This window comes from Streptomyces sp. CBMA156 (assembly GCF_014596515.1).
Taxonomy (GTDB): Bacteria; Actinomycetota; Actinomycetes; order Streptomycetales; family Streptomycetaceae; genus Kitasatospora.
In genome coordinates, this window is record NZ_MSJQ01000195.1 from 1 (window position 1) to 50247 (window position 50247).

General features: G+C 73.2%; 46 protein-coding genes and 1 riboswitch. Of the genes, 29 read left to right on the plus strand and 17 right to left on the minus strand.

Annotation, left to right across the window (positions count from 1 at the left end; all coding sequences use genetic code 11):
• Nucleotides 1-5137: SDR family NAD(P)-dependent oxidoreductase (locus BU198_RS16065; protein WP_188297526.1), on the plus strand; the 5137-nt coding region annotated here is incomplete at its 5' end.
• Between the two features lie 67 nt (nucleotides 5138-5204).
• Here the strand turns inward: BU198_RS16065 and BU198_RS16070 are convergent.
• The gene (locus BU198_RS16070) at nucleotides 5205-6293 is read right to left on the minus strand and encodes an NADH:flavin oxidoreductase (RefSeq protein ID WP_188297527.1); all 1089 of its coding nucleotides are present in this window, start codon (nucleotides 6291-6293) and stop codon (nucleotides 5205-5207) included.
• A gap of 370 nt (nucleotides 6294-6663) precedes the next feature.
• On the opposite strand from BU198_RS16070, the gene BU198_RS16075 reads away from it, so the two are divergent.
• Genes BU198_RS16075 through BU198_RS16085 form a run of 4 tightly spaced genes read left to right on the plus strand, consistent with a single transcriptional unit; the run spans nucleotide 6664 to nucleotide 12493 of the window.
• Nucleotides 6664-7404, plus strand: a complete 741-nt coding sequence (locus BU198_RS16075; protein WP_262987041.1) for an oxidoreductase — start codon at nucleotides 6664-6666, stop codon at nucleotides 7402-7404.
• Between the two features lie 29 nt (nucleotides 7405-7433).
• Nucleotides 7434-8630 carry a cytochrome P450 gene (locus tag BU198_RS42190; RefSeq protein ID WP_223244457.1) on the plus strand — a complete coding sequence of 399 codons (1197 nt, stop codon included), beginning with the start codon at nucleotides 7434-7436 and terminating at the stop codon, nucleotides 8628-8630.
• Nucleotides 8627-12115: a carboxylic acid reductase gene (gene car, locus BU198_RS16080; protein WP_317620149.1), complete on the plus strand. Its 3489-nt coding sequence runs from the start codon at nucleotides 8627-8629 to the stop codon at nucleotides 12113-12115. Before BU198_RS42190 ends, car begins: the two co-directional genes overlap by 4 nt.
• 24 nt (nucleotides 12116-12139) lie before the next feature.
• Entirely contained in the window at nucleotides 12140-12493 is a 354-nt protein-coding gene (locus tag BU198_RS16085; protein WP_188297530.1) for a nuclear transport factor 2 family protein, read from the plus strand.
• A gap of 221 nt (nucleotides 12494-12714) precedes the next feature.
• Here BU198_RS16085 and BU198_RS16090 read toward each other — a convergent pair whose 3' ends face one another.
• Nucleotides 12715-13002, minus strand: coding sequence for a DUF6879 family protein (locus BU198_RS16090; protein WP_411293199.1), 288 nt, complete (start codon nucleotides 13000-13002; stop codon nucleotides 12715-12717).
• A 459-nt stretch (nucleotides 13003-13461) separates the two neighbouring features.
• Here BU198_RS16090 and BU198_RS16095 point away from each other — a divergent pair, with 459 nt between their 5' ends.
• Complete coding sequence (locus BU198_RS16095) at nucleotides 13462-13692, plus strand: nuclear transport factor 2 family protein (RefSeq protein WP_188297531.1); 231 nt, start codon at nucleotides 13462-13464, stop codon at nucleotides 13690-13692.
• On the opposite strand, the gene BU198_RS16100 is transcribed toward BU198_RS16095, so the two are convergent.
• Nucleotides 13680-13895 carry a DUF397 domain-containing protein gene (locus tag BU198_RS16100; protein WP_188297532.1) on the minus strand — a complete coding sequence of 72 codons (216 nt, stop codon included), beginning with the start codon at nucleotides 13893-13895 and terminating at the stop codon, nucleotides 13680-13682. The genes BU198_RS16095 and BU198_RS16100 overlap by 13 nt on opposite strands.
• Nucleotides 13896-14124: 229 nt before the next feature.
• On the opposite strand from BU198_RS16100, the gene BU198_RS16105 reads away from it, so the two are divergent.
• Nucleotides 14125-14415 carry a DUF1330 domain-containing protein gene (locus tag BU198_RS16105; RefSeq protein WP_188297533.1) on the plus strand — a complete coding sequence of 97 codons (291 nt, stop codon included), beginning with the start codon at nucleotides 14125-14127 and terminating at the stop codon, nucleotides 14413-14415.
• Nucleotides 14416-14423: 8 nt separating this feature from the next.
• Here the strand turns inward: BU198_RS16105 and BU198_RS16110 are convergent, their stop codons facing one another.
• Together BU198_RS16110 and BU198_RS16115 are read right to left on the minus strand one after the other, a co-directional pair.
• Entirely contained in the window at nucleotides 14424-15752 is a 1329-nt protein-coding gene (locus tag BU198_RS16110; protein ID WP_188297534.1) for an ankyrin repeat domain-containing protein, read from the minus strand.
• A gap of 249 nt (nucleotides 15753-16001) precedes the next feature.
• The gene (locus BU198_RS16115) at nucleotides 16002-16487 is read right to left on the minus strand and encodes a hypothetical protein (RefSeq protein ID WP_188297535.1); all 486 of its coding nucleotides are present in this window, start codon (nucleotides 16485-16487) and stop codon (nucleotides 16002-16004) included.
• Nucleotides 16488-16980: 493 nt separating this feature from the next.
• On the opposite strand from BU198_RS16115, the gene BU198_RS16120 reads away from it, so the two are divergent.
• The gene (locus BU198_RS16120; protein ID WP_188297536.1) at nucleotides 16981-17808 is read left to right on the plus strand and encodes a hypothetical protein; all 828 of its coding nucleotides are present in this window, start codon (nucleotides 16981-16983) and stop codon (nucleotides 17806-17808) included.
• Here BU198_RS16120 and BU198_RS16125 read toward each other — a convergent pair.
• Entirely contained in the window at nucleotides 17798-18103 is a 306-nt protein-coding gene (locus BU198_RS16125; RefSeq protein WP_188297537.1) for a hypothetical protein, read from the minus strand. The genes BU198_RS16120 and BU198_RS16125 overlap by 11 nt on opposite strands.
• A 119-nt stretch (nucleotides 18104-18222) precedes the next feature.
• Between BU198_RS16125 and BU198_RS16130 the strand changes: the two genes are divergently transcribed.
• Complete coding sequence (locus BU198_RS16130; RefSeq protein ID WP_188297538.1) at nucleotides 18223-18438, plus strand: e9imm peptide; 216 nt, start codon at nucleotides 18223-18225, stop codon at nucleotides 18436-18438.
• A gap of 109 nt (nucleotides 18439-18547) precedes the next feature.
• On the opposite strand, the gene BU198_RS16135 is transcribed toward BU198_RS16130, so the two are convergent.
• On the minus strand, nucleotides 18548-19069 hold the full coding sequence (locus BU198_RS16135) for a helix-turn-helix domain-containing protein (RefSeq protein ID WP_188297539.1): 522 nt from the start codon (nucleotides 19067-19069) through the stop codon (nucleotides 18548-18550).
• A gap of 267 nt (nucleotides 19070-19336) precedes the next feature.
• On the opposite strand from BU198_RS16135, the gene BU198_RS16140 reads away from it, so the two are divergent.
• The 7 genes from BU198_RS16140 to BU198_RS16170 all read left to right on the plus strand — a co-directional run bounded on the left by BU198_RS16140 (nucleotide 19337) and on the right by BU198_RS16170 (nucleotide 26590).
• Nucleotides 19337-19672 carry a hypothetical protein gene (locus BU198_RS16140; protein ID WP_188297540.1) on the plus strand — a complete coding sequence of 112 codons (336 nt, stop codon included), beginning with the start codon at nucleotides 19337-19339 and terminating at the stop codon, nucleotides 19670-19672.
• 193 nt (nucleotides 19673-19865) lie between these two features.
• Nucleotides 19866-20777 (plus strand): hypothetical protein, encoded by a 912-nt coding sequence (locus tag BU198_RS16145; RefSeq protein WP_188297541.1) that lies wholly within the window; start codon nucleotides 19866-19868, stop codon nucleotides 20775-20777.
• Nucleotides 20777-21343: a hypothetical protein gene (locus BU198_RS16150; protein WP_188297542.1), complete on the plus strand. Its 567-nt coding sequence runs from the start codon at nucleotides 20777-20779 to the stop codon at nucleotides 21341-21343. Before BU198_RS16145 ends, BU198_RS16150 begins: the two co-directional genes overlap by 1 nt.
• A gap of 59 nt (nucleotides 21344-21402) precedes the next feature.
• Nucleotides 21403-23091 carry a peptidoglycan-binding domain-containing protein gene (locus BU198_RS16155; protein WP_188297543.1) on the plus strand — a complete coding sequence of 563 codons (1689 nt, stop codon included), beginning with the start codon at nucleotides 21403-21405 and terminating at the stop codon, nucleotides 23089-23091.
• Complete coding sequence (locus BU198_RS16160) at nucleotides 23088-23828, plus strand: ABC transporter ATP-binding protein (RefSeq protein WP_188297544.1); 741 nt, start codon at nucleotides 23088-23090, stop codon at nucleotides 23826-23828. Before BU198_RS16155 ends, BU198_RS16160 begins: the two co-directional genes overlap by 4 nt.
• Nucleotides 23828-25111, plus strand: coding sequence for an ABC transporter permease (locus BU198_RS16165; RefSeq protein ID WP_223244459.1), 1284 nt, complete (start codon nucleotides 23828-23830; stop codon nucleotides 25109-25111). The genes BU198_RS16160 and BU198_RS16165 overlap by 1 nt, the downstream gene beginning before the upstream one ends.
• A 252-nt stretch (nucleotides 25112-25363) precedes the next feature.
• Nucleotides 25364-26590, plus strand: a complete 1227-nt coding sequence (locus BU198_RS16170) for a serine hydrolase domain-containing protein (RefSeq protein ID WP_188297545.1) — start codon at nucleotides 25364-25366, stop codon at nucleotides 26588-26590.
• Here the strand turns inward: BU198_RS16170 and BU198_RS16175 are convergent.
• Nucleotides 26579-27655, minus strand: coding sequence for a glycosyltransferase (locus BU198_RS16175; RefSeq protein WP_188297546.1), 1077 nt, complete (start codon nucleotides 27653-27655; stop codon nucleotides 26579-26581). The genes BU198_RS16170 and BU198_RS16175 overlap by 12 nt on opposite strands.
• Before the next feature lie 488 nt (nucleotides 27656-28143).
• On the opposite strand from BU198_RS16175, the gene BU198_RS16180 reads away from it, so the two are divergent.
• Both BU198_RS16180 and BU198_RS16185 read left to right on the plus strand, forming a co-directional pair.
• Nucleotides 28144-28545: a hypothetical protein gene (locus tag BU198_RS16180; protein WP_188297547.1), complete on the plus strand. Its 402-nt coding sequence runs from the start codon at nucleotides 28144-28146 to the stop codon at nucleotides 28543-28545.
• Nucleotides 28546-28626: 81 nt separating this feature from the next.
• The gene (locus BU198_RS16185; RefSeq protein ID WP_188297548.1) at nucleotides 28627-29913 is read left to right on the plus strand and encodes a VanZ family protein; all 1287 of its coding nucleotides are present in this window, start codon (nucleotides 28627-28629) and stop codon (nucleotides 29911-29913) included.
• Between the two features lie 65 nt (nucleotides 29914-29978).
• Here the strand turns inward: BU198_RS16185 and BU198_RS16190 are convergent, their stop codons facing one another.
• From BU198_RS16190 to BU198_RS16205, 4 genes are all read right to left on the minus strand, one after another.
• Entirely contained in the window at nucleotides 29979-30632 is a 654-nt protein-coding gene (locus BU198_RS16190) for a hypothetical protein (RefSeq protein WP_188297549.1), read from the minus strand.
• Nucleotides 30625-31878, minus strand: a complete 1254-nt coding sequence (locus BU198_RS16195; RefSeq protein ID WP_188297550.1) for an ABC transporter permease — start codon at nucleotides 31876-31878, stop codon at nucleotides 30625-30627. Before BU198_RS16195 ends, BU198_RS16190 begins: the two co-directional genes overlap by 8 nt.
• Complete coding sequence (locus tag BU198_RS16200; protein WP_223244465.1) at nucleotides 31875-32648, minus strand: ATP-binding cassette domain-containing protein; 774 nt, start codon at nucleotides 32646-32648, stop codon at nucleotides 31875-31877. The genes BU198_RS16195 and BU198_RS16200 overlap by 4 nt, the downstream gene beginning before the upstream one ends.
• Nucleotides 32649-32728: 80 nt before the next feature.
• A complete protein-coding gene (locus tag BU198_RS16205; protein ID WP_188297551.1) occupies nucleotides 32729-33082 on the minus strand; it encodes a hypothetical protein in 354 nt (117 codons plus the stop codon).
• Nucleotides 33083-33632: 550 nt separating this feature from the next.
• Here BU198_RS16205 and BU198_RS43815 point away from each other — a divergent pair.
• The 5 genes from BU198_RS43815 (at nucleotide 33633) to BU198_RS16225 (ending at nucleotide 39385) form a co-directional block, all read left to right on the plus strand.
• Nucleotides 33633-33725 carry an Ms4533A family Cys-rich leader peptide gene (locus tag BU198_RS43815; protein WP_317620150.1) on the plus strand — a complete coding sequence of 31 codons (93 nt, stop codon included), beginning with the start codon at nucleotides 33633-33635 and terminating at the stop codon, nucleotides 33723-33725.
• Nucleotides 33726-33868: 143 nt separating this feature from the next.
• Entirely contained in the window at nucleotides 33869-35590 is a 1722-nt protein-coding gene (locus tag BU198_RS16210; protein WP_188297552.1) for an ABC transporter substrate-binding protein, read from the plus strand.
• A gap of 32 nt (nucleotides 35591-35622) precedes the next feature.
• Nucleotides 35623-36711: an ABC transporter permease gene (locus tag BU198_RS16215; protein WP_188297553.1), complete on the plus strand. Its 1089-nt coding sequence runs from the start codon at nucleotides 35623-35625 to the stop codon at nucleotides 36709-36711.
• Nucleotides 36708-37697 carry an ABC transporter permease gene (locus BU198_RS16220; RefSeq protein ID WP_188297554.1) on the plus strand — a complete coding sequence of 330 codons (990 nt, stop codon included), beginning with the start codon at nucleotides 36708-36710 and terminating at the stop codon, nucleotides 37695-37697. Before BU198_RS16215 ends, BU198_RS16220 begins: the two co-directional genes overlap by 4 nt.
• On the plus strand, nucleotides 37694-39385 hold the full coding sequence (locus BU198_RS16225; protein ID WP_188297555.1) for an ABC transporter ATP-binding protein: 1692 nt from the start codon (nucleotides 37694-37696) through the stop codon (nucleotides 39383-39385). The genes BU198_RS16220 and BU198_RS16225 overlap by 4 nt, the downstream gene beginning before the upstream one ends.
• 135 nt (nucleotides 39386-39520) lie before the next feature.
• Here the strand turns inward: BU198_RS16225 and BU198_RS16230 are convergent, their stop codons facing one another.
• Nucleotides 39521-39709, minus strand: coding sequence for a hypothetical protein (locus BU198_RS16230; protein WP_188297556.1), 189 nt, complete (start codon nucleotides 39707-39709; stop codon nucleotides 39521-39523).
• A 91-nt stretch (nucleotides 39710-39800) separates the two neighbouring features.
• Between BU198_RS16230 and BU198_RS16235 the strand changes: the two genes are divergently transcribed.
• Nucleotides 39801-41354: a helix-turn-helix domain-containing protein gene (locus BU198_RS16235; RefSeq protein WP_188297557.1), complete on the plus strand. Its 1554-nt coding sequence runs from the start codon at nucleotides 39801-39803 to the stop codon at nucleotides 41352-41354.
• Nucleotides 41355-41368: 14 nt separating this feature from the next.
• Here BU198_RS16235 and BU198_RS16240 read toward each other — a convergent pair whose 3' ends face one another.
• On the minus strand, nucleotides 41369-42367 hold the full coding sequence (locus tag BU198_RS16240; RefSeq protein ID WP_188297558.1) for a GlxA family transcriptional regulator: 999 nt from the start codon (nucleotides 42365-42367) through the stop codon (nucleotides 41369-41371).
• Nucleotides 42368-42436: 69 nt separating this feature from the next.
• On the opposite strand from BU198_RS16240, the gene BU198_RS16245 reads away from it, so the two are divergent.
• The gene (locus tag BU198_RS16245) at nucleotides 42437-43387 is read left to right on the plus strand and encodes an NADP-dependent oxidoreductase (protein ID WP_223244460.1); all 951 of its coding nucleotides are present in this window, start codon (nucleotides 42437-42439) and stop codon (nucleotides 43385-43387) included.
• A 63-nt stretch (nucleotides 43388-43450) separates the two neighbouring features.
• On the opposite strand, the gene BU198_RS16250 is transcribed toward BU198_RS16245, so the two are convergent.
• Nucleotides 43451-44164: an IclR family transcriptional regulator gene (locus tag BU198_RS16250; protein ID WP_188297559.1), complete on the minus strand. Its 714-nt coding sequence runs from the start codon at nucleotides 44162-44164 to the stop codon at nucleotides 43451-43453.
• Nucleotides 44165-44364: 200 nt separating this feature from the next.
• Nucleotides 44365-44509, minus strand: a riboswitch (SAM riboswitch).
• A 173-nt stretch (nucleotides 44510-44682) separates the two neighbouring features.
• Here BU198_RS16250 and BU198_RS16255 point away from each other — a divergent pair.
• A complete protein-coding gene (locus tag BU198_RS16255; protein WP_188297560.1) occupies nucleotides 44683-46083 on the plus strand; it encodes a cytochrome P450 in 1401 nt (466 codons plus the stop codon).
• A gap of 133 nt (nucleotides 46084-46216) precedes the next feature.
• On the opposite strand, the gene BU198_RS16260 is transcribed toward BU198_RS16255, so the two are convergent.
• On the minus strand, nucleotides 46217-46717 hold the full coding sequence (locus tag BU198_RS16260; protein WP_317620151.1) for a hypothetical protein: 501 nt from the start codon (nucleotides 46715-46717) through the stop codon (nucleotides 46217-46219).
• 149 nt (nucleotides 46718-46866) lie between these two features.
• Between BU198_RS16260 and BU198_RS16265 the strand changes: the two genes are divergently transcribed.
• The 3 genes from BU198_RS16265 to BU198_RS16275 are packed head-to-tail and all read left to right on the plus strand — an operon-like array spanning nucleotide 46867 to nucleotide 49833.
• The gene (locus tag BU198_RS16265; RefSeq protein WP_188297561.1) at nucleotides 46867-47541 is read left to right on the plus strand and encodes a HEAT repeat domain-containing protein; all 675 of its coding nucleotides are present in this window, start codon (nucleotides 46867-46869) and stop codon (nucleotides 47539-47541) included.
• 3 nt (nucleotides 47542-47544) lie between these two features.
• Nucleotides 47545-48549: a HEAT repeat domain-containing protein gene (locus BU198_RS16270; RefSeq protein ID WP_188297562.1), complete on the plus strand. Its 1005-nt coding sequence runs from the start codon at nucleotides 47545-47547 to the stop codon at nucleotides 48547-48549.
• Nucleotides 48550-48576: 27 nt separating this feature from the next.
• A complete protein-coding gene (locus BU198_RS16275; protein ID WP_188297563.1) occupies nucleotides 48577-49833 on the plus strand; it encodes an MFS transporter in 1257 nt (418 codons plus the stop codon).
• A gap of 39 nt (nucleotides 49834-49872) precedes the next feature.
• Here the strand turns inward: BU198_RS16275 and BU198_RS16280 are convergent.
• On the minus strand, nucleotides 49873-50247 hold a 375-nt coding region (locus tag BU198_RS16280; protein ID WP_188297564.1), incomplete at its 5' end, for a hypothetical protein.

A 50247-nucleotide genomic window follows, 5' to 3' on the forward strand; every position in this document is an offset into this window, starting at 1 on the left:
CGGCGACGCGCCCGCCCGTCCGGCGGGCGACGCCCCGGCGCCGTCGCGCGGCCGGATCGTCCCGCTGCCGACCTACCCGTTCACCCCGGACCGGCACGGGCCCTCGGCGGGCCGCGACCGCGTCACGCTCGCCCGGACGGACGGCCTGCTGCGCGACCACGTCGTGCAGGGCCGGCACATCCTGCCCGCCGTCGCCCATCTGGAGCTGGCCCGCCGGGCGCTGGGCGGCACCCGGCTGCGGATGACCAACGTGACGTGGGTACAGCCGCTGGAGGTCGGGGCGGAGCCCGTCGAGGTGCTGGTCGGCCTGCGGGCCGCCGCCCGTGGCGGCCACCGGTTCGAGATCTCCACCGGCGGGACGGTCCGCTGCGAGGGTACGGTGGCGCACTCCGACGCCCCGCGCCCGGCCAGGGTGGACCTCGCCGCCCTGCGCGCCGACTGCCGGGAGACGGTGACCGGCGAACGGATCCACCAGGCGCTGCGGTCGAAGGGCATCGAGCACGGCCCGAGCCTGCGGGCGATCCGGCAGGCGCACGTGGGCTCCGACACGGTGCTCGCCGAGCTGGTCCTGCCCGGCTCGGCCGAGCCGGGGGCACTCGCCCCCGCCCTGCTGGACTCGGCGATCCAGGCCACCGTGGCGGCGCACCTGACCCGACTGCACGACACCGCGGTGCCGTTCGCGCTGGAGCGGCTCGACCTGTTCGCCCCCTGCACCCCGGCGATGACTGCCGTGGTGCGGGGCATCGGGGCCGGGCCGCTCGGCCGGCTCGACATCGACCTGGTGGACGAGGACGGCGAGGTCCGGGTCCGGCTGACCGGCTACAGCTCCCGCCGGACCGCACCGTCGGCCGTCGCCCCGTCAACCACCGCGCCCTCGGCCACCGCGCCGGCGGCCACCGCACCGCGCACCGGGGCACCCGTCGTCACGACCGGCGCACCCGCGGAACCGCACACCGGCGCGCCCGTCGAGCCGGCCCTCTACGCCCCGGTCTGGGACCCGATCGCCGCGACCGACCCCCGGGTGCCCGCCGCCGCGGACCGGGTCCTGGTCGTCGGCGGTCCGTCCCCGCTCGAAGGCGCGCTCGGCTGGCCGCTGCCCGCCTCGGCGACCGTCGAGGAGGCCACCGCCGCGCTGCGCGGCCTCGGCCCGATCGACCACCTGGTGTGGGCGGCGCCCGAGACCAAGCTCGCGCCCACCGACGCCGCCGGGTACACCGGCGCGCAGAACGACGGCGTGGTGGCCGCGTTCCGGCTGGTGAAGGCGCTGATCGCGGCCGGCTACGACGCCAGGCCGCTCGGCATCACCCTGGTGACGACCCGGGCCCTCGCCACCCACCCGGACGACGCGGTCCAGCCCGCGCACGCCGGGCTGCACGGCCTGTTCGGCTCGCTGGGCCGGGAGTACGGCAACTGGACTGTCCGCCGGGTCGACCTGGACGGCTCCGGCTGGCCCGCCGACCTCACCGCACTGCCCGCCCACTCCCCCGACGACTCCTGGGTCCGGCGGACCGGTCAGTGGCTGGCCCGCCGCTGGGCCCCGTGCGAGGCCCCCGAGCGGCCGGTGTACCGCGACGGCGGCGTGTACGTCGTCATCGGCGGCGCCGGCGGGCTGGGCGCGGCGTGGACCGGCCACGTGGTCGGGAACCACGGCGCCCACGTCACCTGGATCGGCCGCCGGGCGCAGGACGCCGCGATCACCGAGCGGATCCACGCCGCCGGAGGCCCCGGGCACGTCCGCTACCTCCAGGCCGACGCCGGGGACCCGGCCGCGCTGCGCCGGGCGCTGGCGGAGGTCCGGCGCCAGCACCCCCGGGTGCACGGCGTCGTCCAGGCCACCCTGGTGCTGCGGGACGCCACCTTCGCCCGGATGGACGAGGCCGACCTGCGGGCCGCCCTGGCCGCCAAGGTCGACGTGACGGCCGCGATGGCCGAGGTGTTCGACGGCGAACCGCTGGACTTCGCGGTCCTGATGTCCTCGATGCAGTCCTTCACGACCGCCGCCGGCCAGGGCAACTACGCGGCCGGCTGCACCTTCAGCGACGCCTACGCCCACGCCCTGGGGCAGCACTGGGACACCCCGGTGCGGGTGATGAACTGGGGCTGGTGGGGCGGACTCGGGAGCGTGACCTCCGAGTTCTACCGGGAGCGGATGACCAGGGTCGGCCTGGTGTCGATCGAACCGCCGGAGGGGCTCGCCGCCCTGGACGCCCTGCTGGGCGGCGCGCAACGGCAGCTCGCCTACGTGCGGACCGACCGGCGCAACACCCTGGCCAACTTCGACCGCGCCACCAGGGTCTCCGCGCCCGCCCCGGCCGGCCCGCCGCACACCGGCGCGCTGCCGGCCGGCTCCGGTTCCGGGCTCGGCTCCGGACTCGGCTCCGGCCTCCACGAGGCGACGGCGGAGGCGGACCCGGACCTGGACGAGGTCGTCCGCTGGCGGCGGGCCGAACGGGACCCGTGGCTGGCCAAGGTCCTCGCCGCGCAGCTGGCCGACGTCGACCGTACGGCGGTGCTGCCGCAGTACGCCCAGTGGTGGGAGCACGCCCAGCGGGTCCTGGTGCCCGCCGAACCCGCCGACCTCGTGCTGGCCCGCTGGGAGCGGCAGTGCGAGCGGTGGTCCACGGACCCCGACCGGGCGGCGGAGCTGCGGCTGGCCTCGGCCATGCTCGGCGCCCTGCCCGAGATCCTGACCGGCCGCACCCGGCCGACCGACGTGATGTTCCCGCGCGGCTCGATGGAGCTGGTGGAGGGCTGCTACCGCGACAACCACGTCGCCGACCTGTTCAACCGCACCATGGCCGGGAGCGCGGCCGCGCTGGTCGCCGACCGGCTGCGCCGGGAGCCGGGCGCCCGGCTGCGGATCCTGGAGATCGGCGCCGGCACCGGCGGCACCAGCGTGGGGATGTTCGCCGCCCTCCAGCCGTACCGGGAGAGCATCGAGCGCTATGTCTACACGGACGTGTCCAAGGCCTTCCTGAACCACGCCCGGGCCTCCTACGGCCCCGAAGTTCCGTACCTGGACTGCCGGTTGCTGAACATCGAGCAGCCGCTGTCCGGACAGGAGGTGCCCGAGGGCGTCTTCGACCTGGTCATCGCCGCGAACGTGCTGCACGCGACCAGGGACACCCGCAACACCCTGCGCAACGCCAAGGCCGCGCTGCGGCCGGGCGGGTGGCTGCTGCTGAACGAGCTCTCCGCGTTCGACCTGTTCAGCCATGTGACCTTCGGCCTGCTCGAAGGCTGGTGGCTGTTCGACGACCGGTCGCTGCGGATCCCCGGCTCGCCGGCGCTGTCGCCCGAGAGCTGGCGGGACGTGCTGGCCGGCGAGGGCTTCCGCACCGTGGTGTTCCCGCTCTCCCGGGCGCTGCCGCTCGGGCAGCAGATCATCGCGGCGGAGAGCGACGGGGTGTCCCGGCAGCTGGTGCCGGAGGGAAGCCGGCCGGAGGCCGCCCCGGCCCCGGCCCCGGCCCGGCCCGCCAGGGCCCGTACCGCCGAGGCGCCGCCCGCACCTGCACCGGCATCCGTCCCTGCCCCTGCCCCCGTCCCCGCACCCGCACCCGCCGCGCAGGCCGCCCCCGTCGCCGCACCGGTCCTGGTGGCGCCGGCCGACCCTGCCGCGCTGATCCTGGCGAAGGCCGCGACCGTCCTCGGCATCCCCGCCGAGCGGATCGACACCTCCGCCCCGCTCACCGACTACGGCCTGGACTCGATCCTCGTCCTCCAGCTCACCAACGCCCTGCGCGAGCACTTCGGCGAGGACGTCTCCCCGACCCTGCTGTTCGAGGCCGAGAGCGTCGACGCGCTCTGCGCCCACCTGGCCGGTGCCCCCGGGCGGCGCTGGGCCCTGTCCAGCGGGCAGCTGACCATGTACCGGGACCAGTTGCGCTGCCCGGACTCCGTGGCCTACCACCTGCCGCTCCTCTTCGAGGTCCACGGCGACCCGGACGAGGCCGCGCTGGAGCGCGCGGTCCTGGAGCAGTCCGCGATCCACCCGCTGCTGGGCGCGGTGATCACCGAACGGGACGGCGTGCCGTACCTGGAGGTCGATCCGGCCCGGGGCCCGTCCTTCGAGCGGGTCGCTCTCACGGCCACCACCAGGGCCGGCCGGCAGGCCGCGCTGCGCGAACTGGTCGGCGCCCCCTTCGACCTGGCCGCGGGGCCGCTGGTCCGGGCGCACCTGGTCACGCTCCCCGACGGCCGGCGCCTGCTGCTGGTCACCGCCCACCACATTCTGCTGGACGGCACCTCCACGGCCCTGCTGGTCCGCACGCTGGGCGACGCCTACCGGGGCCGGGCGCGGCTGCGCGGCGCCGAGTTCGGCGAGTTCACCGCCTGGGAGGAGGAGCTGCTGGCCGGCCCGCGCGGGCGGCGCCACCGGGACCACTGGCTGACGGAACTGGCCGGCGCCGACCGGCGGCTCGCCCTGCCGTACGACCGTCCGCCGGTGCCGGGACGGCTGCCCGACGCCGACGTGGTGGTGGCCCGGGTGCCGGGTGAGCTGGCCGCCGAGGTCGCCGGGACGGCGCGCCGGCACCGGGTCAGCGTCTCGACCGTGCTGTTCGCGGCCTACGCCCGGTGCCTGCACCGGTGGACAGGCCAGGACGACCTGATCGCCGGGGTCACCACGGTGGCGCGGTACGAGGAGCGGTTCCAGGACGTGGTCGGCCAGTTCGCGAACTGCCTGCCGATCCGGTCCACGGCCACCGCCCCGGTCGGCACCCCGGAGGACGTCGCCGGGCAGCTCAGGTCGCTCCACCGCCGGGTGGTGGCCGGGATCGAGCACGGCGCCTACCCGCTGGCGGAGATCGGCCGGGCCCTGGGCGGCGGCGACGAGCCGCTGGTGCGGACCAACTTCCTGTTCCAGAACTTCGACGGCGCCGAGCTGCTGACCGGCGGCTCGCCCGCCGGCGGATCACTCACCGGTGGATCGCCCGCCGGGCCCGACGAGTTGGACCTCGGGACCTTCGAGGACCTGCCCTACCCGGGCGAGTACCCGCTCGCCCTGGAGGTCTACCGGGAGGGCGACGGCTACAAGGCCTTCCTCAAGTACGACACCAGGGCCTTCGAGGGGGCCACGGCCCGGCGGATGGCGGACGAGTGGCTGGCGGCCGTCCGCGCGGTGTCGGCCGCCGGGTAGCGCCGGACGCGCAAGGAGACCGGGCCCGCAGCGAGTGCTGCGGGCCCGGCCTCGTCGGTGCCTGTCGTCAGTTGAGCGTCGCCAGCACCGACGGGTCGTACGGCACCGCCCTGTCCAGCCCGCCGTTCAGCGCCCGCTCCGCCCAGTCGGGGTTGGCCAGCAGCGCCCGGCCGACGGCGACCAGGTCGAACTCGTCGCGCTCCAGCCGGTCGAGCAGCCCCTCCACGCCGGTCAGCCCGGACGGCTTGGTGAAGCCCTCGCTGAACACGCCCTCGCCGTACTGGCGGTCGAGCCCGACCGAGCCGACCGTCACCGCCGGACGGCCGGTGAGCTTGCGCGCCCAGCCCGCCAGGTTGAGCTCACAGCCCTCGAACTCGGGCTGCCAGTAGCGCCGGGTGGAGGCGTGGAAGACGTCCACACCCGCCTCGGCCAGCGGGGTCAGCAGCTGCTCCAGCTCCTCCGGGCTCTCCGCGGTCCGCGCGTCGTAGTGGTCGACCTTCCACTGGGAGAGCCGGAAGAAGACCGGGAACTCCGGACCGACCGCCGTGCGGACGGCCCGCACGATCTCGGCCGCGAACCGGGCCCTGGAGGCCGGGTCGCCGCCGTAGCCGTCGGTGCGGCGGTTGGTGCCGCTCCACAGGAAGTCGTCGATCAGGTAGCCGTGCGCGCCGTGCACCTCGACGCCGTCGAAGCCGAGCCGCTGGGCGTCCGCGGCGGCGCGGGCGAAGGAGGCCACCGTCTCGTCGATGTCGCGACAGGTCATGGCCCGCCCCGTCGGGCTGCCGTCCAGCCCGATCCCGGACGGCCCCTCGGCGGGCGGCTCGGTACCCGGCCGCTGGACGCCGGTGTGCCAGAGCTGCGGGATGATCCGGCCGCCGGCCGCGTGCACCCCGGCCACCACCCGGGACCAGCCCGCCAGCGCCTGCTCGCCGTGGAAGTCCGGCACCCCGTCATAGGCCCGCGCTGCGGCGCGGTCGACGTAGGTGCCCTCGGTGACGATCAGCCCGACCTGGTGCGCGGCCCGGCGGGCGTAGTACTCCGCGACGTCCGGGCCCGGCACCCCTCCCGGGGACTTCATCCTGGTCATCGGCGCCATCACGATCCGGTTCCGGACCGTCAGGCCACCCACGGTGAACGGCTCTCCCAAGCCCGCCATTGTTCCTCCCACTTTCGTTTGAATTCAGTTCGGATTCCCCCGTTGATTTCCTGCGAACCACGCCGGCAGTTCCTTCGGGCGAATGTTCCGCGCCCGTACCGTCGACAATCGGGGATTATATCGGCGCCGCCGATCCGGGAGTCCAGTGGGACGCGCACACGAACCTGCACCGCCCGGTGCACCGCTCAAGGCGATGCACTGCATCGACACAATCGTCTTGACCATGTCGAAGGTGGTCGCGGATAGTGGTCCGCAGTGGTTCCGCGCCGCCCTTTCGAATCGACACCGGACCATGCACCCCCGTTGCCGGAAAGCGTCGCGGACAGGATTTCCGACCAGGGGAAGGCGACGCACCGGAATGGACCGGGAATTGACGGGAAAGCGCGCGGTGGTCACCGGCGGAAGCCGCGGCATCGGCGCCGCCATCGCACGGAAACTGCTGGCGGACGGCGCCACCGTCGTCACCACCGCCCGCAAGCCGACCGAGGACACCCCGTCCAGCTCCACCTTCGTGCCGTCCGACCTGAGCACCGCGGACGGCGTCCGCGAATTCGCCGGCACCGCGCTGGAGATCCTCGGCGGCGTGGACATCGTGGTCAACAACGCCGGCGGCTGCCGGACGTTCCAGAGCGCGCTGGACATCGAGCGGGACTGGCAGTTCACCATGGACATCAATTTCCTGTCCGCGGTCCGGCTCAATTCCGCGCTGGTGCCCGCGATGCGTTCCGGCGGGAGCGGCGGCGTCATCGTCCACATGTCCTCGATCGCCACCACCTCGTCCTATCCGGTGATCCTGCACTACGCCGCCGCGAAAGCCGCCCTGGAGGTCTACCACAAGGGGCTGTCGGCCGAACTGGCGGCGGACGGCATCCGAGTCGTCGCGCTCTCCCCGGGGAACGTCATGACACCGGGCGCGGACGAGGCCAGGGACGGGATCGCCGACTACCTCGGGACGACCGGGGAGGCGGACTGGGCCGAGGGCATCCCGCTCGGCCGGATCGGGCGGACCGAGGACATCGCCGAGGCGGTGGGGTTCCTGGTGTCCCCGCGCGCCTCCTGGATCACCGGCAGCAACCTCGTCATCGACGGCGGGCGGCTCGCGGCACTGTGAGCGCCCCCGGGACCGGAAGGACAGACAACATGAGCGCGACGGACGACGGGCCCCGCGCCTATCCGTTCGGCCCGACCCACCGGCTCGACATCGACCCGGAGCTGGCGGAGGTCTGCGACGAACAGCCCGTGCTGAGGGTGCGCCTGCCGTTCGGCGGCGACGGATGGCTGGTCACCCGCTACGCCGACGTCCGCACCGTGCTGGCCGACCCGAGGTTCAGCCGGGCCGAGGCGGTGGGCGACCACGTGCCCCGCACCGTCTCGGCCGGCCTCCCCCGCACGTCGATGCTGAGCATGGATCCCCCCGAGCACACCAGGCTCCGGCGCCGGGTGGCCAACCCGTTCACCCTCCGCCGGGTCGAGACGATGCGGCCGCGCGCCCAGGAGATCGTCGACGAGCTGCTGGACGCCATGATCGCCTCGGGCTCGCCGGCCGACCTGACCACGGCCCTGACCTGGCCGCTCCCGGTCACCATGATCTGCGAACTGCTCGGCGTGCCGGTCGCCGACCGCGACCGGTTCAACTCCTGGGTCGACGGCCTGCTGACGCTCTCCGACCCCGAGCTGTCCAACCGCGACCGCGGGCACCTCAACGACTACCTGGCCGGCCTGGTCGCCGAGCGCAGGACCGAGCCCACCCCCGACCTGCTCGGCGAACTCGCCGCCGTCGAGGGCGAGGAGAGCCGGCTCACCGAGGAGGAGCTGGTCGGCCTCGGGGTCAGCCTGCTCTCCGCCGGCCAGGAGGCCACCGCCAACCAGATCGGCAACTTCGTCTACACCCTGCTGAGCCGCCCCGAGCTGTGGCGCTCCCTGGTGGCCGACCCGGGCCTGATCCCCGCCGCCGTGGAGGAGCTCTCCCGCGTCGTCCCGATCAGCGCCACCGCCGGCTTCACCCGGATCGCCCTGGAGGACCTGGAGCTGAGCGGGCAGAAGATCCGCGCCGGCGACGCGGTGGTCGCCGAACTCGGCCTGGCCAACCGGGATCCCGAGGTCTTCGAGGAGCCGGACCGGATCGACTTCCACCGCGCCCCGGCCCCGCACGTCACCTTCGGACACGGCGTGCACCACTGCCTCGGGGCCCAGCTCGCCAGGATGGAGCTGCGCACCGCGATCGAATCGCTGGTCCGCCGGCTGCCCGGCCTTCACCTGGCCGTGCCGGCGGAGCAGATCAGCTGGCGGACCGAGCGCCTGATCCGCGGGGCGGAAGCCCTGCCGGTCGCCTGGTGAGCCCGGCCACGACCGGGGCGGGACAGGACGCGGTGGGACAGGACGCGGCGGGCGGTACCGGGCAGTCGGAGGCCGTCCGGGCCGCGCTCGCCGATCCGGCCACCAGCCCGGCCGAGATCATGGCGACCGTCATGACCGCCTACGGCGACCGGCCCGCCCTCGGCGAACGCGCCCGCGACACGACGACCGGGCAGCTCCTCCCGCGCTACGACACCATCAGCTACCGGGAGTTGTGGGCGCGCGTGCGGGCCCTCGCCGGGGCCTGGGCCCACGAGCCCGGGTACCGGCTGCCCCCCGGCGAGCGGATCTGCGTGCTCGGCTTCAGCAGCACCGACTACGCCACCGTCGACCTCGCCTGCGTCCACCTGGGCCTGGTCGCGGTGCCGCTGCACGCCAGCGCGCCGCTCTCGCAGCTGGCGCCGATCGTCGCGGAGACCGAGCCGGTGGTCCTCGCCAGCAGCGTCGAACGGCTGGACACCGCCGTCGCCGCGCTGCTCGGGCAGCCGTCCGTCCGCCGCCTCGTCGTCTTCGACCACCACCCCGAACTGCCCGCCCACCGCGAGGCCCTGGAGGCCGCGGGCCGCCGGCTGGCCGAGGCCGGCAGCGCCGCCGTCCTGGACCTGCTCACCGAGCTGACCGGACGCGGCGCCCTGCTGCCGGAACCCCCGCTGCGCGTCCCCGGCCCCGGCGAGGACACGCTGGCCCTGCTCCTCTACACCTCCGGCAGCACCGGCGCCCCGAAGGGCGCGATGTACCCGCAGCGGCTGACCCGCAACGCCTGGTGGGGATTCGTCTACGGGCCCGCCGACGTGCCGTCGGTCGTCGTCCACTACATGCCGCAGAGCCACCAGGCCGGCCGGATGTCGGTGCTGGGCACCCTCGCCAGGGGTGGCCTGGGCTGCTTCACCGCCAGGAGCGACCTGTCCTGCCTGTTCGAGGACATCGCGCTGGTCCGGCCCACCGAGCTGACCATGGTGCCGCGGGTGTGCGACATGCTCTTCCAGCAGTACCGCGGCGAACTCGACCGGCGGGCCCACGAGTCGGGCGATCCCGGTGAGGTCGGCGAGCCCGGCGGCCTGGACCCGGCCGGTGACCTGGACGCGGCCGTGAAGCAGCACCTGCGGGAGACCGTCCTGGGCGGGCGGGTGGCGAAGGCCTTCTGCGGGACGGCGCCGCTGTCCGCCGAGGTCGCGGAGTTCGTCGAGTCCTGTCTGGGCCTGCACCTGTACACCGGCTACGGCTCCACCGAGGCCGGCGGGGTGCTGCTCGACACCGTGGTGCAGCACCCGCCCGTCCTCGACTACAAGCTGGTCGACGTCCCCGAACTTGGCTGCTACCGCACCGACCTGCCGCACCCGCGCGGCGAACTGCTGCTCAGGACGAGCGCCGCCATCCCCGGCTACTACCGCCGCCCCGAGCTCACCGCCGGCGTCTTCGACCAGGACGGCTACTACCACACCGGCGACATCTTCGCCGAGCCCGCCCCCGACCGGCTGGTCTACGTCGGCCGCACCAAGGACGTGCTCAAGCTGTCCCAGGGCGAGTTCGTCACCGTCTCCCGGCTGGAGGGCGTCTTCCTGGGCAGCCCGCTGGTCCGGCAGGTCTTCGTGTACGGCAACAGCGAGCGCTCCCACCTGCTCGCCGTGGTGGTGCCCACCCCGGAGGCGGTCGCCCACAGCCACGGCGACCAGGGCACGCTCAAGCGGCTGCTCGACGGCGAACTGCGACGCACGGCCAGGGAGAGCGGGCTCCACCCGTACGAGGTGCCCCGGGACTTCCTGGTCGAGACCGAACCCTTCGGCACGGCGAACGGCCTGCTCTCCGACAGCCACAAGCTGATGCGCCCCAAGCTCGTGGAGCGCTACGGCGAGGCCCTGGAGCGCCGCTACGCCGAACTCGCCGAGGAGCAGGCCCGGCAGCTGCGCGAACTGCGCCGCACCGGCGGCGCGTTGCCGGTCCGGGAGACCGTCGCCCTGGCGGTGCGCGCCGTCCTCGGCCGGGCCGACGCCGGCACGGACCCGGGCGCCCGGTTCACCGACCTGGGCGGCGACTCGCTGTCCGCGCTGTCCTTCAGCACGCTGCTCCGGGAGGTGCTGGACGTCGAGGTGCCGGTCGGCGTCGTCATCGGCCCGGCCACCGACCTTGCCGGGGTCGCGGCGTACGTCGAGGCCCGGCGCGCCGACGCCGCTCCCGCCCGGCCCACCGCTGCCTCCGTGCACGGCGCCGGCGCGACGGAGGTCCGGGCCCGCGACCTCACCCCGGACCGGTTCATCGACGCCCCGGCCCTGCCCGCCGTACCGGGGCTGGCCGCTCCGGTGGCGCCGCCCCGGACCGTGCTGCTCACCGGCGCCAACGGGTTCCTCGGGCGCTTCCTCTGCCTGGAGTGGCTGCGCCGGCTCGGGCCCTCAGGGGGTCGGCTGGTCTGCCTCGTCCGGGGTCGCACCGACGCGGACGCGGCCGACCGGCTCGCCCGGGCCTTCGGCGACGACGGGGGCGAGGCGTCGAAGGCGTACCGGGAGACGGCGGCGGGGACGCTGAGCGTCCTCGCCGGGGACCTCGCCGAACCGCGCCTGGGCCTGGAGCCCGCGGTGTGGGGCGAGTTGGCCGAGTCGGTGGACCTGATCGTCCACCCGGCCGCCCTGGTCAACCACGTGCTGCCGTACGCCGAGCTGTTCGGCCCCAACGTCGCGGGCACCGCCGAACTGATCCGGCTGGCGCTCACCGGACGGATCAAGCCGGTCGACTACCTGTCCACGGTGGCGGTGCGCGGCACGGCCGGGCCGTCCGTCCTGGACGAGGACGCCGACGTGCGGGAAGCCATCCCGCGCTGGGGCCTCGACGGCAACTACGCCGACGGGTACGCGGCCGGCAAGTGGGCGGGCGAGGTGCTGCTGCGGGAGGCGCACGAGCGGTACGGCCTGCCGGTCACCACGTTCCGGTCGGGCATGATCCTCCCGCACAGCACCTACCCGGGGCAGCTGAACGTGCCCGACGTACTCACCCGGCTGCTGCTGAGCATCGTGGCCACCGGGATCGCGCCGCGCTCGTTCCACGGCGGCACTCCTGTGCACCTCGACGGGCTGCCGGTCGACTTCCTCGCCGAGGCGGTCGCCTCGCTCGGCGCCGGGAACGGCTACCGGACGTACAACGCGTCGAACCCGCACCAGGACGGCGCCTCGCTGGACACCTTCGTGGACTGGCTGATCGAGGCGGGCCACCCGATCCGGCGCGTGGACGACCACGGTGACTGGTTCGCCCGCTTCACCACGGCGGTGCGCGGCCTGCCGGAACGGCAGCGCGCCCACTCGGTGCTGCCACTGCTGCACGCCTTCGAGCGTCCGGGCCGGGACCGGCCCGCGCCGGCCCCGAGGTTTCGGGAAGCCGTACGGGCGGCAGGAATCGGGCCGGACAAGGACGTACCGAGGCTGACGGCCGAGGTGGCCGACAAGTACGTCACCGACCTGCGCGGCCTCGGCCTGCTCTGAACCCCCTATCGGACGGAGACACCCATGGGACACGACCTCGGCGCGACGGTGGACGCCAGCATGCGGCTCCTGGAGACACGCGACCTGGAAAGCTTCCGGAAGCTCTGCAAGCCGGACGCCACGGTGTGGCAGAACGACGGAATCGGCGTGCGGACGATAGACGCCCGGGTGGAGCACATCACCACGTTCCTGGCCGCCCTCGACTCGCTGCGCTTCGAGGTCCTGCGCCGGTTCGACAAGCCGGGAGAGGTGCTCCAGCAGCACGTCCTGCACCTGGTCGCCAAGGACGGCACCGAGAGCCGGGTCCACGCCAGCGTGTACTTCCGCTTCGAGGACGGCCTGATCGCCGAGGTCGAGGAGTACCTCTACGAGGTGTGACGGAGGCGGTCCTCCCGGACCGCCCGGTCGGACGCGTTCGGCGCCGGCCTGGCCGCGCCGAACGGGTCGGAGCGGTGTCGTGGGTGACCGGAGAACGCGCGCCGGCGGTGCAGCCGGACGGTGTCCTGGAGTCTGCCCTTCGACGGCACAGGCCGCTGCCCTTGAGCTCGGTCCCGAAAGCGCGCCGTGCGGACTCGGATGGTTCCTGGTCGGACATGTCGCTACGGCTTGTACTCACCTTGGGGGGCGCCGAGCGACCACGCCTGCTCGAACGCCTCGTTGCAGAACCGGACCACGTCCGCATCGGTCGAGAACTGGATGTCGGTCTGCTGGTTGTCTCCACCGATGAGGTTGAAGACCACCAGGTCATCCCGGATCAGGCAGTCGTTCCCCGGCAAGGGCAGCGCCGACACGAGCCGGCGGGGAAGCCACCGAAGACGTTCCGTGGGGTCGGCCAGCTCGACCGCCATCCGCTGGTAGTCCGAGAGGGGTTCGGAGACGACCCGCACACGCCGCCCCCCGCCTCAAGTACGCCCTCACCCACTGCCGCACCCAAACCACCCAACGCCAGAAGTCGACCCCACCGACTTCTCGTGCGCCCGGGCGGCGACCACAGACCGAGTGATGATTGTCGAATCGCCCGCCCCCTCCGCCGCCAACTGCCCTGCACCGGAAGTCGGCCCCGCCGACTTTCCACGTGACTGCATCCCGCACGGGGGCCCGAAGGCAGGCCCCGCCGCAACCACCCTGCTCGTAAGCGCAGTTCACATCGGGCAGACCGGCCCGCGACGTGCCCGCATCACCTCCCGGCCCGCACTGGCACTGCGGGCCGGAAGGGGAACTCCCGGGCAGCCGCGCATCGAGCACCGGATCCGGCGCTGAACCTCCTGGCACCGACGGACCACCCTGGCCATACTCGCGCGTGCCTCCTCGCAGCCACCGCCGCCACCGAACGGATCGACCCCGCGGTGCCGCCGATCGACGCCCGGGTGGAGCACATCGCGACGTTCCTGGCCGCCCTCGACTCCCTGCGCTTCGAGGTCGTGCGCCGCTTCGACAAACCGGGAGAGGTACTTCAGCAGCACATCCTGCACCTGGTCGCCAAGGACGGCACCGAGAGCCAGGTCCACGCCAGCGTGTACTTCCGCTTCGAGGACGGCCTGATCCCCGAGCCCGAGGAGTACCTTTACGAGGTGTGACGGAACTCGTCCTCCCGGACCGCGGCAATGAAGGAACCCCCCGCCGCGACTGGGAAGACGAGCATCGGCCCGTCGGGATCCTTGGAGTCACGCACGGGGACGGAGTCGACCACGCCGGCGGCCACCTCGACGCAGTCGCCGCCATCCGGGCCGCTGTAGCTGCTCTTGCGCCAGCCGGCCACATCGAACTCGTTCCGCATCATCTCCGAACCCTTCCAACACCTCGGCGATCAGCACGGCCGGATCGTCGCTCAAGTTGCCCCTGTCAAGGCTCTCCGAGTACACCAAGTGAAGAGCACACGCCGGCCCCGGGAGGTCGATGACGGCCTGTGGGAGCACATCGGGCCGCTGTTGCCGCAGGGGTAGGGGTACGCTCGCCCGCAGCAGTGCATCCGGCGTCAGACGTGCACGTCCCGAACACTGGAGGTTCTCATGGCCAAGGGCTACTGGGTCAGCGCCTACCGCACCATATCCGACCCCGAGAAGCTGGCCGCCTACAACGAGCTGGCCGCTACGGCCGTCAAGGCCGGAGGCGGACGGGTGCTCGTCCGCGGCGGGCGGACCGTCGCTCACGACGACGGCGTCGCCGAGCGCGTCGTCCTGATCGAGTTCGACAGCTTCGAACAGGCCGTCGCAGCCCACGCGAGCGAGGCCTACCAGCAGGCGCTGCTCGTCCTGTCCGACGGCGTCGAGCGCGACTTCCGCATCGTCGAAGGCGTTTAGACGGCGCTTCACCGACTGGAGCAAGGCTCGGTCGTGGCCGGCGCTTCCCGCTCCCTCTGGCGCTGCTCGTACCGTGAGGGCGCCCGGAGTATCCAGGACCACGACTCGTACTCGTCGACGGGTCCCACCCGGTCGGCGCCATCGGTACAGCGCGGATCGTCCCGCTCGGCCAGTCCGTAGACGGCCCAGATCCGGGTCTGCTGGTCCTCGTCATCGAGCAGATCGGCCAGGGTGTCCCCGATGGCGGGTTCCGGATTCAGGCTGTACGCGAGCCCATAGCCAGCGACTTTGCGAACGGAGGAGTCGGTGTCCTGGGCCAGTGCAAGCAGGGCGTTCAGCCCCTCGGAGGTGAACGTCTTCCGCCCGGACCTCTCCGAGTCCACGGTTCTCAGGGTCGAGAGCACCCTGGCACGTACCTGCGGGGCAGTGTGGGCGAGGTATGAGAGCCCCAGTGGCTCGATCCTCGGGTCCTCATGGTGGCTCAGGCCGGCCAGGGTCTCGGCGAGGACGTCCGGGTGTTCCTCCTGCTTCGTCCAGTCGAGGAGGAGTTCGAGCGTGCGCTGTTCGAACGGGCTCGGGACGTTCGTCAGGCCGGCCTCGAGGTGGAGGCAGACCAGGACCTCCGCAGCGAAGCGGCGGTGAAGGGGATCGGGATGGTCCTGCAGTGCCGCCGCAGCCTCCCAGGTCTCGTTCTCCTGCCTCCGGGCAAGGGTTCTGACGATCTCCGACCAGACGGCGTGCTCCCAGTCCGGGTACTCGAGTGCGCACGCGCGGGCCGCCGATTCGTCAAAGCCCAGGTGCAGTCCGAAGTGCTTCTCGAGGAGAGTGAGGATCCCTGTGTGGCCGTCGCGGACGGTCATTCCGCCGAGCCGGAGCTCGTGGTACCCGGTGGACCACTCCCTGTCCCGGATGCGAACCCGCTCGACCACATCCGAGGTGCCGGTCCGCTCCCGGAGCATGGCGACCGGGCCCATCTCGTGCCACTGCCTGGCGCGCGCCAGCAGTTCCGCGCGGGTGGCCTCGCTGATGAAGGCCGCTCCACCGAGCAGGCAGTCGGCGAGCCCGATGGAACCGCTGTCGACGGCCCGCAATCGTGGGGTGGTCCCATCGGGCAGCCGGCGGTCCGGATCCGCGCCGCCTTCCACCAGATAGCCGGCGATCGTCGAGTTGAAGGCTGAGATGGCCAGGCAGAGTGCGGAGGTGCCTTGCTCGTCGACGACGTCGGGATCTGCCCCGTCCTCGAGCAGTATTCTGACCGCGTTCTCTTCCCCGCTCCGCACCGCCGTGATGAGTGGATCCTCGCCCATCCCCAACCCCCTGTTGCACTCGATCGCCACGCAGCCGCAGGCCGGGAGAGGCATCGTCGACCGAGTCCGTCACGCCGTCCCCGGGCCGGAGCCATGGGCTGAACATCCGAGCGTCGGGCCGCTGACGGCATGTCGCATCGGCGGTCGATCCCGAGCCTCGTCCTGCGCGGATCCCACTGACTGAAGCAGCCTGTCACACCCGGTGGATCCGGAGCGGCCATCGCGTGATCATCAAGGGGCGCCGTCTCCCCCGACTGCCACCTGTGGGTGCTCGAAGCCCTACGAACTCCTCTCCGGACAACCGGAGTTCACCCACGTCGCCGTCAGGTCGCGACAGGTCACGGTGAGCCTGCCCGGACGAAAAGCGATCTCGTGAGTGCATCCGCGCTCGTGCGGCAGGATCTCGTCCAAGATCACGGTTTCGAGGTTCGCCCACTCGGGACCGGCGGGAGCGTCGACGTCGAAGGCGGAGACGCCTGTGTATCGGATGATCAGGTCCTCTTCGTGCTTCCAGCAGTTGTGCCGGAACCTGAGCTCGATCTCCTTGCTCCCGTCGCCGCTCGGGTCGCCGGATCGGACGAGTTCGAGGCTCAGGTCCTTCACGCATCGTTCGCCGTGGAAGTCGTAGTGGTCCGCATCAGTCGCGAACGAACGGGCTCCGGCCGGCAGGGCTTCGGCGAACGAGGGGAGCTGTTCCAGGTAGTCGGCCGGACTGATGACCCCTGTCAGCCCGCCCAGCGTCGCGTTGATGTTGACGTACTGCACCTGTCGTTCCTTCTTCCCCTACTACTTTCGCTGGGCTGCGGTCATCGTCACACGGCATGCCCTCGTGCCGCCGTCCGATTCACCCCACACCGGAAGTCGACCCCGCCGACTTTCCACGTGCCGCACCGCGGCCGCGTCGTGAAGGTGCTCAACCACGTATGCGCGCATGGCGTCGGCATCCCGTAAGGCCCGGCACAGCAGATGCCGCATCCCGTGCCGTCAGCGGGACCTGTCCGACCGTGACCACGTCTGCCGCGGGCCGAGGTCACCCGCGGGCCGGCTGCCCTGCGGCAGCCCCCGCCATGGTGTTCAAGCTCGTCGAGTCCGCCCAGGCCGTGCACCACCGGTGCGAGCCGGTCGTGGAGTTCCCCGAGCGCGGCCTCCTCGCCGCGGCCTGACGGTTCTCCCGGACCTCGGACACGGTGACCCCGCAGGGCCCACGGGGACGTCAATCGGGTGGCATCCGGCTGCCGGCACCCGCCATCCTGGCCGCATGGCCGATCGTGCGAACTTCGTCGTTGTCCGCGAAAGCGGGGAATACGAGCTGTACCTCTCCCGCTGGGGTGCCGTGGGCCTCGACCTCGACCTGCTGGCGGGGCCTGTCGACACGCTCTCGATGGTCCAAGGCCTGGGGGTGGACGACTGGTGGCTGGACGACGTGCACTGCCAGGGAGCGGCGCTGATCGACCTCGGCCGGAGGGTGCTGCTGCTGTTCGCCTGGGAGGGGCCGAGCACCGTGATGCGGTACCGGGCCGCGACCCTGGACCTGCTGCGGGAGGCGTGGCCGGGGTGGGACGTGCGGTGGGCCTACGACGGCCCCGCCGAACTGCGGACCTACCTGGGACTGGACCCGGAGTACGTGCGTGACCGCGTGCGCGACACCTTCCCCGGACCGTTGCTGGAACCGGAGGACGAGGAACTGGCAGCCCCCGAACCGATGGCTGCGGTGGTGACCGTCGGGTCGGACCACTGCTACGTGGTGGCGAACGTCGCCGACCACCCGATCCGGGAGGGCGCCGCACTGCTCGACCGGCTGTCGGGCGGCCCCGACCACGGCATCTGCCGGGTGTCCGCCGATGCCGGCCTGCACATCGATCCGCTGCGGCGCCGGGTCGGCTGGTGGGTGCTCGGGACGGTGGCCGAAGCGTACGAAGTGCCGGAGCGATGGCCCGGCTGGACCGTGGAGTTCTGGCAGGACTCCTGGCAGGAGCACGTCCGGCTGGCCCCGGGCCGGTTCCGGCCCCCACCGATCGACCGTGAGCGCGCCCGGGCGGAAGTCCGGACGGCTGCCGTCCGGCACCGGTCGTCGACTACGCGGTGAGGTCCTGGCCGATCGCCCGCAGGACGTCGGCGAGCCACACCAGGTGGTATCCCAGAGCGCGATCCTCATCGGCGAGCAGATCCTGCAGATGCTGCCAGGACTCGGTGAGCTGCCCGATCGTCAGCTCGCCCGGCGCCTTCAGGACGTCGTACTGCTCGTCGGACGGGATCGACCAGAAGTAGTCCTTGTCCAGGGGCACGGCACCGCCCGCCGTGGTGCCTTCGACGTGACGGATCAGCACGTCGAAGGCTCTGCGCAGCTCATCGAGGGGCACCTGCAAGGGTTCACCGGTCATGGGCACCATCCTGACGCCTGACGCCATCGAGATCCACAGCCCGAGTACCGTGGAGCCGTCCCGCCGAACCTGTGGTTGAGTGTGGTTCTTCCGCATCCGAGGGGTGAACGCAGGTGGTGATGAGCCGTGAGACGGCGATCACGCTGGTGCAGAAGGTCATGAGTGCCGCGTGCACCGAGCGCGAGACGCGGCACGTGCTGAACGAGCTCGACAGGGCACTCGGCTGCCCGGCCGGCTACGTCTCCGGACTGATCTTCTGGCCTCCGGGCGGACAGGAGCCGACCGCCGTCGAAGTGGTCGACCAGGCTTTGGGGTATCAGCCGTTCGCGCTGTGAACAACGTCCGCCCGCTGTCCTGCGGTGATGATCAGGGACAGCGGGCGGCAGCGGCCCTCGGCACTCGCACACCCGAGGCGGCACTCGCACACCGGAGGCGGCGCACGCGTCACTGAGAGAGCAGGACGCACCGCCGGTCGTCGTGGCGGAGCCGGTCGGCCAGGGCGGCGAGCGGCAGTTCGGGCTGGACGGCCAGGACGGCGCCGAGCAGCCGCACGGCGCTGGGCTGTCCCGAGCACGCGGCCAGCAGGGTTGCGGTGACCCGCGGTTCCCACCGGGTGGGATCGGTCAGGCTGAGCCGGCGCAGTGTCGTGACGACCTCGGAGTCGGACAGCAGCCCCGCCTCCTCGGCCGGCTCGTAGATGAGGCTGAAGTCCTCCCGGTGCCCGGCATCGCCGTGGCAGGACCTGGTCGCCACGTGCAGGAAGCCGGAGGCGTGGTCCGGGTCGAGGTCGAGGGCCCTGATCAGCTCCCGAAGGGTGTTCCCCCTCGGCCGGCTACAGCCCCGTTCCAGGTTGCTGATCGCGCGGGCCGTGATTCCGGACCGTTTTCCGAGTTCCTCCTGGCTGAGTCCGTGGAGTATGCGGGTACGGCGCAACAGTGCGCCGAAGCTTTCCACCTGCGCTGACAACGAATCCCCCCGTGGTCGGTGGCGGGGCAGGTTAGGTTCGGGCAGTGCAGGCCGAACAGTATCAGCAACATGAACACCGCGTGATGCGCATCACGCCGCGCCGTTCGGAGCGTAGCGCTCCGTTCCGCCCGGTTCCGGAAGATCTTCCGGCAATCTTCCGGGGAATTTCGCGTCCAAATTCCTGTTCGCGGCTCCGGGCGGCTCCGCAGAATGGCTGCCACGAACAGTCGTCCGGCTGCTCGTACCTCAACGACACGGGGAGGGTAAATGCGGAAGATCGCGACCACGGTCGCCGCGGCACTGCTGAGCCTGGGGGCGCTCGGCGCCGGCGCCGGGGTGGCCGAGGCCGGCCAGTACGGCGGCTACAACACCCGCGACGGCGGTGTGGCCCTGCGCGACTGCGCGTGGACCAGCTGCGCCATGCACGGCCGCGGCTACGGCGACCAGCACGCGTACCTGTTCTGCTACGTCGTCGGCCAGAACGTGAACGGGGACGCCGGCTGGGCGGACCACAATCACTACCTCGCCGACTGGTCGTACTACGGCCGCTACTACAGCGCGGACTACTACATGACCTGGAGCGGCGGCATTTACAAGTGCTGAACGATGCGGTGCGCGTGGGGCCGGAGCCGGCCCCGCGCGCACCGCGCATTCGCGCGCGTCCGACGTACCGGAAGTTCTCCTGAAATATCGCGGATACGGCGGCTCCGGCGGCCGGTCCCTGATTCAATCGGATCGAGAGACATCGACGGTGATTGCCGGAATTCGATCACCGTCCTACCGGGGGGTGGAATTCATGGTACGAGGCCGCGGGCTGCGACGATTCGGCGCAGCCGTCGTCCTGGTGGGTCTGCTCACCGCTTGCGGAGGGTCCGACGGGGGCGGCGGCCCTGACGCCGCACTGCCCGAGCCCGCCCTCCCCGCCGTGCTGACCGAGCCCTCCGACGGGGCGGCGGTGCCGTTGCCCCTCGACGGGTACGCCATCGGCGGCGCCGACTCGGCGCTGATCTTCCAGGCTCGGGAGGCGGCCACCCGGACGTGCATGCGGGGCAAGGGGTTCGACTACGCGCCCGCGGTGTTCCCGGCCACGCCCCCACCGTCACCGCTCGACCCCGACTTCCTCGGCATCCTCTCGGTCGCCGCGGCCGGGCAGACCGGCTACCACCGCCCGCCGCCGCCCGCCGGACAGGTCACCACTCAGCAACAGCAGGGCGGCGACAGCCCCGAGTACCGCAAGGCCCTGGAGGGCGCCGTGGGCCAGCCGGGGGCAGCCGCGGATCCGACGGCCGACCGGGGCTGCCTGGGCGCGTTCGACAAGCAGCTCGGCGACGCGCTCGCCGCGCCGGCCAAGGACGACGTCGTGGGCGGGCTGCGCTCCAGGGCGTACGACCACGCCACCGGGGACAGCCGGGTCAAGGCCGCCGTCGCCACCTGGGCGGGCTGCATGACCGCGCGGGGGTACCACTACTCGACACCGGCCCAGGCCAGTTCGGCCGCCTGGCCGGACCCGGTCGCCCAACAGGAGAAGGACACCGCGGTGGCCGACATGACGTGCAAGACCCAGGCCCGGCTGCTGGGCACCTGGTACGCGGTCGAGGCGGGCTACCAGACCGAGCTCGTCCGGCGGAACGAGGCCGCCCTGCAGGGGCTCAAGGACCGGGCGGCCCAGCGGGTCGCCGCGGCCAAGAAGGCGCTCGGTGAGGGCTGATGGCACTCTCCCGCAAGCGCGCGCTGCTGCCGCTCGGCCTGCTCGTCGCCGCGGCGTGCGCGGTCGGCTTCCTGCTCGGCGGCCCAGGCTCGGGCCCAGGCTCAGGCTCCGGCTCCGGCTCCGGCTCCGGAGACCATGGCGCGGGCACCAGCGCCGACGGGTCCTGGACTCCGCAGCAGGACCAGGTCCGGCAGCGCTATCTCGCCTACTGGGACGGGTTGTTGCAGGCCAACGCGAACGGTGACGCCGACGCCCCGGCACTGGCCGGAACCACGGCGAGCAATCAGCTGAACCTCGTCCGGCAGAACGTGACGCATCTGCGCGACCAGGGCGCGGTGGCCAGGGGGACGGTCGGGCACGCGGTGCGGGGGATCTCCGTCCAGGACGGCGTCGCCACCCTGGTGGACTGCGTCGACATCAGGGCCTGGATCCAGTACGACCTCGCCACCGGCGCCCAGCGGACCGGTCAGCTGATCGACCGTCCCAATCAACTGACAAGCTACACCTTGGCGTTGAAAGATGGTCAGTGGATGGTGACGGACAGCAAATCGACCGGCACGTGCTGAACGGGACGAGGGCGCGAGTCCGGGGCCGTCGGCGCGGGGCGCAGAGGGGGGCCGACGTCATGTCGGTGGAGACGGACGAGCCGTCCGGTGTCCGGGGTGAGGGGCCGGACGAGCCGTCCGGCGCCCTGCGGGAGGAGCCGGGCGGGCCGGGACGGCCGCGGATGGCGCGGCGCCGCCGGGCGCTCCTGGCGGTCGCGGCGACCGCCGCCGTGGTGGCGGGCGGAGGACTGGGCGCCGCCTCGCTGATCAAGTCGCCCGCCGAGCAGGCCGCGGACACCGCACCGCCGCCCAGCACCCTGATGACCGCCGGGGTGACCAAACAGGTGCTCACCCAGACCACGGTCGTCCGCGGCCAGGTGTACCCGCCGACCCAGTACAACGTCACGCCGGCAGCGGCCTCGACGGACATCACCCAGCTCTACGTGTCGGCGCTCCCGGTCAAGTCCGGTGACGAGGTCGTCAACGGCCGGCTGCTCGCCGAGGTCTCCGGCCAGCCGCTGTTCGTGCTGGAGGGTCCGGTGCCCGCGTACCGGGATCTCAAGCCGGGCTCCAGCGGGCCGGACGTCACGGAACTCCAGGCCGCGCTGGAGCGGCTCGGCTACGGCCGGGGCTCCGATGCGCAGGGGACGTACGGCCCCGGCACCGCCAGGGCCGTCACCGGCTACTACCGCCACCTCGGGTACACGGCGCCGACCACCGGCGCGGCCACCCGGCAGGCCGTGGACATCGCGAGGAAGGCCGTCGAGGCCGACCGGCAGGCCGTCGAGGCACTCAAGGAGCAGCAGGCAGCGGCGAGTTCGGGCACGGCGGCGGGTACGGCGGCAGGTACGTCGACGGGTACGTCGGCAGGTACACCGGCCGGCCAGGGCGGCACATCGGCGCCGACCGCTGCCGGAACCGGAGGCGCGACCGGGGGCACGACCTCCGGAGCGCAGCCGCAGGGCGCCCCCGGTCCCGGCCTCGACAGACAACTCGCCGGCGCCCGGAAGAAGCTGTCCGAGGACGAGGACGCGCTCGCCCGGGCGGAGGAGGTCGACGGTCCGATGGTGCCCGCCGGAGAGGTGGTCTTCCTGCCGTCGCTGCCCGCCACCGTCACGGCCGTCAACTCCTCGGTCGGCGCACCGGTTTCCGGCCCGCTGCTCGCGCTCACCGGTGGCGGCCTCGCCGTCACCGGGCAGCTCACCCCGGTCCAGGCGGCCGGGATCACGCCGGGCATGGCGGTCGAGGTCCTCTCCGAGACGAGCGGGCCGGGCGGGACGACGGTCAAGGGCACCGTGGCCGAACTCGGCGCGCCGACCACGGTTCCGCCGGCCGGCCGGGTGATCGCGATCGGCGGCGCGGCCGGAGCGGCGGCCGGGGCAGGGGCCGGTGGTACCGCCGGCGCGGGCGCGGGCAGCACCGGCGGAGGGACGGGGGCCGGTGCGCCGAACGCGGCCGGCGGTCAGCCGGTCGCCGCCTACGTGCCCCTGAAGATCACCCCGGCCGACCCGCTGCCCGCCGCCTTCAGCGGGCAGAACGTCCGGATCACCGTGCTGAAGAGCAGTAGCGCGGACCCGGTGCTCAGCGTCCCGGTCGCGGCCGTGTTCACCGACGCGGCCGGGCGCACCGCCGTCACCAGGGTCGACCAGGGCGGGCAGCACACCACCGTCCCCGTGACGACCGGGGTCAACGCCAACGGCTACGTCGGGGTGACACCGGCCGGGGAGGCCCGGCTGGCGGAGGGCGACCAGGTGGTGATCGGCCAGTGACCGCGGTCATCGAACTCGCCGGGGTCGGCCGGAGCTTTCCCGGCACCCCGCCCGTCGTCGCCCTGCACCCCTGCGACCTGACGGTCGGCCGGAACGACTACGTGGCGATCACCGGCCCGTCGGGATCGGGGAAGTCCACCCTGCTGCACCTGCTCGGCCTGCTCGACACCCCGACCACCGGCAGCTACGCCCTGGACGGCATCGACACCGGGCGGCTCTCCGACCGCGACCGCTCCACCCTGCGCGGGCGGCGGATCGGCTTCGTGTTCCAGTCCTTCCATCTGCTGCCGAACCGAACGGCCGAGGAGAACGTGCTGCTCGCCCAGGTCTACAACCGCACCCCGCGCGCCGGACGCGGGGAAGCCGCCCGGGCCGCCCTGCGCCAGGTCGGCCTCGGCCACCGGGCGCACTCCCTGCCGACCGTCCTCTCCGGCGGGGAGCGCCAGCGGGTCGCGATCGCCCGGGCACTGGTGAACCGGCCCAGCCTGCTGCTCTGCGACGAGCCGACCGGAAACCTGGACTCCGCCAACGCGACGACCGTGATGGATCACTTCGCGCACCTGCACGGGCAGGGCTACACCCTGGTCGTGATCACCCACGACCCGGCCGTGGCCGCCCGGGCCCAGCGGACGGTGCGGATCAGCGACGGCCGGCTCGACGACGGCGGTCCTGGCGGCCCGACCGGCTGTTCCGGGTCCTCCGGGCCCTCCGAGTCCGACGAGCCGGTGGACGCCTGATGGCCCGCAAGCCCGCGGGGCGCCGCCCGAAGGCCCGCGACACCCTCGCCGGACCGCCCTCCCGGCTGAGCCTGCGGGACCTGGTCGACGAGGCCCTGGCCGGGGTGCTGCAACGGCCCGGCCGCTCGGTGCTGACCATGCTCGGCACCGTACTCGGCATCGGCGCCTTCGTCGCCGTCCTCGGTCTCACCGCGACCGCCTCGGGGCAGATCGGCCGGCAGTTCGACCTCACCAAGGCGACCACGGTGACGGTGACCGACAGTCCGGCGGACGACGGGGCTCCCCCCGGGACCAACCCGCCGACGAGCTTCCCGGACGACGCGGACGCCCGGGTGAGCCGGATCGACGGTGTCACCGCCGCCGGTGTCTGGTGGCGCGTGCCGACCGACCAGCACCGGATCGGCACCTCGCCGACCGCCGACGGCTCCGCCGGGCAGGGGCTCTCCCTCTTCGCGGCCACCCCCGGCGCGGTCGCGGCGATGCAGCCGACCCTCGCCGCCGGGACGACCCTGGACCCGTACGCCCAGCAGGCCCGGCTGCCCGTCGTCCTGCTCAGCCGGACGGCGGCGAACCGGCTCGGCGTCACCCGGCTCGGCGCCCAGCCGGCGATCTTCATCGACGGTCTGCCGTACACCGTGATCGGCGTCTACTCGGACGTGCAGCGGCTGCCCGACACCCTGCTCGGGGCGATCATCCCGAGCAGCACGGCGCTGGACCGCTTCGGCAACCCCGGCAGGGGCGAGGACCAGGGCGCCCACCTGGTCGCCGCGACCAGGGTCGGAGCGGCCCCGGTGGTCGCCCGGCAGCTGGCGGTGGCGCTGCGCCCCGACGCGGCGTCCCGGTTCACGGTGACCCCGCCGCCGGATCCGCACAGCCTTCAGGACCACATCACCTCGGACCTCACCGGCCTGTTCCTCGCGCTCGCCGCGATCTGCCTGGTGGTCGGCGCGGTCGGGATCGCCAACACCACCCTGGTCGCGGTCCTGGAACGGACCCAGGAGATCGGCCTGCGGCGCTCGCTCGGTGCCCGTACCCACCACATCGCGGCGCAGTTCCTCACCGAGTCCACCGCCCTGGGCACGCTCGGCGGACTGATCGGCACCAGCCTGGGCATCCTGGTCGTCCTGGCCGTGGCCGCGGCCCGTTCCTGGACGGCCGTCCTCCAACCCGCGGCCACCCTCCCCGCCCCGCTGATCGGCACCGTCGTGGGCCTCCTCGCCGGCCTCTATCCGGCCCTGCGCGCCGCCCGCACCGACCCGCTCAAGGCGCTCCGCAGCGGCTGACACCCGGCCGCCACCGGGAGGCCCGGGGAGCCCGGCACACCCCTCCGTCACCCCGGCGGCGCGGCCGGCCCCCGAGGGACTTCCGGAGCGGACCACCTAGGGGGGCAACCCCGACAACACCCCTGCCAGGAAGCATGGTTGACCAGGGGTGCCGCCAGGGTCGGCGCCCTCCCGGGCGGTGATCCGGGGCGTCCGCGCGCTCGGCAGGATGGGCTCCACACGAACAAGCCCGCCCCTACCGACGGAGTGCCCGTGAAGATCCGCCGACGTACCGCCCTGTCCGCCGTCCTCGCGCTGGGCCTCGGCGCCGGCCCACTGGCCGCGACGCCCGCCCTGGCCGCGACGCCCGACGTGGCCACGGCTCCCGGCGCGCAGACGACGGCGGGCCAGTTGACCGGCCCTGACGTGAAGGCCCTGGAGGCGGCTCTCCGAGGGCTGCCCGACGCGGACGCGACGGCGGCCCTCGTCCGGGTCGGCGGCCACGGGAGCTGGCACGCGAGCGCGGGGGTGCACGACCTGGGCAGCGGCCGCCAGGCCCTGGAAGAGGCCCGGTTCCGGGCGGGGTCCACCACCAAGGTGGTCACCTCGGCCATCGTGCTGCAACTCGCCGCGGAGGGCCGGGTGGATCTGGACGGCACCGTCCAGAGGTACCTGCCGGGCCTGCTGAGCGACGCCTTCGAATCGATCACCGTACGGCAGTTGCTCACGTTCACCAGCGGTCTCCAGCCGGGCTCCTCCCTCGGCGCGGAGAACGCCGAGGGGTACGAGAACCGCTTCAGGACCCTGACTCCCGGGGACGTCGTCGCGGCCTCGGTCGCCAAGGGCCCCTACCGGGGGCCGGGGGAAGGCCCGGGCCGGAAGCAGCGGTACGGCAACATCGACTACACCGTCCTCGGCATGCTGATCGAGAGGATCACCGGCGACTCCTACGCCCACCAGGCGCAGCTGCGCGTCTTCCGCCCGGCCGGCATGCGGCACACCTCGTTCCCCGAGGGGCCCGACCCCCGCATCCACGGCGCCCACAACCGGGGCTACCAGAAGCTGGCGGACGGCACGGTCGTGGACGCGACCGAGTGGAACATGTCGGACCGGTGGGCGGCGGGTGACATGATCTCCACCACCGCCGACCTGGAGAAGTTCCTCTTCGCGCTGTTCCGGGGCGAACTCGTGCCCCAACCCCTCCTGGAGAAGGAGATGTTCACCGTGCCGGACGTCGAGGGCGCGGTGATGAGTGCGGGGCTGCAACGCTTCGACGCGGGTGGCGGCCGGATCCTCTGGCTCAAGACCGGAGAACGGCCCGGGTACAGCACGCTCGTCGCGGCGACCAGGGACCTGTCCCGCACCCTCGTCTACTCGGTCAACGCGACCGACGCCAAGGCCGCGACCATGAACCCGGTCTGCGAGCGCATCATCCGGGCCGCCTTCGCCCCCTCGACCGCCGGGAGCGGGAAGAACCTCCCGGCCGGATCAGCCCGCTGAACCCGGCCGGTCACCGAGCCGGGAGGCGGCCGGCCGCCCCACCCCGGCGTACACCTCCGGCGGCATCGGGAAGTACGTCAGCAACTCCTCCATCCAGGCGGTCGGATGGGTCGCCGTCGCCGCGCCGCCGGGGCGGGCCCGGGCCTTGCGGATGCCCTCGACCAGCGCCTCGACGGCGGCCTTCGCGGTGTACCGGTCGGTGACCCACCGGCGGCCCGCCCGCCGCACCTCCTCGTGGCCCGGCAGGTCGAGCAGTTCGAGGGCCCGGTCCGCCAGCCGGTCCGTCTCCAGCTCCGGGATCCGCCACGCGGACGGCGAGTCGAACAACTCCGCTCCGCCGCCACCGGCGTATCCGGTCACCAGGCAGCCGCCGGCCATCGCCTCGGCCGGCGGCAGCCCGAAGCCCTCGCCCTCGGGCGCTCCCAGCGCGATGAACACCGACGTCTCCGACAGGACGCGCGCGACCTCCTCGTGGGGAACCGAGTGGATGTCGTACAGGTCGACGCCCCTGGACCGCGGGTCGGCGTGCAGCAGGCGGCGCAGCAGCGTGCTCTCGACCGGACGCTTGCGGGACATCCACGCGATGCGCCTGACCCGCCCGGTCGCGGCCGGCCGGAACGACTCGGCGTCGATGACGTTCGGTACCAGGTGCGGTTCGTACCCGGGCAGGGCCCGGCGGAGCATGTCGACGCCCGCCTTCGAGATCGTCCACAGCGCCGGCTCGGACGACCAGCCCGGGTACGGTCCCGGCTCGGGGCAGGTCAGGAAGTGGACGTAGTGCCCCTGTGAGTAGACGACCTTGCGGCCGCCGGGCGCCGGGTCGTGCGCCGGGAGCACGCTGACCTCGGGCAGCACGAGCACGTCCTCGGGCCCGAGGTCCAGCGTCATGCCGGACAGCGTCGGCACGTCGTCGTCGAACCACGTGTAGCGGAATCCCGGCGTCGGCGTCCAGCGGAACGCCTCGACGCCGGCCGCCCGCAGCAGCGAGACCTGCTGGTTCAGCACGCGCACACCGCCCAGCGGGAACTGGAACTCGAACGACGCGTAGACCACTCGGCCGGTCATCGGACCTCCCTGGGACGTGACCGGCCTCCTACCCGCTCCGCCCGCACACAAGCTCCCGGCCCGAACTTCGGGAATTCATGTCTCGAACTGTTCGGCGTCAAGGGGACGTTGAATACTTTTCCGGGTCCGGGCAAGTGGTCCCCGCCCGGACCGGCGAGTACGACCACGGGGACGGGGGGCGCGCTCCACTCCCGGCCGCTGCGGCCCCGCCGCGGCGCACCCGATCGAATGGGGCATCCCGGCCGATTCGATACAACGCAGGCAATCGGCACCGCGTGCGACATCGGGCGGAAACCTCACCTTCGAGGCAGGGATTCCCTCAATACGACCCACCACGCCACCGACTCGACTTTCCGGGGCACAAGTTGACCAACGGTCACAATCCACAAAGGGGGAGCCCGGGAGTCCGAAAGGGCTGGTCCAAGGGCTGTGAATGTGCAAGACTTTGCCAACCCAAAGCAAAGTGACTGCCCGTCAGGAGAGACCACATGCGAAACGCGACGCGAGTTATCGGCACCGCCCTGGCGGGAGCGCTCCTGGTTGTTTCAGGAGCCTCCCAGGCTGTGGCCGGAGGAAACGCCGGCTACAACTGTTCAAAGACAGGCCTCTCCAACGGAGCCCTCTGGACCTGCATCTACACCCAGAGCAACAATGACTACTGGCGACTGATCGACACCTACACCAAGTCCGGCGGCGGCACCATTACCGCGAAGTTCGGATTCAACTACCACGGCTACTCCTACGAGGGCGGCTGGTTCTCCCAGTCCTCCGGCACGGAAAAGCAGGGCCAGTTCAACGACCTCGGGTTCAATGACTGCAGCGACATAGTCGGCTGGATGGCCGTCCAGGGCCAGAACACCTTCTACAACGCGCCCGTGACGATCTGCTAGAAACCCACCCTCGTCCGCGATGGGCCCGGCGCCTGAGAGCCCGGGCCCATCGCCGTGTCACCCACCGGAGCACCATCAGCCATGATCCGAGCCATCCTCGGCAACGACACCGGAATACTGTGGGCCGCCCTGGCCGCAGTGGGCGTATTCGCCGTCCTCTCCGCGGCCGTCGCCAGACGGCGGTCCGCCCCACTCGTCCTGTCCGTGCTCGCCGGGGCGTCCGCCGCCGTCGTACTCACCGCCACGCTCTACCCCGTCCACCCCGACGCACCGGCTCCTCTCCTGTGCACCGTCCAACGCGACCTGATCGGCGCGATGTCGGGCACCCAGGGCCTGATGAACATCGCCCTCTTCGTGCCGATCGCGTTCTTCGCCTCCCTCGTCGTCCGGCGGCCCGTCAGTACGGGCATCGCCCTCGTCCTGCTCTCCGCGGTCGTCGAGGCGGTCCAGGCCGTGACCCCCGGCGTCGGCCGCAGCTGCGACACCGGCGACCTGTGGAACAACGCCCTCGGGGCCGCGGCCGGCTGCGGCCTCGCGTTCCTCTGGATCCGCCGGACGGCCGACAAACCGTCGGCCGCCACGAAGCGTGAGGTCGTGCGCGGATCGATCGCCCTGACAGGTGGATTCGCCGTCATCGCGGCCGCCCTCCTGCCGTTCGTCACGGTCGTCGCCGCCGATGCCACGGAGAACACCCAGGCCGGGCCGGCCCAGCGGGCTGCCGCGGCCAAGGCGTTCCAGGACTTCTTCGGCCCCACCGCCAAGGTCACGTCCGTCCAGTACGTCGCCGGCTCCTCCGGCCAGCCGGGCCGCGTCGACGTCACAGGAGAGCCGGGAAGCCTCACTCTTGCTTGGCCCGGCGGCGAGCCGGTCTCCGGGCTCGTCGGGCCCATCCCCGACCAGGCCCCGGGCGAGCTCACCGACGACGCCGCGGTCGCCGCCGGCACCCGGTTCGCGCAGGCCCACTTCCCGTGGGCGCTCACGGGCAGCTACACCCGCACCACTGCCCAGCCCAACGCCGGTGGGGCCAAGACGGTCCTGTGGCGCTCCCGCGTCGACGGCGTTCTCATGCCGATGCGCCTGGACATGCTCGTCACGGGCAGCGGCGAGGTCAGTTCGTTCTCCGCACGGCACATCGACCCCCCTGTTCTTCCCAAGGCGAGCATCACCGAGGAGACGGCGCGGAACACCGCGACCGCCAAGCACCCCGAGGCCGCCGTCACCAGCGTGGAGCTTCTCGCCCAAGCCGACGAGAAGGGCACGTGGCGTCCGCTGTGGCTGATCGGCATGAAGGCACAGGACGGCCGGCAGCAAGCCGGGCTCCTCGTGGTCCGGGTCGATGCCGGCACCGGTGCCGTCATCACCACGTAGAAGTCAACCGGGATTCCACCGATGGAGAGGCTGCCCGGCTCGGGGCGGCCTCTCCATCGCCGCCCTCACCGCCGGCGCGTCAGCGCCCGCCACCGCCACGGCGTCAGCCACCAGGCCGCCGCACCCACCGCGAGCGAGACCGCCACCAGCACCCAGCAGCCCGCACTCCACGGGCCTGCCCAGGGCCAGTTCCACCAGCGCACCGAGCCCGACCCGTCCCAGCCCAGGTACGACAGCGGGAAGATCGTCGCCACCGGCAGCACCCAGGCCTGTTGACGGCCCAGGAGCCGGCCCGACAGCACCGCGATCCCCCACCAGATCAGCAGGGCCCGCCCCACCACGACCGCGCTCGCCGGGCTGGCGGCGATCAGCTCGGCGCCGCCCGACAGGCCCAGCGCCACCACCACCGCGGCCAGCAGCTGGGCCCGTTCGGCCCGCCGCACCCGGCGCCCGCCCGCCGCCTCCCAGCTGCTCATCCCGCTGTGCAGGGAGCCCGCGGCCAGTCCCGCCCAGGCGGCGGCCAGCACCATCCGAAGTTGCAGCGTGCTGTCGTCGTACGCTCCGGGCAGCGACATCCCGACCGAGCCGAAGCCCAGCTGGAGGGCGGTCAGCCCCGCCGCGGCGAGCGCCGCCCGGCCGGCCAGGCGCGGACGCGCGAACAGCATCGCGCGGTGCGTCGAGAGGCGCGTCGCGAGGCGCGTCGAGAGGTGCTCAGCCACAGCCGCCGCCGTGCGGCAGGCGCTGGTCCACCCAGGCGAGTTGCGCGTCCTCGGACTGGGCGATCAGCCGCCCGATCGCGGCCTGGTCGACGCCGGGCGGCCCGCCGTGGACGCTCGCCGGAACGCCGTGGCCGGCGATCCTCGCGGTCAGCCAGGAGATCAGCTCCCACTGCTCGGTGCCCGCTCGCCGGCACGGCATCGGGATCGTCGCCTCGGTGGTCGCGATCGCCATCACGATCGCCGCCTCCCAGGTCTCGCCCTCCCGCAGGACGAACCCGTTCCCGCGGTCGAGCGGACGCCCGTCCACGCCTTCCTCGACGAACTGCGCCGGCACCCGGAACCGATCGCCGGGAAGCGCCCCCGCTCGCCCGGCCATCTCCCCCAGCTCGGGCAGGTAGCGGCGGCTCTCCGGCCACACGCAGACCTTCGGCACCCCGTCGGTGCACAGCGGATCGGCGGATGCCGGCCGCTGCACCACGAGCGGTCCGGCGAGCGCCCAGAGCACCAGCGAACCCGCCAGGGCCAGCACCCCGCCGGCCGTGCCGTACGACCGGGCCCGCCACTCGGGTCCGGGCCCCTCCGTCCGCAGCCGGCGCCCGGCCACCACCGCCAGTCCGACCAGCGACAGGACCGCGGCGGCCCGGACGAGCAGCGGCCAGGCCGCGACCGTCCGAGCGGGGGACCCGGCGAGGACGGCGAGGCCGACACCCGTCGACGTGCCCTGCGGCACGAATCCGGCCACCCCGAGGAAGACCAGGCAGCCCAGGGTGCACACCACCGGCACGGCGAACAGCGACCGGGCCCCGCGCCCCGCCAGGTGCCCCAGCGCCGTGCACCCGGTGATCAGCACCGCACCCAGCAGCGCGTAGCCGGGCCACCAGAAGCTCGGCCCGCCGTCCCGCAGGGTCACCGCGACGGCCGCCGCCACGCCGACGGCGTACGCCGCCAGGCCGTACGTCAGGGCCACCGCCACCTGCACGGCCTCGATCCGCCACGACGGCCGGGCCGCGCCGAACCCGGCGGCCACACCGGTACGGCGCCGGGCGGCCGCCGCCCAGGCCGCCGCACCCGCCATCGCCGGGCCGAGGTAGAACGCCGGGATCTGCGCGGCCGCGCTGGCCTCCGACCACACCCCGATCCAGGACCTGCCGCGCCCGAACAGCACCAGCAGCACCACCGCCACCAGGACCGGGAACACCTTCCACAGCGGTGAGCGGCGCAGTTCCGCCCGGTACACCCAGCTCATCGGTCCACCGCCTGGCGCCCGGACAGGACGCGCATGTAGCCGCGTTCCAGCGGGCTGTCCCCCGGATCGCTCGGGCGGGCCGACGACGCCAGCTCCTCCGGTGTGCCCTGGAAGACGAGACGTCCGCCGTCCATCACGGCGACCCGGTCGCACACGGCGGCGACATCCTCCACCAGGTGGGTGCTGAGCACGACGCCCGCGCCGGTCAGCGACCGCACCAGGGCGCGGAACTCCAGCCGCTGCGCCGGGTCCAGGCCCACCGTGGGCTCGTCGAGCAGGACCAGTTCGGGTTCGCCGACGAGTGCGGCGGCGATCCCGGCCCGGCGGAGCATCCCGCCGGACAGCGACTTCATCCGGGCCCGGGCCCGCCCACCGAGCCCGACCGCCTCGACGGCCTTCCTCGCGGCGTCGCGGGCCCGCGCGTCGGGTACCTCGCGCAGCCAGGCGCAGTAGCGGACGAACTCCTCCACCGTGTACCCGGGGAAGTACCCGAAGTCCTGTGGCAGGAAGCCGATCCGGCGCCGGGCGGCCCTCGCCGCCCGCTCCGAGCCGACCGGCTCCCCGCACACCTCCAGCGTGCCGCCGAGCGGCGGCGCGACCGTGGCGAGCGTCCGCAGCAGGGTGCTCTTCCCCGCCCCGTTCGGCCCGAGCAGCCCCAGCACACCCCGCCCGACCGCCAGGTCCAGCCCGTCGATCACCCGCCGCCCCCGGTACCCCTGCACCAGGCCGGCCACCCGCACCCTCGGCTCCACGCCGTACCCCTCCACCAGGCTGTGCGCCCCTGGACCAGGGGCGCACAGCTGTGCCTCACCGTACCTACCGCTCACCCGCTACGGGGTGAACCGGATTTCTAGTACTTGAACCACACGTCGGAGTACCGGATGGACCAGGTGCAGTTCAGCTGGCCCCAGTTGCTGATGGTCGAGCCCTTGCCGATGTAGGTCCACCCGGACGCCCGGTCGTAGTCCACGCCGCCGCAGTAGGCCTCGTTCTGGTAGTAGCCCGCGTCGGAGGTGTTGTAGCAGTGCGCCGACGTGCCGGTGCTGCCCCACGTCGAGTAGCAGTTGTTGAGATTGGCGCTCTGGCCGGAGGCGCTGGCGAGCGGCGCGGCGCCCACCACCAGCGCTGCCGCGAACGACGCGACGAACCCGAGCCTTACTATCGTCGAACGCGCCCCGTCGACCGGGGTGGCGGTCTTCGCCATGATGTCCTCCCAAGTGCATCACGATGGCGGGGAGGGGGTTCCGCGTTGCCGCGCGGAACCCCCACACCCTTTGACTGGAACCGGGGCGGTTCCATGCGGCGCCCCCCGGTCGACCGGGAGCCTTCCGTATGCCGTCCAATCAGACAAGGGGGTTTCACCGGCGATCTTCATCCCGTTTTCTCCTGTAATTCCGCACACGGCCACCATCGATCGTGACGGTCCGTCATCTTCAAGGTTCGCCAACCGGGCGATTCCCCTGGTGGGCAGCTCCGGAGTGTGACGTTACTTTCGCGTAACAGATCAACTTCTCCTCTTGTCATGCACCTTACTGAATAATGGCGAGGATCCTGCCCCGGGCACGGCCCGCGGCGCAGATGAAGAAGGCCGGGACTCGACCCGTTCCCGCGAGAACGGTTCACCCACCCGACTCCCCACGTTTCCCCCCTCCTCCTCGGCATCTCCCTGTCCCCGACAGGGAAATCCGCCCGGCGACCACCGGGCCATGTCCGGAGTTTTGACATTTTGCTTAACGTCATACAGTCTTCTCAGCATGTCTGACCGTCACCCGATCGAGTGCGCCGCCATCGAGCTGGCGCTGATCGGCGTGGCCGCGCACTGCGTTTCCGACAATCTCTGTCGCTGAATCCGCCTGTCCCGAAGCGTTGCGGTGATCGCCGCCTCGGGGCGTCGCCCCTTCTGCGGGCGCGGTGCCGCTCATTCCCCTCAAAGCCTCACTGCCGCCCGCCTTCCTCCGTACACCATCGGTAGCGAAAGGCTCCCTTTCCGATGTCTCGAACCACCACCCTCACCCCTCGCCGCCTCGCCCTGGCGACCGTCACCGTCGCACTCGTCGTCGGCCTGGCGGCGTGCGGACCGAAGGCCGACGGCGGTGGTGGCACCGGCAAGGACGCCGCACCGCAGCAGGGCGGCACCCTCACCGTCCTCAACCAGCTCCCGCAGGAGCAGTTCGACCCCGCACGGCTCTACACCTCCGGCGGCGGCAACGTGCCCTCCCTGGTCTTCCGCACCCTCACCACCCGCAACCGGGTCGACGGCGCGGCCGGCACCAAGGTCGTCCCGGACCTCGCCACCGACACCGGCACCCCCTCCGAGGGCGCCACCGTGTGGACGTACCGCCTCAAGGACGGCCTGAAGTTCGAGGACGGCTCGCCGATCACCACCGCCGATATCAAGTACGGCATCGAAAGGTCATTCGCCCCCGAACTCTCCGGCGGGGCGCCATTCCTGAGGGACTGGCTGGTCGGCGCCGCCGACTACCAGGGCCCGTACAAGGACGGCCGCACCCTGGACGCCATCGAGACGCCGGACGAGAAGACCATCGTCTTCCGCCTCAACAAGCCCGAGGGCGACTTCCCGTACCTCGCGACCCAGACCCAGTTCGCGCCCGTCCCGAAGGCCAAGGACACCGGGGCGAAGTACCAGGACCACCCCGTCTCCTCCGGCCCGTACCAGGTGGAGAAGAACGAGAACGACGGCACCCACATCGTCCTCAAGCGCAATCCCAACTGGTCCTCGGCGACGGACGACCAGCGCAAGGCGTACCCCGACACCGTCGACGTGCAGTCCGGTCTCGACCCGGCCGTGATCAACCAGCGGCTCACCACCGGCACCGGGGCCGACGCCGCCGCCGTCACCACCGACACCAACCTCGGCCCCTCCGAACTCGCCCAGGTGAAGGACGACAAGGCGCTCGCCGCCCGCGTCGGCACCGGCCACTTCGGCTTCACCAACTACCTCGCGTTCAACCCCAAGGTGAAGCCCTTCGACAACCCCAAGGTGCGCCAGGCCGTCGCCTACGCGATCAACCGCACCTCGGTCGTCAACGCCGCCGGCGGCTCCTCGCTCGCCGAGGCCGCCACCACCTACCTGCCCAGCCAGGAGACCTTCGGGTACACGCCGTACGACCCGTTCCCGGCCGGCGCCACCGGCAACCCGGAGAAGGCCAGGGAGCTGCTGAAGGAGGCCGGCTACCCGGACGGCCTGACCATCACGCTCACCCACTCCACCACCGTGGGCAAGGGCTACGGCCCGGACCTGGCCACCGCCGTCCAGGACGGCCTGAAGGCGGCCGGGATCACCGTCCAGCTGGAGGCCCTGGACTCCACCCGGTACTCCAAGACCGTCCACGACGTCACCACCGAGCCCGGCCTCTTCCTCACCGGCTGGGGTGCCGACTGGCCGTCCGGCGGCCCGTTCCTCGCGCCGATCTTCGACGGCCGGCAGATCGTCACCGGCGGCTCCAACTTCAACTCCGCGCAGCTGGACGACCCTTCGGTGAACGACGAGATCGACCAGATCAACAAGATCACCGACCACGCCGAGGCCGCCAAGCGCTGGGGCGCCCTGGACAAGCGCATCGGTGAGCAGGCCCTCACCGTCCCGCTGTACCACCCCGTCTACAAGCGGCTGTCCGGCAAGGACGTCCGCAACATCGTGATCAGCGACTGGACCGGCGTGCTCGACATCTCCCAGGTCGCGGTCAAGTAGCGGACGGGACCGGACGGATCGGTCGGACAACCATGGCTCCACAGAAGCCCGGCGCCGGGGAGGCCCTCACCGCCTCCCCGGCCCCCGGAGGACGGCAGGTGTGGCGGCGGCTGCTCGCGCGGCGCGCCGCCCTCGCCGCCACCCTCGTCATCGTCCTGCTCGCCCTCGTCGCGGCGGCGGCACCGCTGCTCAGCGCGCTCGAAGGCCAGGACCCCACCAGCTACCACAACGACCTGCTCGACTCCGCGGCCGGCGGAGTGCCCACCGGCTCCTTCGGCGGCGTGAGCGCCGACCACTGGCTGGGCGTCGAACCGGGCACCGGGCGCGACGTGTTCGCCCGGCTCGTCCACGGCGCCCGGATCTCGCTGCTCGTCGCCGTCGGCGCCACCCTCGTCCAGGTCACCCTCGGCGTCCTGATCGGCCTCGCCGCCGGCCTCGGCAACCGGCTGGTCGACCAGCTGATCGGCAACACCACCGAGGTGATGCTCGCGCTGCCCTCGCTCGTCTTCGCCATCTCGCTGATGGCGGTCGTGCCGACCGGCTTCCCCCGCCCGCTCCTGCTGACGCTGGTCATCGGGCTGCTGGGCTGGGCCGGCACCTCCCGGGTGGTCCGGGCGCAGACGCTCAGCCTCCGGCAGCTCGACTACGTGTCCGCGGCCCGGCTCGCCGGCGCGAGCCGCTGGCGGATCGCCCGCCGGGAGCTGCTGCCCTCGCTGGCCGCGCCGGTCATCACCTACGCGGCGGTGCTGCTGCCCTCCAACATCATCGCCGAGGCCGGGCTCTCCTTCCTCGGCGTGGGCGTCAAGCCGCCGACCTCCTCGTGGGGCCAGATGCTCTCCGGCGCGACCACCTGGTTCCGCGCCGACCCGATGTACGTGCTGCTGCCGTCCGCGCTGCTGTTCGTCACCGTGCTCGCCTTCACCGTGCTCGGCGACGCCGTCCGCACCGAACTCGACCCCCGCGCGGCCTCCCGGCTGCGGGTCGGCACCGCGCGCGGCACCGCCAAGGACGCCACGGCAGGCACCACCGCGGACGCCACCGCCGGGCAGGCCGCCGGCACGGACAGCGCCGCCAAGGGGAACGCCTCCGAGCAGACCACCGCCGAGGAGGCCACCGCATGACCCGCTTCCTGCTCCGCAAGGCCGCCGGCATGCTCGGCGTCCTGCTCGCCCTCTCCCTGATCGTCTACGCGGTCTTCTACATCGCCCCCGGCGACCCCGCCCAGCTGGCCTGCGGCGAGAAGTGCAGCCCCGCCCAGGTCGCCCAGGTCCGCGAACGGCTGGGCCTCGACGCGCCGGTCTACCTCCAGTACGCCCACTTCCTCCAGGGCATCGTCGCCGGCCGCGACTTCAGCGCCGGGACGGGCCTGCTGCACTGCCCGGCACCCTGCCTGGGCGTCTCCTACCGCAGCGGCGAGCAGGTCACCGACATGATCACCGCCCGCCTCCCGGTGACGGCCTCGCTGGCGCTCGGCGCGATGGTGCTCTGGCTGCTCCTCGGCGTCGGCACCGGGCTGCTCTCGGCACTGCGCCGGGGCCGGCTCAGCGAGCGCCTGCTGACCGCGCTGACGCTGGCCGGCGGCTCCGTCCCGGTCTTCGTCATCGGCCTGGTGCTGCTCATCGTCCTCTGCGCCCAGCTCCAGTGGCTGCCGTTCCCGAGCTACGTCCCGCTCACCGAGGACCCCCAGCAGTGGTTCTGGGGCCTGCTGCTGCCCTGGATCTCGCTCGCCCTGATCGAGTCCGCCAAGTACGCCCGGCTGACCCGCTCCTCCATGCTGGAGACCCTCGCCGACGACCACATCCGGACCTTCCGGGCGTACGGCGTCAGCGAGCGGCACCTGGTGACCAGGCACGCGCTGCGCGGCGCGCTCACCCCGGTGATCGCGCTCACCGCCATCGACCTGGGGACGATGTTCGGGTCCGCGGTACTGACCGAGTCGCTCTTCGGCCTCCCGGGGCTCGGCAAGCTGCTGGTCACCTCGGTCGGCCTGATCGACCTGCCGACCGTCGTCGGCCTCACCCTCGTCACCGGGTTCTGCGTGGTCCTCGCCAACGTCATCGCGGACGTGCTCTACGCGGTGACCGACCGAAGGGTGGTCCTGTCATGAGCCCCGCATCCCCGGTCGAGGCCGGGAGCCTCGTCGACGTCCGGGACCTGGTCGTCGACTTCCCGGTCGGCGACGGCCACGTCCGCGCCGTCGACGGCGTCGGCTTCACCCTGGAGGCCGGACAGGCCCTCGGCATCGTCGGCGAGTCCGGCTCCGGCAAGAGCACCGTCGCCTACGGACTGCTCGGCCTGCACCGCGGCACCGGCGCCCGGATCGGCGGCACCGTCCGGGTCGCCGGCGTCGACGCCGTCACCGCCGAGGGCGCCGAACTCCGGCGCCTGCGCGGCGGACTGGCCGCCATGGTGTTCCAGGACCCGCTCTCCGCGCTCGACCCGTACTACGCGGTGGGCGACCAGATCGCCGAGGTCGTCCGGGTCCACCGGGACGTCTCCCGCCGGGCCGCCAGGGCGCGGGCCGTCGAGGTGCTCGACCGCGTCGGCATCCCCGACGCGGCGCGGCGCTCGCGCTCGCGTCCGCACGAGTTCAGCGGCGGCATGCGCCAGCGGGTGCTGATCGCGATGGCCCTGGCCTGCGAGCCGCGGCTGATCGTCGCCGACGAGCCGACGACCGCGCTGGACGTCACCGTCCAGGCCCAGGTCCTCGACCTGCTGCACGAGTTGCGCGCCGAGACCGGGGCCGGGCTGGTCCTGGTCACCCACGACCTGGGCGTGGTCGCCGGGAGCGTCGACCGGGTGCTGGTGATGAAGGACGGCCGGGCGGTGGAGCACGGCCCCGTCACCGAGGTGCTGGGCGCGCCGCGCGAGCCGTACACCCGCGCGCTGCTGTCGGCGGTGCCCCGGGTCGACGCGCCCGGCGCTCCGAGCGAGCCGGCCAAGCCTTCCGAGCCGACCGGGGACGTCCTGCTCGAAGCCACCGACCTGCGCCGGGAGTTCGCCTCCCGCGGCGGACTCGGCCGGCGCGCCGCCCCCGTCACCGCCGTGGACGGCGTCTCGCTCACCGTGCGGGCCGGCGAGACGCTGGGCGTCGTCGGCGAGTCCGGCTCCGGCAAGACCACGCTCGGACGGATGCTGGTCCGCCTGCTGGAGCCGACCGGCGGCCGGCTGCACTACCGCGGCCGGGACATCGGGGCGCTCGGGGACAAGGAACTGCGCCCGCTCCGGCGGGAGTTGCAGATGGTCTTCCAGGACCCGGTGTCCTCGCTCAACCCGCGCCGCAGCATCGGGGAGTCCGTCGCCGACCCGCTGCGCATCAACGGCGAGACCGACGAGCGCCGGATCCGCGCCCGGGTCGGCGAACTGCTCGAACGCGTGGGGCTCGATCCCGACTGGTACCACCGCTACCCGCACGAGTTCTCTGGCGGGCAGCGGCAGCGGGTCGGCATCGCCCGGGCGCTGGCACCGGAGCCGCGGCTGATCGTCTGCGACGAACCGGTCTCCGCGCTGGACGTCACCACCCAGGCCCAGGTCGTCGAGCTGCTGGGCGAGTTGCAGCGTGACCTCGGCCTCGCGCTGGTGTTCATCGCCCACGACCTCGCCGTGGTCCGGCAGGTCAGCGACCGGGTCGCCGTGATGCGGGCCGGACGGATCGTGGAACAGGGCGACGCCGCCACGGTGTACGACTCCCCCCAGCACGCCTACACCAAGGGCCTGCTGGCCGCCGTACCGGTGCTGGACCCTGCCGAGGCGGCCGCCCGCCGCCACGCCCGGCTGGCCTCCGCCGGCGCCTGACCCGCCTCCGGCCGGCCGGGCCGGGGGGCTCGGCCGCCCGGAGGCCCCGCGTGGGAAGTCGGCCCCGCCGACTTCCCACGCAGCCCGCTGTCGGTGCGCGTGGCAGGCCCGGTCGGCTCCACCCGAGGGGACTGCTCAGTTTCTGCGGAGCTGGTCGATGATGGCGAAGAGCATCCCCAGCGCCACCGGATAGCTACAGGCCGCCCAGACCGCCGCCTTGCGGCGGTCCTCGCCGGACCACCGCGCCACCCCATATGCTCCGACGCTCACGAAACCCGCGAGGCACAGGGCCAGCAGGGTGCGGAGCACAACCACGGTGGACAACAACCCGGCCTCCGGAAAAGTAACCTGAGCATGCGACACCACCTCGCAGCGTGTTGCGTGTTGCGAGGCAAACCGAGAGTAGGGGTGCCGGATGGTCCATGTCGAGCCGGGGGAACGAGAGTTGGAGCAGCGGCAGGCCGGCGACACCGAACCGAACCCGCTCGCGCTGTTCGCCGAGGAACTCCGCACCCTCCAGCGGGCCTCACCCCTCACCCCGACCGAGACCCACAGGAGCACCGGCGTTCCCCTCTCGACCGTCTACGCGGCACTCGCCGGCACCCGACTGCCCTCGGAGCCCGTACTCGCCGCCCTGGTGGAGGCTTGGCAAGGGGACCGCCGGAGCTGGATCACCCTGCGCCGGGAGACGGCGGCCGAACTCAGGACCGGCGATGCCGCGGGTCCAGGACCGGACACCGACGGACGGCTGCCGACCGATCTGTCCGGCCACCTCACGGCACTGGCCGGGAAATCCGGCGTGTCGATCCGCGAGCTGGCGCGGCGGGCCGGCGTCAACGCCTCGACGGTCAGCCGGGCGCTCTCCGGTGAGACGCTGCCGGGGTGGGAGGTCCTCCGCTCGCTCGCCACCGCACTGGACCTGGACGAACCCGGGCGGGAAGCGCTCAGGCGGCTCTGGCTCTCGGCGACGCGGACGGCCGAACGACCGGAGCCGGCGGCCGGTGGAATGCGGAACGCCGGGCAGGCGGCACGGCATCCGGAGACCGCACCCTCCAGGTCCGACCCGGCCCCGCAGCCCCCCGGTGTTCCGGCCCACAGCCCGACCGCGGCGGCCCTCGCACTGGCGAACCGGCTCCGGAGAACACGCCACTCCCTCGGCCTGACACTGGCCACGGCATCCAGTGAACTCGCCCTGTCCAAATCCCGGTTGAGCCGGTTCGAGAGGGGGGTCGGCCTCCCGAGCCCGGAACTCCTCGAACTCCTGGCGGACCTGTACCGCGTTCCGGCGGTCGAGCGCGATGAACTGCGTCGGCTCCGCACCGAGGCGGAGGCCCGGGAATGGTGGAGCGAGTACGACGGCAGACCGACCGGCGCGCTGTCCCGGCTGCTCTCCCTCGAACCCGTGGCGGAGTGGATGCACGTCTACGAGGCCACCGTCATTCCAGGACTGCTCCAGACGGAGCCGTACGGCACGGCACTTGCGGAGAGAACGGCCCTTCACCACGACGAGAGCGGCATCGCCTCCCAGGCCGCGCTCCAGTCGCGCGTGGCGCTCCGCATGGAGCGGCAACGCAGATTCCTCGCCTCCGACACCAGCTCGGTGTTCCTGCTCGACGAGAGCACGCTGCACCGGAAAGTCGGGGACGCCGCGCAGATGGTGGAGCAGATCGAGCACCTGCTCCGGATGGCCGAGAAACCCGGCATCCGCATCCGCGTCGTTCCCCTGGAACAGTCCCTGCCCATCGCCGTCGGCTCACTCACCCGTCTGGAGTTCCGATCCCCCGACGTCCCCGAGGTGCTGTACCACGAGGGGATCAGGACCACGGAACACGTCTTCGAGGGGGACCCGGACTACGGGGATTTCACTCCCTACCGAGAGGCACTGTTCAGGATCACCACTGCCGCCGCGAACAGGGCGGCGAGCATGGACATCCTCAGGTCGGCCCGGGACCGCTTCGCCCGCACCTGACCGGAGCGCGGGGCTCAGGCCCGGCTCGGGGCTCCGCTCCGGAGGCGGAAGGTGGTGCGGTAGGCCTGCGGGGTCACGCCGATCGCCGCGTGCAGGTGCTGGCGCAGGGACGCTCCGGTCGCGAAGCCGATCTCCGTCGCGATCCGGTCGACCGGGAGGTCGCTGGTCTCCAGCAGGTGGCGGGCGCGGTGCACCCGCTGCTGGATCAGCCAGCGGCCGGGGCTCGTCCCGGTCTCCTCGTGGAAGCGGCGGGCGAAGGTGCGCGGGCTCATCCGGGCGTGCGCGGCCAGCTCCCGCAGGGCGAGCGGCCGGTCGAGGTGTTCCAGCGCCCAGGCCTGGGTGGCGGCGGTGCCGTTGGCGCCCTCCGGGGGCATCGGCTGTTCGATGTACTGGGCCTGGCCGCCCTCGCGCCAGGGCGGCACCACGCAGTGCCGGGCGATCCGGTTGGCGACGGCGCTGCCGTGGTCCGAGCGCACCACGTGCAGGCACACGTCGAGCCCGGAGGCGGCGCCGGCCGAGGTGAGCACGTCGCCGTCGTCGACGAACAACACGTCGGGGTCCAGGACGACTTGGGGGTACATCCGGCGGAAGACCTGCGCCACGGACCAGTGGGTGGTGGCCGGGCGTCCGTCCAGCAGACCGGCGGCGGCCAGCGCGAACGCGCCGGTGCAGATGGAGACCAGGCGGGTGCCGGGGCGGATCCGGGCGAGGGCCGCGCGCACCGGCTCCGGCAGCTCGGCGGTGACGTGGCGCAGGTCGTACGGCGGGAGGATCACCGTGTCGGCGCTCTCCAGTGCCTCGGGCCCGTGCCCGACGGTGATGGTGAAGTCGGCGTCGGTCCTGACCGTCCGGTCGTCCGTCGCCGCGCACGTCACCACCTCGTACGCCCCCGGCACCCCGGGGAAGACCCGGTTCGGGATGCCCAGCTCGAAGGGGTAGACGCCGTCGAGGGCGAGGACGACGACCCGGTGCGGCGGCCGGTCACCGGGGTCACGGGGTTCGATCGCAGCCATGGCACGATCCTAGCGTTCTTTGGCAATCTTGCCATTTCCCAGGTCAGGGCCGTGCCGCAGGCTGGATCCATGACCAGGAACACCATGCGCACCATCACCCAGACCGCCCTCGGCGACCCGGACGTGCTCCACCAGGCCGAGGCCGAGCGCCCCGAACCCGGCGTCGGCCAGGTCCTCGTGGCCGTCCACGCCGCCGGGGTCAACCCCACCGACTGGAAGCACCGCCGGCACGGCTACTTCCTCGGCCAGCCCCCGTTCACCCTCGGCTGGGACGTCTCCGGCACCGTCGAGGCGGTCGGCCCCGGCGTCTCGCTCCTCGCCCCGGGCGACGAGGTGTTCGGCATGCTGCCCTACCCGCAGGGCGCCGGTGCGCACGCCGAGTACGTCACCGGCCCCGCCAGGGCCTTCGCGCCCAAGCCCGCCGCACTGAGCCACGTCGAGGCGGCCGCGCTGCCGCTCGTGTCGCTGACCGCCTGGCAGGCCCTCGTCGACACCGCGCGGGTCCGGCCGGGGCAGCGGGTCCTGGTGCACGCGGCGGCCGGCGGCGTGGGGCACGTCGCCGTGCAGATCGCCAAGGCGCGCGGCGCGTACGTCATCGGCACGGCGTCCGCCGCCAAGCACGACGTCGTCCGGGGCCTGGGCGCGGACGAGGTGATCGACTACCGCACCGCGGACTTCGTGAAGGAGGCCCGCGACATCGACGTGGTGCTCGACCCGCTGGGCGGGGAGGACCGGCTGCGCTCGCTGGAGACGCTCCGGCCGGGCGGCGTCCTGGTGTCGATCCTGCCCCAGGGCCTGGAGGGCCTCGCCGAGCGCGCCGCCGAGCTGGGCGTGACGGCGAAGACCATGATCGTCGAGCACGACCAGGCCGGCATGGCGGCGATCGCCGCCCTCGCCGAGTCCGGGCAGCTGCGCGCGCACGTCTCCGGCACGTACCCGCTCGCCGAGGCCGCCGGGGCCCACGCCGAGGGCGAGACGGGCCGGGTCGTGGGGAAGCTGGTGCTCACCGTCCGCCCGTAGCGGCCACCCTCCCGCACCGCGCGGCCCCCGTCGGGCGCCGCGCGGTGCGGGCAGGAGGGCGGGTCAGACGTTGCGCAGCGCGTCGGTGAGGTGCTCGGCCGCCTCCAGGACGGCCCGGGAGAGCTGGGCGCCGGGGTGCCGGGTGAGCCGTTCGATGGGGCCGGAGACGGAGACGGCGGCCACCACGCGGTTGGAGGGCCCGCGCACCGGGGCGGACACCGAGGCGACGCCGGGCTCGCGCTCGCCGATGGACTGGGCCCAGCCCCGGCGCCGTACGCCGCTCAGCGCGGTGGCGGTGAAGCGGGCGCCCTGGAGGCCCCGGTGGAGGCGCTCGGGCTCCTCCCAGGCGAGCAGGATCTGGGCGGCGGAGCCGACCTTCATCGGCAGGGTGACGCCGACCGGGACGGTGTCGCGCAGGCCGGAGAGCCGCTCGGCGGCGGCCACGCAGATCCGGATCTCGCCCTGTCTGCGGTAGAGCTGGGCGCTCTCGCCGGTCAGGTCGCGCAGCTGGGTGAGGACCGAGCCGGCCGCGGCCAGCAGGCGGTCCTCGCCGGCGGCCGCCGAGAGCTCGCCGAGCCGGGGGCCGAGGGTGAACCGGCCCTGCAGGTCACGGCTGACCAGGCGGTGGTGCTCCATCGCGACGGCCAGCCGGTGCGCGGTGGGCCTGGCCAGGCCGGTCGCGCTCACCAGGCCGCCCAGGGTGGTGGGCCCGGCCTCCAGGATGCCGAGGATCGAGGTGACCTTGTCGAGCACGCCGACGCCGCTCGTGTTGTCCATGGGTGGGTACTCCAGTCTCAATGCCCGTGAGCGGCGGGTGGGTTCCGCTCACGGACGGCTCCTGGCGGGGAGCAGGGGGGTGATCAGCGAGGACGGGCCGGGGAAGTCGGCCGATAGCCTGCGCCGGGCACGAGACGGGTACGCGGAAGGGCCGGGGCGGGAAGCGCCCGGGCGAAGGACAGCACAGAGAGCACCGTGTCTCCTCATCTTTTCCCGCGCCACATTGGCGGCAGGCCGGAGTTGGCACTGACCCCGGACGGCGCCGGCGCGTACTTCGGACGCCGGGTCGAACGGGGAGTTGCCGGGGCTTCGTAGGGCCGGTCCCTCCACCCCTCTGGATGATTCGTTGGGAACCATACAAGATTCCCCGGGCTGGTCGCCAAACGGTTTCCGCTCCCGGCCGCGGGGGCGGCGTTGCGCCGACGGCCCGCGGCCCGGTGCGGGAAGAATCCGGCGGGGCGAGTCCGGCTCGGCGAGTCCGTCGGGGCGAAGGCGGCGGGCCGCCCCGAGGAGGTCCGATGAACATCCCCGGTCCCGCACCCCGCCCGGACGGCGGGACGGGCGCCGTCGCACGGGCCGGCGGCCTGCACGCCTACCAGCTGTGGCTGCACGCCGAGTACGGACCGGTCGTACGGTTCCAGCTGCCCGGCGCCGAGACCGCCGTGTCGATCGCCGATCCGGTGCTGCTGGAGGCCACCGCCCACCTCGACGAGCGGCCGCGGCGGCTGTTCTCGTTCCTGGACCCGCTGTTCGAGACGGGCAACCTCCAGACGCTCCCGGCCGAGGAGCACGCCCCGTGGCGCCGGCTGCTGCTCACCACCCTGGCCGGACGGCCCTCGCACGAACGGCACTTGGCCCGCTTCGCCACACTGGCCACCGGACTCGCCGACCGCTGGGCCGCCCTGCCCGCGGGCCGGCCCGTCCGGCTCCAGCGGGAACTCACCGGGGTCTCGCTGCGGATGATCCGCGCCTTCGCCCTGGGCGGCGGGGCCGAGGACCCGGACGGCGCGGTCGAAGACCCAACCGGCGCGACCGAGGACCCGGACGGCATGGTCGAGGCCTTCGAGGTGGTGCTCACCGACTACCTGGAACGCCTCTACCACGTCCCGTCCGGGCAGGCCCCGGAGCGGCGCGCCGAACGGACCGCCCGGGCACTCGCCCACCTGCGGAGCACGGTCGACCGGGTGATCGCGGCACACCGCCCCGGCCTCCCCGGCGACCGCAGCGACCTGATCGGCGCCCTCGTCGAGGCCGGCGAGAGCCCCGCGCGGATCCGCGACACCGTCCTCGCGACGCTGCTCGCCGCCCACCACACCACCGGCGTCGCCGTCTCCTGGACCCTGCACCTGCTCGCCGGGCACCCGGCGGCGGCCGAGCGCGTCACCGCGGAACTCGACCGCGTCCTCGGCGACCGCCCCGCGCCGGAGTACGCCGACCTGCACCGCCTGTGCTACCTGGACATGGCCCTGCGGGAGTCGCTGCGCCGCTACCCGCCCGGCCCCTACGGCGCCCGGCTGACCACCGACCCGCTGACCGTCGGCGGGTACACGGTCCCCGCCGGGGCGGTGGTCTTCTACCCGTTCTGGGCGGTCCACCTGAACCCCGCGTACTGGCCGGAGCCGGAGCGGTTCCGGCCCGAGCGGTTCACCCCGGAGGAGTCGGCCGGGCGTCCGCGGCTGGCCTGGATCCCGTTCGGCCTGGGCCCGCGCAGCTGCGAGGGGGCCGCGCTGGCCAGGGTGGAGGCCCTGGTGCTGCTGGCCGTCCTGCTCAGGCGCTTCCGCTTCCGGCCGGAGCCGGGCCACCGGGTGGTCCCGGTCGAACGGTTCGTCCTGTGGGCCGCCGACGACATCCGGATGCTGGTGACGCCCCGGGGCGGCTCCGGACCCCACAGCCCGGAGCCGACGGCCAGGCAGCCGTAGAGCCAGACAGCCGTAGAACCCGAGGGACTCCCGCCCTTCGCGGCGCCGCTGCCAGCGTGCGGACCGCCTGAACCACCGCCTGAACCACCGCGTGGACCCACCGGGTGGGCCCGACGGATCAGGTGACGCCGGGTCAGGCCTCCTTCCCGGCCCCTCCGACGCCCTCGGCCCCTCCGGCGTTCCCGACCCGTCCGACGCTCCCGGCCCCTCCGGCGTTCTCGACCTTGCCGACGCACAGCGCCCAGATGACCAGGGCGTCGATCGCGATCAGGACGACGGCCCACAGCGGGTAGTACGGCAGCCAGAGGAAGTTGGCGATCATTCCCAGCCCCGCCACGACGACCCCGACGACGCGCGCCCAGAAGGAACCGCTGAAGACCGCCACCCCGGCCACGATCACGACGACCCCGAGGATGAGGTGGATCCATCCCCAGCCCTCGGTGTTCATCGCGTACACGTAGCTGCGGGTGACGATGAGCAGTCCGTCCTTGCGAATGGCGGCGGTCCCCTGGAAGACCGCCATCATGCCGGCGGTGATCAGCATGACCCCGGCGAAGATGGTCCACCCGCTCGCGTGCGGGTAGCGCTCGGGGCCCCGGGTGGTGGGGCCGACTCCGGTAGCACTGCTGGCCATGACTCGGGCTCCTTCGGGTAGCAACCGCCTCGCGGACACGGTGAGACGGGAGGGACAGGCCCCGTATTTCACCGTAAGACCGGACCTTCGGTTCCGCTTGACCTTGACACCGTGACAAGCCCTTCACTGGGTCCGAGGAGGTGGTCCCGATGACCAGCACGAACGAGGACACGGACACGGTGCGGGCGGCGCTCCGCGGGCTGGGACACGGCGATCCGTCGGTCCGGCTCCGGGCGGCACTCGCCGTCGGCACGAGCCCGGACGAGGGGTCCGTCGGCACGCTCGTCGAGCGGTGCGCGGTCGAACCGGAGTTCTCCGTGCGCGAGCTGCTCACCTGGGCGCTCACCCGGCACCCGGCGGCGCTGACGGTGCCGGCACTGTTCGGCGAGGTCCGCTCGGAGCGTGCCCAGGCACGGAGCCAGGCGCTGCACACGCTGTCCAAGATCGGGGACCGGCGGGCCTGGCCGGTGATCACGCCGGCGCTGCTGGCCGACGCCGACGAGGAGGTGGCCAGGTGCGCCTGGCGGGCGGCGGTCGTGCTGGTGCCCGAGGGTGCGGAGCACGGGTTGGCCGTATCGTTGGCGGCCCAGCTCGGGCGCGGCGGACACGAGACCCGGCTGAGCCTCAGCCGGGCGCTGGTCGCGCTCGGGGAGGTGATGCTGCCGGTGCTGGACGCCGCGGCGACGGACCCCGACCCCCGGGTGCGCGCCCACGCGCTCGCCACGGAACGGCTGTGGCGCGACCCGGACGCGGGGTCCGGGTTCGCGGTCGAGGAGGCGAAGCGCACGGTGGCCCTCGGCGGGGGCGGCCGGGAGGGACGGTAGGCAGTGCTGATCGGCGAGGTCGCGCGGCGGTCCGGGGTCAGCGCCCGGATGCTCAGGCACTACGAGTCGCTCGGCCTGGTGCGGCCGACGGGGCGCACCGACTCCGGCTACCGCCAGTACGCGGAGGAGGACATCCGGCGGATCTTCCATGTCGAGAGCCTGCGGTCGCTGGGCCTGTCGCTGCGCGACGTCGGCCGGGCGCTCGACGAGCCCGGTTTCGCGCCCGCGGAGCTGGTCGACGGCCTCGTCCGCCGCACCCGGGAGCGCATCGCGGCGGAGACGGAGCTGCTCACCCGGCTCCGCCGGATCGGGGCGGCGGAACCGGCGGGCTGGGAGGAGGTCCTGCGGATCGTCGCGCTGCTCCAGGCCCTGGAGTCGAAGAGCCCGGGGGCCAGGCAGCGCGCGGCCCTGTCCGCCGGCGAGGACGTCCCCGTGCCGGTGGAGGCACTGGTCGAGGCCGTGCTGGGCGAGTCGGACCCGAACGTCGCCGGGGCCCTGCGCTGGGCGCTGGCGCAGTCGGGCGGGGACGGGCCGCGCCTGCTGGCGGCGGGCCTCGAATCGCCCTCGGCCGAGGTGCGCGGGCGTGCCGTCCGGTCCATCGCCGAGTTCCCCGACGGGACGGCGACCGCCCTGCTGCGGGAGGCCCTCACCCACCGGGACCTGGCGGTCCGCAGGTACGCGGCGCTGGCGCTCGGGGCCCGCGGGGTGGCCGAGGCCGTCCCGACGCTCATCGACATGATCGTCGAGGAGGCGAACGACGTCGACGCCGCCGACGCGCTGAGCGCGCTCGCGGGGGACCCGGCACTGGCGGACCGGATCGCCGACGGGCTCGTCGGCCGGCTCACCGGCGACGGCGCCGGGCCGTCCGCGCGCCGGCGGCTGGCCCAGGCGCTGGCGGACATCCCGGGAGCCACCACGTCGCGCGCCCTCGAAGGGCTGTCCCGGGACGAGGACCGTGCGGTCGCGCTGACCGCGGCGTACATTCTCAAGCTGCGCGACGCGCGGTAGGCGGCGGCTTCGAGGGGTGGGGGTGGCGTGACGGGGGGCAGGCAGTTCCGTCGGCAGCGGAGGCTCTTCCTCTCGGTGGCGATCGACACCGTCGGCGCCGGTGTCTTCCTGCCGCTGTCGCTGCTGTACTTCGTCACCGTCCGGCACTTCCCCGCAGCCGCCGCGGGCACCGCCGTGACGGTCGGCTCGCTCGCCTCCTTCGCCGTCGTACCGCTCTGCGGGCGGGCCGTCCAGGCGGTGGGGCCCAAGTCCTGCCTGCTCGTCAGCAACGTCCTGACCGCGCTCGGGTACGGCCTCTTCTTCGTGGCGGGGAACCTGTTCACGGTGGCCGCCGCCACCTTCCTGGTGACCGCCTCCGACCGCCTGTACGGGGCCGCCTGGCCCACGCTGGTCGCCCGGTTCGCGAAGCCGGAGGAGCTCACCGGGTGGTTCTCCGCGGTCACCGTGCTCAAGACGACCTCGCTGGGCGTCGGCACCCTCGCGGCGACCGCCCTGCTGGCCCTCGCCGGCGGACACGGCCTGGAGATCGCGCTCGCCCTGAACAGCGCGAGCTCCCTGCTCGCGGCCGTCCTGCTGCTGGGGGTCGCGGTGCCGGCCGTCGGGCGGCCCGCGCACCGGGCGGCGAGGTCCGACACCCGGGCGGCGCTCGGGGACCGGCCCTTCGTCTCCCTCGTGGTGTCGCAGACGCTGCTGTCGGCGGCCTGGCTGATCCCGACCGTCGCCTTCCCGGTCTACCTCGTGGAGACCCTCCACCAGGCCGCGTACTGGCCCACGGTCGTGGTCGCCGTCCGCTACGCCACCGCCACCTGCCTCCAGATGCCGATCAGCCGGCGGCTCTCCGGCTGGAGCCGGTCACGGATCCTCCGCCTGGCGATCGGCGCGGTCGCCGTGGCCATCGCCCTGACGGCCACGGTCTCCGCCGTACCGCCCGCGTTCCAGGGCCCGCTCGCCGTCCTCGTGGCCGCCGTCCTGTCACTGGCCGAGCTGGCCTCGAAGCCCACCGCGGCCGCGCAGGCGGTGGCGATGGCGCCCAAGGGCGACGAGGGGCCGTACATGTCCCTGTTCCAGCTGACCTGGACGGTGTCCTACGCGGTCGGGCCCGCCGTCATCGGTGTGGGCCTGGAGAACCCCCCGCTGCTGTGGGCCGGGCTGGGCCTCTGCGTGGCGGCGAGCGGCCTGGCCCACCGCCTCCGCTCCCCGTGGCACCGGGCTGCCGGCGACACCCCTGCGGGGCAACTCCCCCGCCCCGCCGGGGAACTGCGGGAGGAGGCCGACGTCCCGTGACCGGCGCCGCGCCGCACGGCTGCCGGGCGCCCGGAGGGATCAGCGCCGTATCGGCGGCTGCTCGGCCTGCCCGTGGGCGCGCAGCTGGTACCGCAGACCCGAAGGCCGACGCCACTTGAGATCGAGACCACAGGCACCGAGGACCGCCCCGAAGGCGTGCCGCATCGCGTCCCGGGCGGCGGTGCGGGCCCGCGCGGCCCGCGCGGCGTCGGGGGTGTCGCCGTCGGCGACGGCGGACAGCCGCCGGGACGGGTTCCAGTCGAGGTCGGCGAGGCCGATGGGGTCGTCGTCGGCGGCGACGGACCGGCACGAGTCGAGGACGATGCCGGGGGCCCGCAGGTGGTCGGCGACGGGCAGGCCGGCGAGCGCGGCGGCGCGGCGGACCGCCTCGACGAGGTCGGTGCCGATGCCGAG

Excerpts from the sequence above, each read along its gene's own strand:
- BU198_RS16210 (WP_188297552.1), top strand. The coding sequence starts at position 33,869 with ATGTCTCGAACCACCACCCTCACCCCTCGCCGCCTCGCCCTGGCGACC.
- BU198_RS16175 (WP_188297546.1), bottom strand. The coding sequence starts at position 27,655 with ATGACCGGCCGAGTGGTCTACGCGTCGTTCGAGTTCCAGTTCCCGCTG.
- BU198_RS16255 (WP_188297560.1), top strand. The coding sequence starts at position 44,683 with ATGAACATCCCCGGTCCCGCACCCCGCCCGGACGGCGGGACGGGCGCC.
- BU198_RS16180 (WP_188297547.1), top strand. The coding sequence starts at position 28,144 with ATGCGAAACGCGACGCGAGTTATCGGCACCGCCCTGGCGGGAGCGCTC.
- BU198_RS16130 (WP_188297538.1), top strand. The coding sequence starts at position 18,223 with ATGAGCCGTGAGACGGCGATCACGCTGGTGCAGAAGGTCATGAGTGCC.
- BU198_RS16250 (WP_188297559.1), bottom strand. The coding sequence starts at position 44,164 with ATGGACAACACGAGCGGCGTCGGCGTGCTCGACAAGGTCACCTCGATC.
- BU198_RS16235 (WP_188297557.1), top strand. The coding sequence starts at position 39,801 with ATGGTCCATGTCGAGCCGGGGGAACGAGAGTTGGAGCAGCGGCAGGCC.
- BU198_RS16260 (WP_317620151.1), bottom strand. The coding sequence starts at position 46,717 with ATGGCCAGCAGTGCTACCGGAGTCGGCCCCACCACCCGGGGCCCCGAG.
- BU198_RS16155 (WP_188297543.1), top strand. The coding sequence starts at position 21,403 with ATGTCGGTGGAGACGGACGAGCCGTCCGGTGTCCGGGGTGAGGGGCCG.
- BU198_RS16140 (WP_188297540.1), top strand. The coding sequence starts at position 19,337 with ATGCGGAAGATCGCGACCACGGTCGCCGCGGCACTGCTGAGCCTGGGG.
- BU198_RS42190 (WP_223244457.1), top strand. The coding sequence starts at position 7,434 with ATGAGCGCGACGGACGACGGGCCCCGCGCCTATCCGTTCGGCCCGACC.
- BU198_RS16165 (WP_223244459.1), top strand. The coding sequence starts at position 23,828 with ATGGCCCGCAAGCCCGCGGGGCGCCGCCCGAAGGCCCGCGACACCCTC.
- BU198_RS16120 (WP_188297536.1), top strand. The coding sequence starts at position 16,981 with ATGGCCGATCGTGCGAACTTCGTCGTTGTCCGCGAAAGCGGGGAATAC.
- BU198_RS16245 (WP_223244460.1), top strand. The coding sequence starts at position 42,437 with ATGACCAGGAACACCATGCGCACCATCACCCAGACCGCCCTCGGCGAC.
- BU198_RS16195 (WP_188297550.1), bottom strand. The coding sequence starts at position 31,878 with ATGAGCTGGGTGTACCGGGCGGAACTGCGCCGCTCACCGCTGTGGAAG.
- BU198_RS16205 (WP_188297551.1), bottom strand. The coding sequence starts at position 33,082 with ATGGCGAAGACCGCCACCCCGGTCGACGGGGCGCGTTCGACGATAGTA.
- BU198_RS16100 (WP_188297532.1), bottom strand. The coding sequence starts at position 13,895 with ATGATGCGGAACGAGTTCGATGTGGCCGGCTGGCGCAAGAGCAGCTAC.
- BU198_RS16125 (WP_188297537.1), bottom strand. The coding sequence starts at position 18,103 with ATGACCGGTGAACCCTTGCAGGTGCCCCTCGATGAGCTGCGCAGAGCC.
- BU198_RS16105 (WP_188297533.1), top strand. The coding sequence starts at position 14,125 with ATGGCCAAGGGCTACTGGGTCAGCGCCTACCGCACCATATCCGACCCC.
- BU198_RS16150 (WP_188297542.1), top strand. The coding sequence starts at position 20,777 with ATGGCACTCTCCCGCAAGCGCGCGCTGCTGCCGCTCGGCCTGCTCGTC.
- BU198_RS16220 (WP_188297554.1), top strand. The coding sequence starts at position 36,708 with ATGACCCGCTTCCTGCTCCGCAAGGCCGCCGGCATGCTCGGCGTCCTG.
- BU198_RS16240 (WP_188297558.1), bottom strand. The coding sequence starts at position 42,367 with ATGGCTGCGATCGAACCCCGTGACCCCGGTGACCGGCCGCCGCACCGG.
- BU198_RS16185 (WP_188297548.1), top strand. The coding sequence starts at position 28,627 with ATGATCCGAGCCATCCTCGGCAACGACACCGGAATACTGTGGGCCGCC.
- BU198_RS16085 (WP_188297530.1), top strand. The coding sequence starts at position 12,140 with ATGGGACACGACCTCGGCGCGACGGTGGACGCCAGCATGCGGCTCCTG.
- BU198_RS16145 (WP_188297541.1), top strand. The coding sequence starts at position 19,866 with ATGGTACGAGGCCGCGGGCTGCGACGATTCGGCGCAGCCGTCGTCCTG.
- BU198_RS16225 (WP_188297555.1), top strand. The coding sequence starts at position 37,694 with ATGAGCCCCGCATCCCCGGTCGAGGCCGGGAGCCTCGTCGACGTCCGG.
- BU198_RS16070 (WP_188297527.1), bottom strand. The coding sequence starts at position 6,293 with ATGGCGGGCTTGGGAGAGCCGTTCACCGTGGGTGGCCTGACGGTCCGG.
- BU198_RS16265 (WP_188297561.1), top strand. The coding sequence starts at position 46,867 with ATGACCAGCACGAACGAGGACACGGACACGGTGCGGGCGGCGCTCCGC.
- BU198_RS43815 (WP_317620150.1), top strand. The coding sequence starts at position 33,633 with ATGTCTGACCGTCACCCGATCGAGTGCGCCGCCATCGAGCTGGCGCTG.
- BU198_RS16215 (WP_188297553.1), top strand. The coding sequence starts at position 35,623 with ATGGCTCCACAGAAGCCCGGCGCCGGGGAGGCCCTCACCGCCTCCCCG.